46 protein-coding genes (2 of these 46 running past the window's edge) are annotated in these 57,671 nt (G+C 64.4%); 23 read left to right on the forward strand and 23 right to left on the reverse strand.

Going from position 1 to position 57,671, the window contains the following annotated elements; all coding sequences use genetic code 11:
* The 5 genes from L5014_RS01955 to L5014_RS01975 form a co-directional block, all read right to left on the reverse strand.
* A protein-coding gene (locus tag L5014_RS01955) for an ABC transporter permease (RefSeq protein WP_238461886.1) crosses the window boundary here: on the reverse strand, positions 1-933 show its 5' portion. Its footprint begins 381 nt before the window's first position; only the first 933 of its 1,314 coding nucleotides appear in the window; the start codon lies at positions 931-933; its stop codon lies off the left edge, out of view.
* A 79-nt stretch (positions 934-1,012) separates the two neighbouring features.
* On the reverse strand, positions 1,013-2,533 hold the full coding sequence (locus L5014_RS01960) for a sugar ABC transporter ATP-binding protein (RefSeq protein ID WP_238461887.1): 1,521 nt from the start codon (positions 2,531-2,533) through the stop codon (positions 1,013-1,015).
* Positions 2,534-2,570: 37 nt separating this feature from the next.
* Positions 2,571-3,545: a substrate-binding domain-containing protein gene (locus tag L5014_RS01965; protein ID WP_238461888.1), complete on the reverse strand. Its 975-nt coding sequence runs from the start codon at positions 3,543-3,545 to the stop codon at positions 2,571-2,573.
* Between the two features lie 75 nt (positions 3,546-3,620).
* Positions 3,621-4,724, reverse strand: a complete 1,104-nt coding sequence (locus L5014_RS01970; protein WP_238461889.1) for a LacI family DNA-binding transcriptional regulator — start codon at positions 4,722-4,724, stop codon at positions 3,621-3,623.
* Positions 4,725-4,840: 116 nt separating this feature from the next.
* A complete protein-coding gene (locus tag L5014_RS01975; RefSeq protein ID WP_238461890.1) occupies positions 4,841-5,599 on the reverse strand; it encodes an IclR family transcriptional regulator in 759 nt (252 codons plus the stop codon).
* 161 nt (positions 5,600-5,760) lie between these two features.
* Here L5014_RS01975 and L5014_RS01980 point away from each other — a divergent pair, with 161 nt between their 5' ends.
* From L5014_RS01980 to L5014_RS02000, 5 genes are all read left to right on the forward strand, one after another.
* The gene (locus L5014_RS01980; protein WP_238461891.1) at positions 5,761-7,032 is read left to right on the forward strand and encodes an aromatic ring-hydroxylating dioxygenase subunit alpha; all 1,272 of its coding nucleotides are present in this window, start codon (positions 5,761-5,763) and stop codon (positions 7,030-7,032) included.
* An 83-nt stretch (positions 7,033-7,115) separates the two neighbouring features.
* Complete coding sequence (locus L5014_RS01985; RefSeq protein ID WP_238462131.1) at positions 7,116-7,898, forward strand: SDR family NAD(P)-dependent oxidoreductase; 783 nt, start codon at positions 7,116-7,118, stop codon at positions 7,896-7,898.
* Between the two features lie 12 nt (positions 7,899-7,910).
* Positions 7,911-8,876: a PDR/VanB family oxidoreductase gene (locus L5014_RS01990; RefSeq protein ID WP_238461892.1), complete on the forward strand. Its 966-nt coding sequence runs from the start codon at positions 7,911-7,913 to the stop codon at positions 8,874-8,876.
* A 107-nt stretch (positions 8,877-8,983) separates the two neighbouring features.
* Entirely contained in the window at positions 8,984-10,234 is a 1,251-nt protein-coding gene (locus L5014_RS01995) for an MFS transporter (protein WP_238461893.1), read from the forward strand.
* A gap of 82 nt (positions 10,235-10,316) precedes the next feature.
* On the forward strand, positions 10,317-11,402 hold the full coding sequence (locus L5014_RS02000; RefSeq protein ID WP_238461894.1) for a porin: 1,086 nt from the start codon (positions 10,317-10,319) through the stop codon (positions 11,400-11,402).
* 141 nt (positions 11,403-11,543) lie between these two features.
* Here the strand turns inward: L5014_RS02000 and L5014_RS02005 are convergent, their stop codons facing one another.
* Genes L5014_RS02005 through acnA form a run of 3 tightly spaced genes read right to left on the reverse strand, consistent with a single transcriptional unit; the run spans position 11,544 to position 15,871 of the window.
* The gene (locus L5014_RS02005; protein WP_238461895.1) at positions 11,544-12,296 is read right to left on the reverse strand and encodes an ABC transporter substrate-binding protein; all 753 of its coding nucleotides are present in this window, start codon (positions 12,294-12,296) and stop codon (positions 11,544-11,546) included.
* Positions 12,297-12,317: 21 nt separating this feature from the next.
* Positions 12,318-13,211, reverse strand: coding sequence for a GntR family transcriptional regulator (locus tag L5014_RS02010; protein WP_238461896.1), 894 nt, complete (start codon positions 13,209-13,211; stop codon positions 12,318-12,320).
* A 35-nt stretch (positions 13,212-13,246) separates the two neighbouring features.
* A complete protein-coding gene (gene acnA / locus L5014_RS02015; protein ID WP_238461897.1) occupies positions 13,247-15,871 on the reverse strand; it encodes an aconitate hydratase AcnA in 2,625 nt (874 codons plus the stop codon).
* Positions 15,872-15,995: 124 nt separating this feature from the next.
* Here acnA and L5014_RS02020 point away from each other — a divergent pair, with 124 nt between their 5' ends.
* The 4 genes from L5014_RS02020 to L5014_RS02035 all read left to right on the forward strand — a co-directional run bounded on the left by L5014_RS02020 (position 15,996) and on the right by L5014_RS02035 (position 20,871).
* A complete protein-coding gene (locus L5014_RS02020; protein WP_238461898.1) occupies positions 15,996-17,057 on the forward strand; it encodes a lactonase family protein in 1,062 nt (353 codons plus the stop codon).
* A gap of 67 nt (positions 17,058-17,124) precedes the next feature.
* Positions 17,125-18,453, forward strand: a complete 1,329-nt coding sequence (locus L5014_RS02025) for an MFS transporter (protein ID WP_238461899.1) — start codon at positions 17,125-17,127, stop codon at positions 18,451-18,453.
* A 103-nt stretch (positions 18,454-18,556) separates the two neighbouring features.
* Positions 18,557-19,783, forward strand: coding sequence for a porin (locus L5014_RS02030; protein WP_238461900.1), 1,227 nt, complete (start codon positions 18,557-18,559; stop codon positions 19,781-19,783).
* A gap of 71 nt (positions 19,784-19,854) precedes the next feature.
* On the forward strand, positions 19,855-20,871 hold the full coding sequence (locus L5014_RS02035; protein ID WP_420799996.1) for an ABC transporter substrate-binding protein: 1,017 nt from the start codon (positions 19,855-19,857) through the stop codon (positions 20,869-20,871).
* A gap of 62 nt (positions 20,872-20,933) precedes the next feature.
* On the opposite strand, the gene L5014_RS02040 is transcribed toward L5014_RS02035, so the two are convergent.
* Both L5014_RS02040 and L5014_RS02045 read right to left on the reverse strand, forming a co-directional pair.
* A complete protein-coding gene (locus L5014_RS02040) occupies positions 20,934-21,452 on the reverse strand; it encodes an aminoacyl-tRNA deacylase (RefSeq protein ID WP_238461901.1) in 519 nt (172 codons plus the stop codon).
* Between the two features lie 242 nt (positions 21,453-21,694).
* The gene (locus L5014_RS02045; RefSeq protein WP_238461902.1) at positions 21,695-24,175 is read right to left on the reverse strand and encodes a GcvT family protein; all 2,481 of its coding nucleotides are present in this window, start codon (positions 24,173-24,175) and stop codon (positions 21,695-21,697) included.
* 298 nt (positions 24,176-24,473) lie between these two features.
* Between L5014_RS02045 and L5014_RS02050 the strand changes: the two genes are divergently transcribed.
* The 9 genes from L5014_RS02050 to L5014_RS02090 all read left to right on the forward strand — a co-directional run bounded on the left by L5014_RS02050 (position 24,474) and on the right by L5014_RS02090 (position 35,469).
* Positions 24,474-25,349 (forward strand): DeoR/GlpR family DNA-binding transcription regulator, encoded by an 876-nt coding sequence (locus L5014_RS02050; protein ID WP_238461903.1) that lies wholly within the window; start codon positions 24,474-24,476, stop codon positions 25,347-25,349.
* A 290-nt stretch (positions 25,350-25,639) separates the two neighbouring features.
* Positions 25,640-26,812: a 2-aminoethylphosphonate--pyruvate transaminase gene (locus L5014_RS02055; RefSeq protein WP_238461904.1), complete on the forward strand. Its 1,173-nt coding sequence runs from the start codon at positions 25,640-25,642 to the stop codon at positions 26,810-26,812.
* Positions 26,813-26,823: 11 nt separating this feature from the next.
* Positions 26,824-28,086, forward strand: a complete 1,263-nt coding sequence (gene phnA, locus L5014_RS02060) for a phosphonoacetate hydrolase (RefSeq protein WP_238461905.1) — start codon at positions 26,824-26,826, stop codon at positions 28,084-28,086.
* Positions 28,087-28,205: 119 nt separating this feature from the next.
* Positions 28,206-29,654 (forward strand): phosphonoacetaldehyde dehydrogenase, encoded by a 1,449-nt coding sequence (phnY, locus tag L5014_RS02065; RefSeq protein WP_238461906.1) that lies wholly within the window; start codon positions 28,206-28,208, stop codon positions 29,652-29,654.
* 103 nt (positions 29,655-29,757) lie between these two features.
* Positions 29,758-30,789, forward strand: a complete 1,032-nt coding sequence (locus L5014_RS02070; protein ID WP_238461907.1) for a 2-aminoethylphosphonate ABC transporter substrate-binding protein — start codon at positions 29,758-29,760, stop codon at positions 30,787-30,789.
* Positions 30,790-30,800: 11 nt separating this feature from the next.
* Complete coding sequence (locus L5014_RS02075; protein ID WP_238461908.1) at positions 30,801-31,955, forward strand: ABC transporter ATP-binding protein; 1,155 nt, start codon at positions 30,801-30,803, stop codon at positions 31,953-31,955.
* Entirely contained in the window at positions 31,948-32,847 is a 900-nt protein-coding gene (locus tag L5014_RS02080; RefSeq protein ID WP_238461909.1) for a 2-aminoethylphosphonate ABC transporter permease subunit, read from the forward strand. The genes L5014_RS02075 and L5014_RS02080 overlap by 8 nt, the downstream gene beginning before the upstream one ends.
* Positions 32,831-33,628, forward strand: a complete 798-nt coding sequence (locus tag L5014_RS02085; RefSeq protein WP_238461910.1) for an ABC transporter permease subunit — start codon at positions 32,831-32,833, stop codon at positions 33,626-33,628. The genes L5014_RS02080 and L5014_RS02085 overlap by 17 nt, the downstream gene beginning before the upstream one ends.
* A gap of 125 nt (positions 33,629-33,753) precedes the next feature.
* On the forward strand, positions 33,754-35,469 hold the full coding sequence (locus L5014_RS02090; protein ID WP_238461911.1) for a Na/Pi cotransporter family protein: 1,716 nt from the start codon (positions 33,754-33,756) through the stop codon (positions 35,467-35,469).
* Positions 35,470-35,821: 352 nt separating this feature from the next.
* Here the strand turns inward: L5014_RS02090 and L5014_RS02095 are convergent, their stop codons facing one another.
* Positions 35,822-36,034, reverse strand: coding sequence for a toxin-antitoxin system TumE family protein (locus tag L5014_RS02095; RefSeq protein ID WP_238461912.1), 213 nt, complete (start codon positions 36,032-36,034; stop codon positions 35,822-35,824).
* Positions 36,035-36,164: 130 nt separating this feature from the next.
* Between L5014_RS02095 and L5014_RS02100 the strand changes: the two genes are divergently transcribed.
* The 5 genes from L5014_RS02100 to L5014_RS02120 all read left to right on the forward strand — a co-directional run bounded on the left by L5014_RS02100 (position 36,165) and on the right by L5014_RS02120 (position 41,719).
* A complete protein-coding gene (locus L5014_RS02100) occupies positions 36,165-36,839 on the forward strand; it encodes a histidine phosphatase family protein (protein WP_238461913.1) in 675 nt (224 codons plus the stop codon).
* Between the two features lies 1 nt (position 36,840).
* Complete coding sequence (locus L5014_RS02105; protein WP_238461914.1) at positions 36,841-37,869, forward strand: phosphotransferase; 1,029 nt, start codon at positions 36,841-36,843, stop codon at positions 37,867-37,869.
* 97 nt (positions 37,870-37,966) lie between these two features.
* Positions 37,967-38,731, forward strand: coding sequence for an SDR family oxidoreductase (locus tag L5014_RS02110; RefSeq protein WP_238461915.1), 765 nt, complete (start codon positions 37,967-37,969; stop codon positions 38,729-38,731).
* 695 nt (positions 38,732-39,426) lie between these two features.
* Positions 39,427-40,677 (forward strand): acyl-CoA dehydrogenase family protein, encoded by a 1,251-nt coding sequence (locus tag L5014_RS02115; RefSeq protein ID WP_238461916.1) that lies wholly within the window; start codon positions 39,427-39,429, stop codon positions 40,675-40,677.
* A 94-nt stretch (positions 40,678-40,771) separates the two neighbouring features.
* A complete protein-coding gene (locus L5014_RS02120) occupies positions 40,772-41,719 on the forward strand; it encodes a LysR family transcriptional regulator (protein WP_238461917.1) in 948 nt (315 codons plus the stop codon).
* A gap of 78 nt (positions 41,720-41,797) precedes the next feature.
* Here L5014_RS02120 and L5014_RS02125 read toward each other — a convergent pair whose 3' ends face one another.
* From L5014_RS02125 to L5014_RS02180, 12 genes are all read right to left on the reverse strand, one after another.
* The gene (locus tag L5014_RS02125; RefSeq protein ID WP_238461918.1) at positions 41,798-42,841 is read right to left on the reverse strand and encodes an SAM-dependent methyltransferase; all 1,044 of its coding nucleotides are present in this window, start codon (positions 42,839-42,841) and stop codon (positions 41,798-41,800) included.
* 21 nt (positions 42,842-42,862) lie between these two features.
* The gene (locus tag L5014_RS02130; RefSeq protein WP_238461919.1) at positions 42,863-44,710 is read right to left on the reverse strand and encodes a chloride channel protein; all 1,848 of its coding nucleotides are present in this window, start codon (positions 44,708-44,710) and stop codon (positions 42,863-42,865) included.
* Positions 44,711-44,827: 117 nt separating this feature from the next.
* Positions 44,828-45,448, reverse strand: coding sequence for a DAK2 domain-containing protein (locus tag L5014_RS02135; protein ID WP_238461920.1), 621 nt, complete (start codon positions 45,446-45,448; stop codon positions 44,828-44,830).
* Positions 45,445-46,473 (reverse strand): dihydroxyacetone kinase subunit DhaK, encoded by a 1,029-nt coding sequence (locus tag L5014_RS02140; protein WP_238461921.1) that lies wholly within the window; start codon positions 46,471-46,473, stop codon positions 45,445-45,447. Before L5014_RS02140 ends, L5014_RS02135 begins: the two co-directional genes overlap by 4 nt.
* Positions 46,474-46,588: 115 nt before the next feature.
* A complete protein-coding gene (locus L5014_RS02145; RefSeq protein ID WP_238461922.1) occupies positions 46,589-47,593 on the reverse strand; it encodes an ABC transporter permease in 1,005 nt (334 codons plus the stop codon).
* Entirely contained in the window at positions 47,590-49,164 is a 1,575-nt protein-coding gene (locus tag L5014_RS02150; RefSeq protein WP_420800001.1) for a sugar ABC transporter ATP-binding protein, read from the reverse strand. Before L5014_RS02150 ends, L5014_RS02145 begins: the two co-directional genes overlap by 4 nt.
* Positions 49,165-49,245: 81 nt before the next feature.
* Entirely contained in the window at positions 49,246-50,358 is a 1,113-nt protein-coding gene (locus L5014_RS02155; RefSeq protein WP_238461924.1) for a sugar ABC transporter substrate-binding protein, read from the reverse strand.
* Positions 50,359-50,607: 249 nt separating this feature from the next.
* The gene (locus L5014_RS02160) at positions 50,608-51,399 is read right to left on the reverse strand and encodes a class II aldolase/adducin family protein (RefSeq protein ID WP_274389183.1); all 792 of its coding nucleotides are present in this window, start codon (positions 51,397-51,399) and stop codon (positions 50,608-50,610) included.
* The gene (gene mtnA, locus L5014_RS02165; RefSeq protein WP_238461925.1) at positions 51,396-52,472 is read right to left on the reverse strand and encodes an S-methyl-5-thioribose-1-phosphate isomerase; all 1,077 of its coding nucleotides are present in this window, start codon (positions 52,470-52,472) and stop codon (positions 51,396-51,398) included. The genes L5014_RS02160 and mtnA overlap by 4 nt, the downstream gene beginning before the upstream one ends.
* A 117-nt stretch (positions 52,473-52,589) precedes the next feature.
* On the reverse strand, positions 52,590-53,855 hold the full coding sequence (gene mtnK, locus L5014_RS02170; RefSeq protein ID WP_238461926.1) for an S-methyl-5-thioribose kinase: 1,266 nt from the start codon (positions 53,853-53,855) through the stop codon (positions 52,590-52,592).
* A gap of 57 nt (positions 53,856-53,912) precedes the next feature.
* Complete coding sequence (locus L5014_RS02175; RefSeq protein ID WP_238461927.1) at positions 53,913-54,626, reverse strand: GntR family transcriptional regulator; 714 nt, start codon at positions 54,624-54,626, stop codon at positions 53,913-53,915.
* Between the two features lie 269 nt (positions 54,627-54,895).
* Positions 54,896-57,671, reverse strand: partial view of an indolepyruvate ferredoxin oxidoreductase family protein gene (locus L5014_RS02180; RefSeq protein WP_238461928.1) — the 3' portion only. It continues 800 nt past the right edge of the window; the window shows 2,776 of its 3,576 coding nt (coding positions 801-3,576); its start codon lies beyond the right edge, outside the window — the gene reads right to left on this strand; its stop codon occupies positions 54,896-54,898.

Raw genomic sequence — 57,671 nt, forward strand, 5'->3', positions numbered from 1 at the left:
CATCATCTTGTAGCGGTTGACGTTGAGTCCGGAAACCACGGCGCATTTCTCGTTGCCGCCAATCGCATAGAGATATTTGCCGAACACGGTCCGGTTCATCACGAAGCTAAAAATCGATGCGATCACGAGAAAGCAAAGCGCGGGTACGGGAATCAGATTGAACAGCAGCGCGCGCAGATTCTCGATTTCGGCCGTGGCGTTCGTGCCGCTGTAGATGGAATAGACGGCGGTGTCCTGTCCGGCAATCAGTCGCGCCGCGCCCAGCACGCCCACCATGGCCGCGAGCGTGACGATAAACGGCTGCATGCGCCCGCGCGTGATGATCCATCCGTTGATGCTGCCCACCGTGAAGCCCGCGAGCGGCACGATCCAGAGCACCCCAACGAGTGGCATGCGGTGCGCCGCATGCTGCACGATATACAGGCACGCAAGCGCCGCGCACAGCAACGCGATGACCCCGAGCACCGGAAGCGCGGCGCCTGAATGTGCGCCTGAATGTGCGCCGCGCGCGCGCGACGCTTTGCGCCATGCGCCCAGCACGATAAAAACGATCGAGAATACGGCGAGCGCGTTGAGCACCAGCGACGCGTAAGTCGCCCGGCTCCATCCATCGGTGGTGAGCAGCATGGCCGTGAGCACGCTGCCCAAACCCATGATGGCCCCAACCGACAGGTCGATGCCCGCGGTGATGATCACGAGTGTCATGCCGATCGACATCACGCCGACATTGGCGACCTGGCGAAACACATCGGAGATATTGGCGCTCGACAGAAAGATATTGCTGCCGTCGCTCGCATGCGGCGACGTGAAGGCGCCCACCACGAGCAGCAAAATGAGTCCGAGGTAGTACTTCAAGTGCGTCATCAGCGTACTCAGTTGGCGCCTGCGCGTGGGCGCATCCGGCTCGGCAACATGGTCCTGCACATGCAGCATGGTCAGCCTCCAAGGCGATGTCCGATTACGTTTCGAATACGTTTCAAACAGGTTTCAAGCGTCGTCACGATCGATGCGTTCAAGGAGAGGCGAGACGAACGAGCTCATCGCCGGAAAAATCGCTGCGCGGCAGGACCCGTTTCGCGCGCCCTTCGCACAGGACGAGAATGCGATCGCACAGCAAGGTCAATTCGTCGATCTCGGAGCTGGCAATCAGCACGGTCACGCCTGCGCGCGCCGCGCCGAGAATCTGCCGGTAAATTTCCGCTTTGGCGGCGACGTCCACGCCGCGCGTCGGCTCGTCGAGCAGCAGAATGCGCGGCCGCGTCATCAGCCATTTGCCGATGATGAGCTTTTGCTGATTGCCGCCGGACAGGCTATTGGCAGCCTGCGCGAGGCTGCGATGCTTGACCCGCGACGCGCTGGCCTGCTCGGCGATCCGGCCGCACAGCCGGCGCCGAAGATAGAGCGGAAAGCCCGGCACGCGCGGCAAGGAAGGCAGCATGAAATTCGCTTCGAGCGACTGGTCGAGCACGAGTCCGTCCTTTTTGCGGTCCTCGGTCACGAACGCGAGCCCGGCCTCGGCCGCTTCGTCTGGAGACCTGAATGATCGCTGCCGCCCCGCCACGGCAATGCTGCCCTCCTGCGCATAGGCCGATATTCCGTAGATCGCTTCGAGCACCTCGGTCTTGCCCGCGCCAAGCAGACCCGAAAGGCCAAACACCTCGCCCTCGAGCACCGAGAACGACACATCGCGCACCATCGCGCGGGCCGGGCCCCAAAGCGTGAGGTCGCGCACTTCGATGCTCGTGCTGCGCGTGCGCGGCGCCTCGTCCTCCGCCCGCTCCGGCGGTGCGAAGTCCTTGCCGATCATCATCGAGACCAGCGCCGTCGACGATTCGACCTGCGCCACCGGCAGCGTCGAGATGCGCCGGCCATCGCGCAGCACGGTGACGCGGTCGGCCACGGCAAAGACCTCGCCTAGCCGATGGCTGATCAGCACGATGCCCATGCCGCGTTCGCGCAGCCGTTTCGTGAGCGTGAGCAGCGCGTGGGTCTCCACGTCGGAAAGCGCCGATGTTGGTTCGTCCATGATCAGGACTTTCGCATCGGCCACCAGCGACTTGGCGATTTCGACCAACTGCTTTTCGCCCACCCGCAACGTGCCGACGAGCGTTTCGGGATCCGCCCGGAAACCCAGTTGATCGAGCACGCCGCGCGCCGCCGCCCGCATCGCGCGCCGGTCGGGAAAACCGAAGCGCGTGCGCGGCTCCTTGCCCAGAAAAATGTTGTCGACTGCCGAGAGCGTATCCACCAGATTGAGCTCCTGATGGATGAGCGCGATCCCGGCATCGATGGCGTCGTTCACGCTCGCGAGCCGCGCAGGTGCGCCCCGCACGCGGATCGTGCCGCTGTCCGGCGTGTACAGCCCGCCCAGCATCTTCATCAGACTGGATTTGCCCGCGCCGTTCTCGCCAACGAGCGCGTGCACCTCTCCTGCCATGACATCGAAGTCGACGCTCGACAGCACGGCGCTGCCGTTGAACGAGATCGACAAACCGTCCGCTTCGATCAGCGGTGCGGGAACGACAGCATTCATTCAGGCCCCTCCGGCTGGCGACTCAGTGACTGGCAACTTAGTGACTGGCGATATAAGCCTTGGCGTTGTCGGCGAAGATGCCTTGGGTGGGCAAGGTGACCTTCTTCGGAATTTTTTCGCCGTGCAGCAACTTGAGCGCCTGGCGAATGCCCTCGGCGCCGGGCGTGGGATACATGAATGTGCCGGCCAGCAGCCCGTGCTCGACCCACGTGGCGCCCTCCTGAGGCAAGCCGTCGATGCCCACGAACTTGATGCTCTTGTCGCGTCCCGCGTCCTTGGCCGCGAGGTAGGCGCCGTAGGCCATGGGATCGTTGTGGCCATAGACCACGTCGATTTTCGAATTCACGCGCAGCACCGTCTTCATATACTCGTAGGCCTTGTCCTGCTTCCAGTCGCAGTCCACGCGCTCGCCCACGAGCTTGATGCCGGGCTCCTTGCTGATCACGCTGAACGCGCCATCGTGACGATCATGCGCGGGCTGCGCGCCAAAGCCGCCCCACACTTCGACCAGATTGCCCTGGGCATGCCCCGGCCCGCCTAATAGCTTGACGACGAACGACCCTGCTTCACGGCCGATCTGCACGTTGTCGCCGCCGATGAACTGCGTATAGTCATTGCCGTTCACTTCGCGATCGAGCACGAACACGGGAATGCCCGCCTTGAAGGCCTTTTCCACCACCCCGGTCAACCCCGCCGACTCCTTGGGCGAAATGAAGATCGCGTCCATCTTCTGGGCGATGAAATTCTCCATGTCCGCGTTTTGCTTGTCGGTGCGATCGCCTGCATCGGCAATCACGAGATCGACCTCGGGATGCTTCCCGGCTTCGGCTTTCATGTCCTTGTTGAACTGGACGCGCCAAGGCTCGACCGTCGTCACCTGAGAAAAGCCAAAGCGGTATTTTTTCTGCTGCCCGAACGCAGATGCGCTCACCAGCGTCCCGAGAACACCCGCTGCACCGGCAAGCGGCACCGCGGCCAGACCCGCAACAAGCAGGCGTCGTTGACTGTCCATCGTCTTGTCTCCTTTGTCGTATGAACCGGGCGGCGCACGCGTGGCCCGCCACGGGGGGCTACAGAAAATAAAACGTTATAGCGGCGGTGCTGTGGATGCAGGCGAGGTCTCGCCGCATGGGTCATACGGCACCGCGGGCACGGCAGTCACGGCGGGCACGGCGGGCACCGCGGCCGTGCTTTCGCGAACCCGCAAATCGGCACGCATACGCAAGTGCACGATTTCCGGGTGTTCGCCCTGCAACTGCTGGTGCAGCAGATTCCAGATCGCCCGGCCGATAGCCTCCACCGGCTGACGAATCGAGCTGATGCCGGGGCGCAGCACCGACATCCACGGCGCATCGTCGAACGAGAGCAGCGAGATGTCTTCCGGCAGCCGCAGCCCGGCATCGCGAATCGCCCGCAGCGCGCCGAGCGTCGCAACATTGGCGCCGGTGAAAAGCGCCGTCGGCCGCTCGCGTGCGGAGAGCACGCCAAGCGTCGTCGCGTGGCTTTCCGTATCGCTCATGCCGCACACGACGACCTTGGCGTGCTGCTCGAGCCCGGCTTGCCGCATCGCTTCCCTATAGCCCTGCGCGCGCTCGCGGCTGTTGACGAGGTCGAGCGCGTTGACGATGAACGTGATGCGCCGGTGGCCAAGCGCGATCAGATGCCCGGTGCCGTCCATCGCGGCGCGATGGCTGTCGGTGGTGACGGTGTTGGCGGGAAAGCTGTTGTCGACACGATCGGCCATCACGAGCGGCACATTGCATTCGCGCAGTTCGCTGATTGCGTGCGCGTAGCCGTGGCACGGGATGATGATCATGCCGGCCACCTGCCGGGAAAGCACGAAGCGGATGCGCTCCGCTTCGCGTTCGGGATCCTCCTGGGCGTGCGCCAGGATGAGCCGGTAGCCGCATTCGAGCGCATGGTCTTCGAGCGCGCAAACCAGTTCGATGAAGAACGAATTGGTCAGGTCGGGCACGACGAAGCCAATCGAGGTCGAGCGGCAACTGCGCAGTTCGGCGGCCAGGCTGTTGCGCCGGTAGCCGAGTTTGCGCGCCGCCTCCCAGACCTGGCGCCGCCGCGCTTCGCTTACGCTCGTGGCGCCCGCGAGCGCCTTCGACGCCGTGCCGAGCGAAACCCCCGCCGCGTTCGCGACGTCCTTGAGCGTGCTGGCACCCTTTTTTCGGTCGTCCATGCCGATCTTTCAGCCTGAATATGAAACGTTTCAAAGATTAGGAAACGGATTTTCAGGCTTCAAGGGAGGGCTTTTACTAAGTGCCCGATGGCACCGGGTAACACCAGCCGACGAATCTAGACGACGTGCTGCCCCAACGCTTGTGACAGGTTGCGCGCTTCGCGCTTGAGCAATTCGGCGAATTCAGCGACCCGCTCGTCCGTCACCCGCACGCTGGGTCCGAAAATGCAAATTGATCCCGCTATCTGGTTCGCACCGTTGAAAAACGGCGCGGCCACGGCGACGGCGCCCTCGATCAGTTCGTGACGGCTCATGCCATAGCCTTGTGTGCGAATCCGTTCGATATCGGCGAGCAGCGGCGAGAGATCCTGGCCGGGATCGGCTACATAGCGGCGCAGCGCATCGGCGGTTAGTTGCATCTGCGAAAGAATGGCGCGTCCACTTGCGCCCAACACGAGCTTCTCCCGATATCCCACGCCGCGCCGGAAGCTGAGCGGCTGCGGGCTCTCCATCTCGGCGACGCAGATACGCCAGGCGCCATCGGGCACGAACAGGGCCACCGTTTCCGACGTTTGCTCCCAGAGAGTGCGCAGCATCGGCTGCGCGAGATCCGCGATGCTGTGGTCGCTCATCCAGACGTGGGCCAGATGGGCAACGGCGCTCCCGAGGCGAAACCGCTGCGGCTCGCCCTCCGATGCAAGAAAACCCCGTTGTTCCAGCGTGTTCAGCAGGCGATACAGCGTCGGCCGGCTCAGGTTCACGCGCGTAAGGAGTTCCGCAACGGTCAGTTCCTTGTCGCCAGGCTGGAACGCAAGAAGAATTTCTAGCGCTCTTTCCACTGCACGCACACTTTCATGCGGCTTTTTTTCTTCCATCTGAAATTTCCTTTCTATTACCGCGCGGAGCGTCTGCACATTGTAGAGAAAGTCCCGCTTGCCGAGCGCCTGCCGACCGCTTGACTTCATCTCACATGTCCGTAGAATGAAATCACATTCTCACACAGCGGACAACGCCGCATTCGATTCAGAGGACGACGATGGACAAGAACATGTCAGAAACACTGGTGCGCACGGGCCCCGGAACCGCAATGGGTCACCTGATGCGGCGCTACTGGGTGCCGATTCTGCTCGCGAGCGAGATCGCCGAGCCCGACTGCCCGCCCGTGCGCGTACAGATTCTGGGCGAGAAGCTGCTGGCTTTTCGCGATTCCGAAGGCAAGGCGGCGCTGATCGACGAGTTCTGTTCGCATCGCGGCGTGTCGCTGTATTTCGGCCGCAATGAGGAAAACGGCATCCGTTGCGCGTACCACGGTCTCAAGTTCGACCGCGACGGGAAGTGCGTGGACGTGCCGTCCGCCCCGCAGGCCTGCAAGCACATTGGCATCACCGCCTATCCGTGCATCGAGCGCGCGGGCATTGTGTGGGCCTACATGGGCCCGAAGGATCGCCAGCCGGCGCCGCCGGATCTGGAGTGGTGCAACCTGCCGGACAGCCACGTATTCGTCTCGAAGCGACTGCAGGAGTCGAACTATCTGCAAGCGATGGAAGGCGGCATCGACACGAGCCACGTTTCGTATGTGCACCGCTATGAGGTCGACGACGACCCCATGCACCAGGACACCAAGGCGCTCGACTACATCAAGGCGGACGGCAACGTGATCTTCGAGATCGAGAAGCAGCCGTTCGGCCTCACGCTGTTTGGCCGCCGCAACGGCGAGCCGGACTCGTACTACTGGCGCATCACGCAGTGGCTGTTCCCGTGGTACACGCTGATCCCGCCCTTCGGCGATCACTCGCTGGCCGGCCACGTGTGGGTGCCCATCGACGATCACAACTGCTGGGCCTGGAGCATCAACTTCCGCCCGGATCGCCCGCTCAGCGAGCAGGAGCTGAGCGATCTGGAAGCCGGCAAGGGCATTCACTGCGAATACGAACCGGGCACGTTCCGCCCCAGGGCCAACAAGGACAACGACTATCTGATCGATCGCCAGGCGCAGAAGGACAAGCGCGCGTATTCCGGCGTGTTCGGCTTTGCGATGCAGGACGCGTCGCTTCAGGAAAGCATGGGGCCGATCCAGGATCACAGCAAAGAAAAGCTGCTGCCCACGGACCGCGCGATCGTGATGGCGCGCCGCATGCTGTACGAGGCCGCCACGGCGCTGCTTCCCGATAGCGATCCGCCGGCCATCGATGCCGACCAGCAGCGCGTGCGCGCGGCAGGGGCATTGTTGCCGCGCGAGCAGAAGCCGCAGGAATGGGCCGTGATTCACCTTGCCGACGGCAAGGACCAGCCGGTCTACTCGATCTGATCCTGCTCGCCCGGCGCTGGCTTTGCGCCACGAATCATCATTCGTAATCCGAAACAAGGAGGCCGGCGTTGCGCCGGCATGCAATGCAGCAAGGTAAAAGACTTCAAGCCAAGGTCGCGCTGATCACGGGCGGCGGCGGCGGAATCGGCGCTGCGACGGCCCGCGTCTTCTGCGACGAAGGCGCGGCCGTCGTGCTGGTCGACGCGAATGCGCAAGCGCTCGATCACGTCGCCGGCGAATTGCTCGCCCGCGATCCCTCGGCCCGTGTGAAGACCTTCGCAGCCGACGTGGCGAACGCGCCAGCGGCGCTCGAGGCGGCACACCTGGCCGCCGATTCGTTCGGCCGGCTGGACATCCTGGTCAACAACGCGGCCATGCGCAATTACAGCGCGCTGGCCGACGCCACGCCCAGCGAATGGCAGGACATGGTTTCGGTCAATCTGATTGGAACATCGAACTATTGCAGAGCCGCGCTGCCCCTGCTCCGCCAGTCGGGCGCGGCGAGCATCGTCAATGTTTCGTCGTGCTATGCCGTGACGGGCCGCAAGGGCATGGGCCTCTACGACGCGACCAAGGCGGGCATGCTCGCGATGACGCGCACGCTCGCCTTCGAAGAAGCGTCGCATGGCGTGCGCATCAATGCGGTATGTCCGGGCTCCACCCTCACCGACTTTCACGTCAATCGCGCGCGTGCTGCCGGCAACAGCGTCGAGGCGCTCAAGACCCAGCGGCAGGACACGTCGCTGATCGGCCGTTGGGCCAGCCCCGAAGAAGTCGCATGGCCGATTCTCTGGCTCGCCAGCGACGAAGCATCGTTCATCACCGGCACCACGCTGATGGTCGATGGCGGCCTGTCGATCATGTAAAGGATGATGGGCATGAACGACTCTACGCTTACGCTGCGCGTCGTGCGCCGGCACATCGAGGCCGAAGACATCGTCAGCTTCGAATTCGCGAGCCCCGACGGTCGCGCGCTGCCCGCATTCGATGCGGGTGCGCATATCGACGTGCACGTTCCCGGCGGCCTCGTCAGACAGTATTCGTTGTGCAATTCGACGGAGGAGCGCCACCGCTACCAGATCGCAGTATTGCGCGACGCCCAGTCGCGCGGCGGATCGGCGGCCATGCACGAAGCCGTGCGTGAAGGCGACGAGATTCGCATCGGCGCGCCGCGCAATCATTTCCCGCTCGCCCAAGGTAACGTGAAGCATCTGCTGCTGGCGGGCGGCATCGGACTTACGCCGCTGCTCTGCATGGCCGGGCATCTGGACCGGGCGAACGCGCAGTTCGAGATGCACTATTGCGCCCGCTCGCGCACGCGCGCAGCATTTCTCGAACGCATCGCAGGCGCTGCGTGGTCCGAGTGCGTCCAGTATCATTTCGACGATGGCGACGACGCCCAGCGCCTCGATTTGCGCGCGCTGCTCGCCACGCCGCAACCCGACACCCATCTGTATGTCTGCGGTCCGCAGGGATTCATGCAGGCCGTGCTCGATACGGCGCGCTCGGCGCTCTGGCCCGAGCATCAGCTGCACTACGAGTTTTTCGCGGCGGCGCCAGTGAGTCATGCGAACGATGCAGAGTTCGAGGTCCGGCTGGCGCGCAGCGGGCGCATCGTGGCGATCCCCGCGGAGCGCACGATCACGCAGGCGCTCGCCGACGCCGGCGTTGACGTCCCCGTCTCCTGCGAGCAAGGCATCTGCGGAACCTGCATCACGCGCGTGCTCGATGGAGAGCCCGATCATCGCGATCTCTATCTTTCGCCCGAGGAGCAGGCCCGCAACGACCAGTTCCTGCCTTGCTGCTCGCGCGCGAAGTCGAAATTGCTCGTGCTCGATCTCTAGCGGCATCGCCCATCCCAGGACAACCAAAACCATTCCAAAGCAATAACAGGCCAGAGCAGGCCGGAATATAAAAGGGGCGCCCATTTGCGCCCCGCATCGGAGGAGTCATGGAGAAAGATCTCGCGTCGTCAGGCGACGCAACGTATGGCGTCTGGTCGGAGCAAAACGCGGCGGCCACGCAGGCCGGCGCCTACCGCTGGATTGCCCTGTTCATCGTCTGGGCGGCCTTTCTGCTCAGCTACGTGGATCGTGTTGCATGGAGTACGGTGGCCGCGCCCGTGGGCGCGTCGCTCGGCCTCAGCGTCGCGATGCTCGGCGCGTTCGTGACGGCGTTCTACTCGGGCTACGTCATCGCGAATGTGATTGGCGGCATTCTCACCGACCTGCTCGGCGGCCGCGCGATGATGACGCTGGCCCTGCTGCCGCTCGGCGTCTTCACGTTCTACTTCGGCGATACCCGCTCGCTCACGATGGGGATCGTCATACAGCTTGCGATGGGCTTTGCCGCAGGCGCCGACTATTCGGCCGGCATGAAGATCATTCCTGCCTGGTTCGTGCGCGACCGGGGCCGTGCGATGGGCATCTACACCACGGCGACGTCGCTGGCCGTCGTGCTCGCAAACGCGATCGTCCCGTCGTTCTCCGCGCAGCACGGCTGGTCCAACGCCTTTCGCATGCTGGGCGGCATCACGGTTGCATGGGGCATCGTCTCCCTGCTCTTCCTGAAGAACCGCCCCACCCAGGATCAACCGCCGGCACGCAACAGCGCGACGGAGATGCTCGGCCTGCTGCGCAACCGCAATCTGATCGTGCTCGCGATCGCAGGCTGCGGCGGTCTGTGGGCGACCGTGGGATTCGGCGCGTGGGGCAATGCGCTGATGACCCGCCAATATGGCATCTCGCCCGTGGTGGCCGGCTCCATCGTTGCGTCGTTCGGGATTGGCGCGGTCATTGCCAAGCCGGTCCTTGGCTGGATTTCCGACCTTCCCGGCGTGTCGCGCAAGCTTATTTCGATTCTCTGCCTGCTTGCCTTCACCATCACGCTGCTGATCTTCGGCGCCTGCTCGACGACCGCGCAGTTCTATCTGATCGCCCCGGTCCTGGGCGCCTTCTCGTACGGCTACCTGCCGGTTCTGATGGCGCAGATCAGCGACGCTTCGGGCAAACGTCTGGCCGGTGCTGCCGCGGGCTGGACCAACGCGATCTGGCAAATGGGCAGCGTGGTTTCGCCGCTCGCCGTGGGCCATGTTTATGGCGGCACGCATTCATTCATGCTTGCGCTGCTCACACTCGCCATTGGCCCCGTGATCGGCATGGCTGCCATGTTCTTCGTCAGCAAGCATATTTCCCGCGAATAGCAGGACGCATCGCCCGGCAACGCACGACGTGCTTGCCGTCATTCATATATTTAGTACGACTATTATTAAAACTGGAGACAGCATGAAATCGAATCGCATGAGCAGGGCAATAGGCGGGCTGCTCATCCTGGGCGCGGGCGGGACCGTGAACAATGTCGCGCATGCGCAGTCCTCGATCACGCTTTACGGCATTCTCGATTCCGGCGTCGAATACGTGAGCCACGCTGCGAAGAAAGGGCAAGGAAGTCTCTTCCGGCTGAATACGGGCAACCGCATCAATTCGCGCTGGGGCTTGACCGGCAAAGAGGATCTCGGTGGCGGCCTGCGGTCCATCTTTACCCTCGAATCCGGCATTGCGATGAACAACGGGACCTTGCAGCAAGGCGGCCGGCTCTTTGGCCGCCAGGCCTTCGTGGGCCTCGAGTCGGACCGGTTCGGCTCGGTGATGGCGGGCCGGCAGATGACGCCGATGTACCGCTACTTTCTCGCGCTCGATCCGCTCGCCTACTCGAGCTACGGCCTGCCCGCCCAGGATGCGCAGTTCGTGGGACGCGCCGACAACGCGCTCGACTACCTGGGGCATGTCGGCCCGTTCGAATTCAATGCCCTTTACAGCTTCGGCTACGATTCCACGGTGCCCAACGGCTCGCAAGTGCCGGGCGCGTTTCGGGTGGGAAAACAGTATGACGTCGGCGCCCGCTATCGGCAGGGTGCGTTCAACCTGACGTTTGTCTACGAGCAGCGGCAAGGCCAGACCCTCGCGTCTTCGAGCGACGACGAGCGCCGTTATGTTGCGGGCGGCTCCTGGCAGATCGGCAACGCCACGCTCTACGGCGGCTATGAGCTGTTGCTCAACAATATCGCCGCCACGCTGGAAGCATCGCCGCCGCAGTACATGGCGTATGGCGGCGTGCGATACAAGATCACGCCGTCGTTTCAAGTGTCGGCGGCTTCGTACTATCACTCGTATCGGCACATATCCGCCCACGCGCTCAGTTCAGGCGTGAATGCGGATTACTGGCTGTCCAAGAGCACCGCGCTCTATACCGACGCGACCTACGTGATCAACAGTTCGAAGTCCGCGCTCAGCGCGACAGGATCGACGACACCGGTCGCAACGGGCGCCAATCAACTCGCGATTGCGGTCGGCATTGTGCATATGTTTTAGGGCCTTGGGTTTTTTCGGTGTCTGGGTTTGTCGCGTTTCCTTGTGTTCGTGTCGGTCTGCTAGTGCCGCCCCGCACAGGGGCAACACTAGCAGACCGACACGAACACAAGGAAACGCGAAAAAGCAAAAAAGCAAAACCCACTACCGAGTAACCTGCACGCCTGCAGCAGGCGCGACCGAAGCGCCCTCGATTCCATGGCGCGCGAGCGCCTCCTCCACTAATCCCGACGCCTTCATCGCCTCGACGAATTCACCAAGCGCGGCGGCGGCGCGCGGCCCCCTGCTCTTCGCGACGCCCATCGCCTGGCGAATCACCATAAAGCGCTCGCCCAGCAAACGTAGCCCCGGCGACTTGCGCGCATCCGCTTCGAGTTGCTGCTTCACGCCCGCCGCCACTTCCAGCCCTTGTTCGAGGAACGTTTGCACGACCGTGGGCGACGAAGGCGCGCGCACGATTTGGGCGGCCTTCAACTCGCGCGTGAGAAAGAGATCGTAAGCACTGCCCTTGCCGACCGCGACGCGATTGTGCGGCTGGTCCACTTCCGCGTTGGTCCGCACGGGCGACGCGTCGCGCACCATATAGAACCCTTCGATCAGCACGTAAGGTTCGGTGAACGCGATCGTCTCGCCGCGCTTGGGATCGACGGCAAAGAAACCGAAATCGGCACGCTCCTCGCTCACGGCTTCCACCGATTTGCCCGCCGTGTCGAGCACCACGAGTTCGAGCGGCACGCCGAGATGCTGCGCGAAAGCCCGCGCGAGATCGACGGAAACGCCGAACGCTTCGCCCGAAGCCGGGTCGCGATTCGCAAGGATGGGATTGCCGAGGTTGATGGACGCGCGCAACGTGCCCGTGGGCGCGAATGTTTCGACGAGGGTGGAATCGATGTTCATGATTTTTCGGCTTTGCGCTAGTCAGGGTTCGAAAATTTCGCGGATGCGCGCGAGCGCATCGAGCGTATGCAGCAAGTGCTGGCGCAGTTCCTCGGACGCCTCCTCGTTGCGCTCACGCTCGAGCAGTTCGAGCACATGCAGATGCTGCTTTGCATGTTCGGCGTAGCGTTCGCGATGCTGCATCGAACGATACGAAAGCAGGCGGCGCACGCGGTTCACGCGGCGGATCGTGTCGATGAAAAAGCTGTTGCCCGAGGCCTCGACCAGCGACTCGTGAAAGCGCACGCCGCGTTCGTGCAATTGATCCGCGGTGTCGGTTTCAATGCCGCCCGCCAGCAGATGTTTTTCCACTTCGCGGCAGCGCTCCAGCACCTTGCGCTCGAGCCGGTAGCCGGGTTCGAGCAGCGCGGCGGGCTCCAGCGCGAGACGCAGGCGGTACGACTTGAGCAGGCTGTCGGGCGTGGTGAGCATCGGCGAAAACTCCCAGCCATAGCCGGGCTTGCGCTCCGCCCAGCCTTCTTGCGCGATCCGGCTAAGCACCGCGTTCAGTTGCGCGCCCGTCAAGCCATAGCGCGTGCGGATCAACTGCTCGGAAAACACGTCGGGCAATTCGCCCTTGAGGCGGTCGTCGGCAATCTGGAAGTACACACTCGTAATGAGGTCGGTCTCGCCCAGGCCCAGTTCCTCCACCACATCCGAAAGCGCCTCGACCAGGGGCCGCGCCACGAAGAAGCCGCGATTCTTCTCGCGCCTGAGCACGCCTTTGTCGTGCAGCAGCGCGAGCGCTTCGTTCACCGGCGAGCGCGACACGCGCAGCCGGTCGGCGAGCATCTGCGCGGGCAGATGCGCGCCGGCCTCGAGTCCTTCGTTTTTGATCAGCTCGACAATCTGGGTCGCAATGGATCGGTCAATCATTTCAGTCAGCCAGCCGCGCGACGCAAGGGTTTCAGTCAGACGCCCCCGTTCGCGAGTGTTTTTTGCAGGATCAGCGGAATCACGCCGCCCGAGCGCAGCAGCGCGCATTCGAGCTGCGTCTCCACGGCCGCGCGCACGTCGATGGCGTCGATTCGGCCATCGGCGCGCACGATGCGCACCGGCACCGTGCAGCGCGGCGCGATCGTGGCGGCATCCGCGTGGACTTCGAGCATATCACCCGGGCCAAGCACGAGCGTATCCGGGTGGGTGCCGGGCGCGAAGCGCAGCGGCAGGATGCCCATGCCGATGAGGTTCGAGCGATGGATGCGCTCGAAGCTCGCGGCCAGCACCGCGCGAATGCCGAGCAGGCGCTGGCCCTTCGCCGCCCAGTCGCGCGAGGAGCCCGTGCCGTAGCGCTCGCCCGCCACCAGCACGACGGCGTCGCCGGCTTCGGCATAGCGTTGCGCGGCTTCGAAGATCGGCAGCACCTCGCCGCTCGGCACATGCAGCGTATGCGCGACCGGCATGCCGGGCTTCAGGCAGTTCACAAGCGTCTTGCTGTAGAACGCCGCGCGCATCATCACTTCCCAGTTGCCGCGCCGCGAAGCGAACACGTTCAGGTCGTTGCGGTCGTCGCCGCGCGAGACGAGAAAATCGGCAACGAAGCTCTCCTTCGGGATCGCGCTGGCCGGCGAGATGTGATCGGTGGTGACGTCGTCGCCGAGCACGAGCAGCGGATGCGCACGATAGTGGCCGAGCTGGCTGCCCTGCTCCAGCGCGGCGAACGGCGGGCGGCGCAATGCCGTCGAGGCCGGATCCCACGGAAAGCGTGCGGAGGTTGGCGCGTCCAGTTCGTGCCATGCGGGATTGCGGCTCGCCACGGCGAACGCGCGCGGATAGTCCTCGGGATCGGTCGACCGGGCCACGAGCGCGGCCACTTCCTCGCGCGTGGGCCACAGTTCGCGCAGCCAGACCGGTGTGCCGTCCGCCGCGCGCTGCACGGGCTCCCGGCTCAAGTCGATTTCGGCATTGCCCGCGAGCGCGAGCGCGATCACGAGCGGCGGCGACATGATGAAGCCGAGGTCGAGATCGGGATGAATGCGCCCCGCGAAATTGCGGTTGCCCGAAAGCACCGCCACCGGATAGATTCTGCCTTCGGCCTGTGCCGCGCAGACCGGCTCGGTCAGCGGCCCCGAATTGCCGATGCAGGTCGTGCAGCCGTAGCCCACGATGTCGAAGCCCACGGCCGAGAGGTCGTCGATCAAACCGGCGCGCGCGAGATACGAAGCGGCAGCCGGCGATCCTGGCGCGAGCGACGTCTTGATCCATGCGGGCACCGCAAGCCCCTTCGCGCGCGCCTTGCGGGCGACGAGACCCGCCGCGATCAGCAGCGCGGGATCCGACGTATTCGTGCAACTCGTGATGGCCGCGATCGCGACGGGATGGCGCGGCATCGTTGCATGCGGCGTCTTTGGCCGGAATTCCAGCTTCGACAGCGCGGCGGGCAGCGCCGTGTAATCGAGCAGGTCTTGCGGACGGCGCGGCCCGGCCACGTGCATGCCGATGCTCGCAAGATCGATCTCGATCGTGCGCGTGTAGCGCGGCGTGGCCTCGGGGTCGAACCACAGGCCCGCGGCGCGCATGAACGCCTCGACGAGTTGCACGGCGTCTGGCGCGCGATGGGTCTCGCGCAGATAGTCGAGCGTGTGCGTGTCCACGGGGAAGAAACCCGTGGCGGCGCCGTACTCGGGCGCCATGTTCGCCACCACGGCGCGTTCGCCCGCGCTCAAGGTCGCGACGCCCGGCCCGAAGAATTCGACGAACTCGCCCGACACCCCGATCGCGCGCAACCGCTGCGTAACCGTGAGCGCGAGATCCGTGGCGAGCACGCCCGGCTGCAACGCGCCCGTGAGACGCACGCCGATCACATCGGGAATGCGCTGCATCACCGGCATGCCGAACATCACCGTCTGCGCTTCGAGTCCCCCCACACCCCAGCCGAGCACGCCGATGCCATTGATCATCGGCGTGTGGCTGTCCGTGCCGATCATCGTGTCGGGCACGGCCCACTCTGCTCCCTCGCGCGTGACGCGCGTCACCACCGTCGCGAGTTGCTCGAGATTGATCGTATGCATGATTCCCGTGCCCGGCGGATGGATGCGCACGCCCGTGAGCGAGCGCGCCGCCCAGCGCAGGAAGCGGTAGCGCTCGGCGTTGCGGCGCAATTCGAGCGAGAGGTTCTCCGAAGCCGCCTCGGGCCGGCCAAACGCTTCGACCGCAAGCGAATGATCCACCGACGAATCGACCGGCAGCACGGGGTTCAGCGCGGCGGGATCGGCGCCGGCTTCCGCAAGCGCGTCGCGCATCGCGGCGATGTCGACCAGTGCTGGCGTGCTCGTCGTGTCGTGCATCAGCACGCGATTGGGCTGAAACGCGATTTCGTGCTCGCTGGTGGCGCGCTCGCGCCACGCGAGGATTGCCGCAACGGCCTGCGCGCGCTCTTCGCCATCGGTGTTGCGGATCACGTTTTCGAGCAGCAACCGCAGCACGACGGGCAACTCGTGCAGCGCCGCGCCGAACATCGCAGGCAGATCCACGTAGCGCAGCGGGACGCCGCAGACGTCCAGGCTGCCGATCAGGGGGGTGTCAGTGTTTTCCATGACTGTATTTTTGCATTTTTCTAAGTAAAAATGCAATCATAGTGAAAACCCGAGCAGCAAGACCGTTGTCGGCACGCACGGCTGAAACGGCCTGTACTACCCTGTTTTGAAAGGAATTCAACCCATGTTTGCTTATGTCGGCTCGCGCACCACGCGCGAACGGAACGCCCGCGGCGATGGCATCAGCGTCTTCCAGGTCGATACGCGGACCGGCGCGCTGACGCTCGTCGAACTCGTCAAGGACCTCGTCAACCCGTCGTTTCTCGCGCTGAGCCACAACGGCGAGCGCCTTTATGCCGTGCACGGCGATCTGAGCGACATCAGCGCGTTCAAGGTGGACAAGACGAGCGGCAAGCTCACGTTCCTCAACCGGCAGAGCACCGGGGGCAAGAACCCCGTGCACCTCGCGATCGATCCGACCGGGCGCTATGTGATCGTTGCCAATCACATCAGCGCGAGCCTCGCGGTGCTGCCTGTCGCCGCCGACGGTTCGCTCGAGCCCGTCGCGCAACTCGTGCATCTGGAAGGCCCAGTCGGGCCGCACCGCGTCGAGCAGCAGCAGGCCAAGCCGCACTTCAATCCGTTCGATCCCAGCGGCCGTTTCGTGATCGTGCCGGACAAGGGTCTCGATCGCACGTTTTCGTTCCGCTTCGAAAACGGCCAGCTCGCGCCAGCCGATTCTCCGTTCGTGGTCTCGCGCGAAGGCGCGGGACCACGCCACATTGCCTTTCACCCCGATGGTCGCCACGCGTGGGTCGTCAACGAGCTCGACTCGACCGTCGCGACGTATCGCTACGACGCGGCCAGCGGCGCGCTCGCCCCGCTGCAAGTACTGTCGACCCTGCCCGACACCTGCACCGGCAACAGCCGCGCCGCGGAAATCGAAGTGGATCGCGGTGGGCGCTTCGTCTATGCGTCCAATCGCGGCGACGACAGCATCGCGGTATTCAGCATCGATCCCGCGACCGGCCACCTGCGCTTCGTAAGCGCCGAGCCCACCCTCGGCAAGACGCCGCGCTTCATCGCGAGCACGCCGGACGGCCGCTTCATGTACGCCCTCAACGAAGACAGCGACACCATCGTCGCGTTCTCGATCGACGCGCAATCGGGCCGCCTTTCGCCCACCGGCTTTGTCGCGAGTTCGGGCAGCCCGGTCTGCATGGTGTTTTTGCCATTCCAGCCCTGACGCTCATTTTTGACTCATTCTCGAATCACGCACGAACCGGCGCATCTGGGCGCCGGTGGAGACATCCATGCAAGACACGACCACTGTCATTGACGAACGCGCCCTCGTGCGCAAGATCGCCTGGCGCATCATTCCGTTCGTCTTCATCCTCTATGTGATTTCGTATATCGACCGCGCGAACATCGGCTACGCGGCGCTGCAGATGAATCACGAGCTGGCGTTGACGAGCGAAGCCTTCGGCTTTGCCTCGGGCATCTTCTTCATCGGCTATTTTTTATTCGAAGTGCCAAGCAATGTCATGCTCAACAAATATGGCGCACGCGTCTGGATCGCCCGCATTCTCGTGACATGGAGCATGGTTTCGGTGGGCTCCGCGTTCGTACAGAACGCCACGCAGCTCTATGTCCTGCGCTTCTTGCTGGGCGTGGCCGAGGCCGGCTTCTTTCCCGGCATCATCGTCTACCTCACTTACTGGTTCCGCGCCAGGGAACTCGCAACGACGGTCGCGCTCTTCACGGCGGCGATTCCGGTCTCGTACATCATCGGCGCGCCGCTGAGCACGTGGGTGATGGACAACGTTCACTGGCTGCACTGGAGCGGATGGCGCTGGATGCTCGTGCTCGAAGGCGTGCCGGCCTTGATCGGCGGCGTGCTGTGCTTCGCGTGGCTCACCGACAAGCCCGCCGACGCAAAGTGGCTCAAGCCCGCGGAGCGCGACTGGCTGCTCAACGAACTCGCCAATGACCGCAAGGCCCGGCCCAACGTGAAGCACATCGGCTCGCTCAAGGCGATGACCAATCCGAAGGTGCTGTATCTATCGTTCATTTATTTCGTCTACCAGTGCGGCAGCCTGGGCGTGGGTTACTGGATGCCGCAGATCATCAAGGGATTCTCGAAGACGCTCACCCACACGCAGGTCGGGCTCATCGCGATGGTGCCGTACCTCGTCGCAACGATTGCGATGGTGTTGTGGTCGCGCAGCTCGGACCGCCGCAACGAACGGCGCCTGCATTCGGCGATTCCGCTGGGCGTGGCGGCACTGGCCCTGCTCGGCGCCGGGCTCGCGACGAACCCCTATGTGTCGATTGCGATGATCAGCTTGAGCCTGGCCGGACTCTACGCGTTCAAGTCGCCGTTCTGGGCGTTGCCTACGCTGTTCCTCACCCGTTCGAGCGCGGCCGTCTCCATTGCCGTCATCAATTCGGTCGGCAATCTGGGCGGCTTCGTGGGACCGTTTGCGATCGGCTATATCAAGGGTTCGGGACAGAGCGCGACGCCGGGCCTGCTGTTTCTCTCGGCGCTGCTGGTCTTCTCGTTCCTGATGACGTTCTTCATCCGCATCAACGAGCAGCCCGCAAGTGAAGCGCACGGCGCCGTCGCCAATCAAAGCCGCTAGCCATCGAGTCACACCCCGGTCGCCGGACAGCAGTCCGGCGCGTGCCGGGAAAAACATCACACAGCATCACACCAACACCATGCGTTTCAGAGGAGATTATTTGATGAAGAAGTCGCTACTGTCATTCGTAGTGCTGAATGGCGTCGCCGGTCTTGCACACGCACAAAGTAATGTCACGCTCTACGGCATTATCGACAGCGGGATTAACTACACGAGCAACGTGCAGACGGCAAAGACCGCAGCAGCCCCCAAAGGCGCGCATCAAATCGCGATGATCGAAGGCGGCTCGGCCGGCCTGCAAGGCAGCCGCTGGGGCTTGCGCGGCACCGAAGATCTGGGCGGCGGACTGAAGACGATTTTCGTGCTCGAAAGCGGCCTCTACAGCAACAATGGCGCGCTCAATCAAGGTGGCGCGCTGTTCGGCCGGCAAGCGTTCGTGGGCTTGCGCAGCCCGGCGGGAACCGTCACGCTGGGCCGCCAGTACGACCCCGTGGTCGATATGTACGGGCCATTTCTTGCCGCGCCGCAATGGGGCGGCTATATGAGCTCGCACCCGAGCGATCTGGACAACGCGCTCAATTCGCGGCGCATCAACAACTCGATCAAGTTCCGCAGCGCCAATTATCGCGGGCTTACCGTGGAAGCGATGATGAATCTCGGCGGCACGGCGGGCTCGTTTTCGAGCAACTGGATCTGGGGCGCCGGCGCGTCGTATGCGCATGGCCCGTTTTCCATTGGCGCGGGCTACCTGAACATCCGCAATCCAAACACCTCGTTCTTCGGCGCCAACCCGAATGCGGGGCCTGCCACCACCAACAACCTCGGAAGCTTCGGCAGCCCGACGAGTCCGGAAAGCAACCCTGTCTTCGCAGGCTATGCATCGGCGAACCACCTCGAAATCGCCGGCGTGGGCGCAGGCGTGGTGCTGGGCTCGCTCAACGTGAACCTTGCGTATTCGAACACGCGTTTCGAAAACATGGGCTCCGCGTCCGGGCCGAATACGCTGCACTATAAAGGCACCGCTGCATTCAATAACGTCGAAATCAACGCCAAATATCAGATCACGCCATCGCTGCTGGGCGGCGTTGCCTATGACTACACGCGCAATGGCGGCGCGGGCGGCAAAGGCGGCGCCAATTACAACTTGTTCAGCGCAGGCCTCGATTATTTCCTCTCGGCAAGAACAGATATCTATACCCTCGCGGTTTACGAGAAGACCAGCGGCACGGACTCGCTCGGCCAGAGCGCCGTGGCGCAAATCACAGGTCTGACGCCATCCGCCACCGACAAGCAGGTTTCCTTGCGCATCGGCATCCGTCACAAGTTTTGAGCGCCCGTGCGTTCGCTGTGTCACAAGCGGCCGGCGAGCGCATTCGAAGAATCTTCAACAAGGAGACACCCATGATCCGCGTATCGAAAGCCCGTCTTTGCTGCATTGCCGCTGCAATTGCCAGCGCCGTTGGCATGTCGCCTGCATGGGCCGGCGATAGCCCGACCATTTCGATCATGGTCGGCGGCATTTCGAAGTTCATTTATCTGCCGGTCAAACTGGCCGATCAACTCGGCTATTTCAAGGACGAAAAGCTCCAGGTCGAGTTGCTCTCACAGCCCTCCGGCGTCGATGCAGAAAACGAGCTGCTTTCAGGATCGGTGCAGGCCGTGGCCGGCGCCTATGACCATACGATCGACCTGCAAAGCAAGGGCAAGGAGGTGTGTTCGATCGCGACGTTCCTCCAGGTTCCAGGCGAAGTCGAGGTGGTCTCGAAGGGGTCGCCCATGAAGAGCATGGCCGACGCAAAGGGCAAGACGTTGGGTGTGACGGGCCTCGGTTCCTCGACCGACTTTCTGACGCGCTATATGGCGCTGAAAAGCGGCATCGCAATGCAGCAATATTCGACGCTGCCGGTGGGCGCCGACAATTCATTCATTGCCGCCGTTCAGCAACGCCGCATCGATGCAGGGATGACAACCGAGCCGACCGTATCGAGACTCCTCGCGAAAGGCGACGCCTCGGTCATGGTGGACATGCGCACGGTCGAGGGCACGCAAAAAGCGCTGGGCGGCATCTATCCGTTCACGGGGCTCTACGTGGATGCCGGCTGGCTGGCCTCGCACAAGCAACAGGCCGCGGGTCTCGCGCACGCGATCGCCCGCACCATGGCGTACATTCATTCGCATTCCGCCGACGAAATCGCCGACCAGATGCCGAAGGACTATTACGGCGGCGACAAAGCGCTTTACGTGCAGGCCCTGAAGTCGACCCTGTCGATGTACACGCCCGATGGGAAAATGCCCGCCGGCGGCCCCGAGAACGTCCTGCATGTCCTAGCCGCGATTAATCCGGCGATCAAGGGGAAGCATATCGATTTGAGCCGCACGTACACGAACGCCTACGTCGCCGCGGCACCGGCGCACTAACCCGCGCAACGCGTGCGCCTGCGGCAGCCAATCGTCGAAACCGCTCGCCGCAGGCCCTCGCCTCACTGCCGTCCGCTCATGCTGCCCATGCCGCTCATGGCGCTCATACCACGCATGCGCCGCGAGAAATGCGTGCGCTCGGCATCGTCCATTAGCGCCAGAAACTGATCGCCGTCCATGTGGATCAGCGCTTCGTGGTCGCCGGCCTCGAAGTAGACGTCCGGTTGTCCCGCGAGGCTCGCTTCAAGGTAGGTTTTCATGCCATAAGCCATGCAGATCGGCGGTAACGCGCCCGCATCGCAGTCCTTGAACAGCTCGCGCAGTTCGACTTCCGTGGCGAGCCCGAGCTTGCGGCCCGTTTTGCTCCATAGCTCGGAGAGCTGCACGGCGTAGGTCGAGGGCAGCACGGCGGCCACATAACCGTGCTCGTCTTCCAGCAGCACGGTTTTCGCGAGACGGTCACCCGGGACATGCGCCGCCGCTGCCGTTTCCATACTGGAATGGCTGTAGGGGTGACGCACGATTTCGTAGCGGGAACCTTTGCTGCGCAGGCACTCCTGCAAAGTTGGCGACATCGACATGGCACACCTCCTGTCGAAAAGCTGGAATGGAACGAACTTTCGGTGTCTCTCCAGAATAGGTCACTCGGGGCTAATACGCACAGTGAGGCAGGTGAGGCGCGGTGCGGTGGGCGCTACGAGGCACGGCGGCATGGGAATACGCCTCTGCATTGGCACGGTTTGTCGCCTGCATCGTTCGTGCCCGCTGAGAGGACATTCGCACCACCACATCAGGCGCCCTGTCCTCGCTGCCCCAAACCCGTTCAGCTTTTCACGCGCAACGCGCGCGGATCGTACGGCGCACTCAGATGCACCGTGGCCTGAATCTGCTCCCCGGCCACATCGATCGCATAGCGTCCGCCAGCGAGCCACGCCGCGTCTACCGCGCCATCCTCGCGCGAGACGAAGCCCATCGCGACCGGGCAGCCAAGCGTATGACCGAAAGCCGCGGACGTGACCGAGCCCACCGCCTCGCCGTCGCGCAAAATGGCCTCGCCGCCCCACAGCATGCAGTCGCTGGCGCCCTCGGCGGTAAGCACCACGAGCCGTCGCTGCAACGGCTGATTGCGCAAGCGCAGGAGCGCTTCGCGGCCCCGAAACGGAATGTCCTTGTCGAGCTTGCACGCGAACGCGAGCCCCGCCTCGAAGGGATTGCAATCGGGCGAAAGCTCGCGGCCCCACGCGCGATAGCCTTTTTCGATCCGCAGCGAATCGATCGCGTAGTACCCGCCGTTGACGACCCCAAACGCCTTGCCCGCTGCATGCAGGGTCTCGTAGACCCCCACCGCGAACTCGACCGGCACGTACAGTTCCCAGCCCAGTTCGCCCACATAGGTGAGGCGCGTCGCGCGCACGGTCGCGTAGCCGATATCGACCTCGCGGCTTTGCCCGAACGGGAATGCCTCGGGGCTCCAGTCCGCCTTCGACACGCTTTGCAGCAGCGCCCGCGACTGCGGCCCCATCACGGCGAGCACCGCGTACTGGCTCGTCACGTCCACCAGCACGCAATGCCTGTCCTGCGCAATCGCTTTCTCCAGATAGTCGAGATCGCGCGTCGCCTGGGCGGAGCCCGTCACCACGAGGTATTGATCGTCGGCGAGACGCGTGAGCGTGAGATCCGATTCGTAGGTGCCGCGTTCGTTCAGCAACCCTGAATACACGGTGGAGCCCACCGGCACGGCCACGTCATTGGCGACGATCTCCTGCAACACCGCTTGCGCATCGCGTCCCTTGACGAGCAGCTTCGCAAACGAGGTCATGTCGAACAGCGCGACGCCTTCGCGGCAGGCGCGGTGCTCCGCGCCGCTCCACGGCAGCCAGTTCTGCTGGCCAAACGCATAGTCGATGCGCGCCTCGGCCGGGCTCGGCGCGAAGAAGTTCGCGCGCTCCCAGCCCATCTTGCTGCCGAAACACGCGCCGTTGGCCGCGAGTTCCGCGTAGAGCGGCGAGCGGCGGAACGGTCGCGCCGTGTCGAGTTCGCGGTTCGGCCACGGCATCGCATAGTGCAGCCCGAGCGTTTCCTTCACGCGGTCGTGCAGCCAGGTGTCGTTGCCGTTGAAGCGCGCGAAGCGGCGAATGTCGACGGGCCAGAGGTCCATGGTCGGCTCGCCGGCGACGATCCATTCCGCGAGCGCCATGCCCGCCCCGCCAGCCGAGGCGATGCCCATCGAGTTGAAGCCGGCGCCCACGAAGAAGCGCCGTAATTCGGGCGCCTCGCCCACGATAAAGTTGTTGTCCGGCGTGAACGATTCCGGCCCGTTGTAGAACTGGCGGATCTGCGCGGTTTCGAGCGCGGGCACGCGCTGCAGCGCGTTTTCCATCAGGATTTCGAACTGATCCCAATCGTCGGGCAGCAACTGGAACTCGAAATTCTCGGGAATCCCGTTCATGCCCCACGGCTTCGCGTTCGGCTCGAAGCCGCCCATCACCAGACCGCCCACTTCCTCCTTGAAGTAGATGAATCCGTCCGGGTCGCGCATGACCGGCAGATCGGGATGCACGCCCGCGATGCGCTCGGTCACGATGTAGTAATGCTCTGCCGAATGCAGCGGCACGGTCACGCCGCACATCCGCCCGACCGCCTTCGCCCATTGCCCCGCGCAATTGACGACGATCTCCGCGTGCAGCGTGCCCTCCTCGCCGTCCTTGTTGCGCCACGAAACGCCGGTGGCGGCGCGGCCAGCGGGCGTCGCAGCGGTATGAACCGCGGTGATGCGCGTGTTTTCGACGATGCGCGCGCCGCGCTGCCGGGCTCCGCGCGCGAGCGATTGCGTGAGGTCGGTCGGATTCGCCTTGCCGTCGCCGGGCAGCCAGACCGCGCCGAGCAGGTCGTCGGTGCGCATCACGGGCCATAGCTCGCCGGCCTCGCGCGGCCCGATCACGTCGCAAACCACGCCATAGGCCCGCGCGGAGGCCGCCGTGCGCTTGAGTTGCGTCATCCGCTCCTGCGTGCGCGCCACCGAGAGCGAGCCGCACTGCTTCCAGCCCGTGGCCAGCCCCGTCTCGGCTTCGAGCTCCGCGTAGAGCGCCGTCGAATAGCGAATCAGCCTGGTCATGCTCTGCTGGGAGCGCAACTGGCCAACGAGGCCTGCCGCGTGCCACGTCGTACCGCACGAGAGCGTGCCTTGCTCGAGCAGGACGACGTCGCGCCAGCCGAGCTTCGTGAGGTGGTACGCAACGGAACAACCGACGATACCGCCGCCGACGATAACGACTTGGGTATGCGCAGGAACAGGGATGGACATGGGATGGGCCTCGATGCGAAAGGAGATAGCGTGGCGAGGAAGGATGGCAAGCCAAAGAATGCAACACAAAACAACAAAAAACAACATTAAAACCACATAGCCTGTATCCGCCGGGTGCCGTTACGGTCCACCCGTTTGCACGGGCTGGTTGGCCTCCAAGGTGCCTCACATCGGCTGCGCACGGATTTTTGTCGTATCCCCACGGCGCCATTTAGCGTGCGGGCGCCATGCCACATCGAAGCTCGCGGCATTTTGTGGTATTTTGTGACTTAACAGGCTTCGATCGAGACCCGACACCATGGCCGATAACCGCTCCGCGCCGCCCGCTTCTGCGGTTGCGCCCGCTCCACCCGCTCCACCCATTGCGCCCGCTTCGCCCATTACGCCGGCCGTGCTGCTGAACCGGCGTCTTGCCGTAGGCCGCATCGACTACATCCTGCAAAGTCTCGACGCGAGCGGCTCCGTGAGCGTCGCGGACATGTCGGCCACGCTCGGGGTTTCGCGCGAGACCATTCGCCGCGACCTGAAGACGCTGGCCGAGCAGGGGCGTCTCTCTCTCGTCCACGGCGGCGCCGCGAAGCGGCCGCAAGACGAGCCATCGCTCGCCACGCGCGAGGCGGCCAACGCAATGGGCAAAGCGGCCATCGGTGCGGCGGCGGCGCGCCTCGTGACCAACGGCATGGTCGTGCTGATCGACTCGGGCTCGACCACGCTCGGCCTCGCGGCCTCGCTCGCCAACCATAGCGACCTCACGGTGATCACCAACAGCCTGCCGATCGCGCTGCTGCTGTGCCGCTCGCCTGGCGTGAAGGTCATCATGCTGGGCGGCGACATCGAGCCCAACGACGAGGCCGCATTCGGCGTCGAGACGATGGCGGCGCTCGCGCATTTTCGCTGCGATCTCGTGTTCCTCGGCGTGGGCGGCATCTCGCCCGAAGGGGAATTCACCGACTACTCGCGGCTCGCCGCCGAGCAGCGCCACCTGATGATGAAGGCCGGCAAGGAGGTCTATGTGCTCGCGGACCACACCAAGTTCGAGCACGGCACGCCGGTCCGGATCGCCCCCGTGCCGCACATTGCCGGGCTGATCGTCGACGCGGCGCCGCCCGCGCGCATGGCCCGCGTTTTCGCGCAGAACCAGTGGAGCGTGACCGTCGCCACCGGCCAAAGCTGACGCACCTTCGCAGTTCCCTCGCTTCGGGGCGGCTCGCGCCGCCCGCCTCTTCTTCCCCGCTGTTCGATTCCCCCGCCTCGCCCGTTCCGCCCGCGCCAGGCGCGCCGCCGCTGGCCGCCCGCGTTCCATCCACGTGCCATTCGCATCCGATCCGGAAACCTCCGACGTATCCGTATATCTCCTGGGTATGTGGCAATTTATGGCGTATTGACTGTTTTTGTTGCAAGGCCTAAAGTGGCTTCAACAACGCAGCGACGTAGTGTCAGCACCGACCTTCACGGAGACACCTCATGACGGCTTCCACGTCTTGCCCGCCCGCCACTTCCGAAACTGGCGATCCGCTTCTGCTCACCCCTGGCCCGCTCACCACCTCGCGCACGGTCAAGGCGGCAATGGTTCACGACTGGGGCTCGCGCGACGCGAACTTCATCGAGATCAACCGCTCGGTGCTCACGCGCCTCGCCGGTATCGCCAACGGCGCCGACGGCTGGGTGACCGTGCCGATGCAAGGCTCGGGCACGTTCGCGGTGGAGGCGATGCTCACCACCTTCGTGCCCGCGAACGGCGAGGTGCTGGTGCTGATCAACGGCGCCTACGGCAAGCGCGCCAAGCGCATTCTCGACATCGCGGGCCGCAAGACCATCGTTCATGAAACGCCCGAGGACACGCCGCCCGATCTCGCGCAGGTCGAGGCGCTGCTCGCAGGCAATCCCTCGATCACGCATGTGTTCACGATTCATTGCGAAACCACCTCGGGCATCCTGAACCCCATCGCAAAGATTGGCGCACTCGCTAACAAGTACGGCAAGGGCTATCTCGTCGATTCGATGAGCGCGTTCGGCGCGTTGCCGCTCGACGTGCAGACCATGCATATCGATGCGCTCGCCGCGTCGTCGAACAAGTGCATCGAAGGCGTGCCGGGACTCGGCTTCGTGATCTGCCGGCGCGAGTCGCTCGCGCGCACCCAGGGCAACGCCACGACCCTCGTGCTCGATCTGCACGAACAGTGGGTCAACATGGAGAAGACGAGCCAGTACCGCTTCACGCCGCCCACGCATGTGATCGTCGCGTTTCACCAGGCGCTCGATGAGTTCGACGCCGAAGGCGGCGTGGCCGGACGCGGCGGACGCTATCGCAACAACTGCAAGATCCTGCTCGAAGGCATGCGCGCGCTCGGCTTCAAGCCGCTGCTGCCCGACGCATTGCAGGCTCCCATCATCGTCACGTTCCATATGCCCGAGGACCCGCGCTTCGTTTTCGCGCGGTTCTACGAGAGCCTCAAGGCACGCGGCTACGTGATCTACCCAGGCAAGCTCACCGTGGCCGACTCGTTCCGCATCGGCTGTATCGGCCGCATCGGCGAGAAAGAGATGCGCGCCGCGCTCGCCGCGATCGGCGATGTGCTGGACGAAATGGGCGTGGCCGGCGCAGGTGCGGCCGGTCCGGTCGCGAAAACCGCTTGAAGGAAGACGCAATGAGCACACCGAACGACAACGCATTGGCCGTGAATGGCCGCGAATACCGCTTCCCCACGGCACCCGTCGTGGTGATCTGTCTCGACGGCTCGGAGCCCGCCTATATCGAAGAGGCCGTCAAGGCCGGGCACGCTCCGAACCTCGCGAAGTTGCTGCGCACGGGCACGAGCCGCATCGCCCAATGCGTGATTCCGAGCTTCACGAACCCGAACAATCTCTCGATCCTCACGGGCCGCCCGCCGAAAGTGCATGGCATCGCAGGCAACTACTTCTACGACCGCACGACCGGCGAAGAAGTCATGATGAACGATGCGCGCTTCCTGCGTGCGCCCACTCTCTTCGAGACCTTCCACGCGGCGGGCGCGAAGGTGGCGGTCGTGACCGCCAAGGACAAGCTGCGCACGCTGCTCGGCAAGGGCCTCGATTTTGCGAGCGGCCGCGCGATGGCCTTCTCGGCGGAAAAGGCCGACCAGGCGACGCGCGAGGGCAACGGCATCGGCAACGTGCTGGCCTTCGTGGGCAAGCCGCTGCCTGACGTCTACTCGGCCGATCTCTCCGAGTTCGTGTTCGCAGCCGGCGTGAAGCTGCTCGACACCTTCCGCCCCGACCTCATGTATCTCTCGACCACGGACTACGTGCAGCACAAGGCCGCGCCCGGCTCGCCGAAGGCCAACGAGTTCTACGCGATGTTCGACCGCTACGTGGGCCAGCTCGACGAGGCCGGCTGCGTGCTCGCGATCACCGCCGACCACGGCATGAACGACAAGCACCGCGCGAACGGCGAGCCCGACGTGCTCTATCTCCAGGACCTGTTCGACGAGTGGATTGGCAAGGGCCGCGCGCGCGTGATCCTGCCGATCACCGACCCCTACGTTGCGCACCACGGCGCGCTCGGCTCGTTCGCCACCGTCTATCTGCCCGAAGGCGCGGACACGGCGGCGCTCATCGAGCGCCTGCGCAAGACCGCGGGCGTCGAGCTCGCACTCGACAGCGCAGCGGCCTGCGAGCGCTTCGAGCTGCCGCCGGACCGGGTGGGCGACATCGTCGTGGTGGGCACGCGCAGCAAGGTGTTCGGCACGAGCGCGGCGCGCCACGACTTCTCCGGTCTCACCGAGCCGCTGCGCTCGCACGGCGGGATCTCGGAGCAGGACGTGCCGCTCCTCGTCAACCGTCAGACCGACTGGCCGCAAGGCCGCGCGTTGCGCAACTTCGACATCTTCGATGTCGCGCTGAACTGCGTGGTGCAAACCGCCATCGCCTGATTCACTGCACGCAACAGCGCACGCACGATCGCACGCACACACGCACGCACGCACTAATACGCAACAGCGCACACCAACGCACGGAACACACATTTACCGGAACCCGGAACGAGGTAGCGATGAACGTCATGACGAAACCCGCATTCAAGCAGGAGTCCATGCGCATCGCCGGCCGGCAGGTCGCGACCGACGAAGTGATCGAAGTCCTGAATCCCTACACCAACGAAGTGGTCGGCACCGTGCCCGCGGGCCGTCCCGAGCACGTGCAGGAGGCCTTCGCGAAGGCCCATGCCTACAAGCCGACGCTTACGCGCTTCGAGCGCCAGCGCATCCTGCAAACCACGGCCGAGGCGCTGCGCGATCGCAAGGAAGACTTCGCGCGGCTCATCACCGCCGAGTCGGGGCTCTGCTGGAAGGACTCGCTCTACGAGGCGAGCCGCGCCTACGACGTCTGGTCGTTCGCCGCGCAGCTCACGATCAAGGACGACGGCGAAGTCTATTCGTGCGACATCAGCCCGAACGGCAAGAACCGCAAGATCTTCACGACGCGCCTGCCGCTGCTCGGCGTGATCTCGGCCATCACGCCGTTCAACCATCCGTTGAACATGGTGAGCCACAAGCTGGCGCCGGCGATTGCCACCAATAACCGCGTCGTGCTCAAACCCACCGAGCTCACGCCGCTCACTGCGCTCGCGCTCGCCGACGTGCTCTACGAAGCGGGCCTGCCGCCCGAGATGCTAAGCGTGGTCACCGGCAACCCGCGCACCATGGGCGATGCCATGATCACGGACCCGCACTGCGACCTGATCACCTTCACGGGCTCGGTGCGCGTGGGCAAGTACATCGCGCAAAACGCGGGCTACCGCCGCACGGTGCTGGAGCTAGGCGGCAACGACCCGCTCATCGTGATGGAGGACGCCGACCTCGAGCGCGCGGCCCAACTCGCGGTGACGGGCGCGACCAAGAACTCGGGCCAGCGCTGCACGGCGGTCAAGCGCATTCTCGTAGTCGAGAGCGTGGCCGACGAATTCGTCGAACGTGTGCTGGTGCACGCAAAGAAGCTCAAGTGCGGCGACCCGATGGACCCGAGCGTGGACGTGGGCACCGTAATCAACGAAGCCGCCGCGCAGCTCTTCGAGCGCCGCGTGGCCGACGCCGAGTCGCGCGGTGCGCGCGTGCTGTATGGCGCGCCGCGCCGTGGCGCGCTCTTCGCGCCCACCGTGGTCGATCACGTGCCCTACGACTGCGAGCTGGTGCACGAGGAAACCTTTGGCCCGGTGATTCCGATCATCCGCGTGCCGGACAAGCTCGAAGAGGTGATCCGCATCTCCAACTCCACGGCATACGGCCTCTCTTCGGGCATCTGCACGAACCGGCTCGACTACACGACGCGCTTCGTCAAGGAGCTGGAGGTGGGCACCGTGAACGTCTGGGAAGTGCCGGGCTATCGCACGGAAATGTCGCCGTTCGGCGGCATCAAGGACTCGGGCAACGGATACAAGGAGGGCATGGTCGAGGCAATGAAGAGCTATACGAACGTGAGAACGTGGTCGATGCCTTGGGAGTGACGGAGAAGGCACAAGCCAGAAATGCAAGCAAGCGACGCAAGCCGCCATTGCGCGGCCCATGAGGTTTTTCCAGCATCCGAACCCAACGCAAGGAAGGATGGATATGAAGACTCAACTGATCGCCGCAGTGACCTGTGCATTCGCGTTCGCAGCGGCCCCCGTCTACGCGCAATCCAACGTCGTGACCCTCTATAGCGCGGATGGTCTTCACGACGGTTCGCCCAGCTGGTTCGGCAACGAATTCGAAGCCTTCACGAAGGCCACGGGCATCAAGGTGCAATACATCGAGGCCGGCTCCAGCGGCGTGGTGGACCGCATCGGCAAGGAGAAGTCGAACATTCAGGCAGACGTGCTCGTGACGCTGCCGCCGTTCATGCAGAAGGCCGCCGCCGATGGACTGCTGCAAGCGTACACGCCGGCAGGCGCCGACAAGATCGATGCGCGCGACAAGGACCCGAAGGGCATGTACGTCGCGATGGTCGACAACTACCCCACCTTCATCTACAACTCGGCGGTGCTCAAGGCCCCGCCCAAGGCCTACGCCGACCTGCTCGCGCCGCAGTTCAAGCAGAAGGTGCAGTACTCCACGCCGGGCCAGGCCGGCGACGGCACCGCGCTCATGCTGCAAACCTTCCATGCGTTCGGCGGCAAGGAAGGCGGCTTCGATTATCTGCGCAAGCTCCAGGTGAACAACCTCGGGCCGTCCGCGTCCACGGGCAAGCTCACGGCGCTCGTGAACAAGGGCGAGCTCTACGTGGCCAACGGCGACCTGCAGATGAACCTCTCGCAGATGCGCGAGAACCCCAACATTCAGGTGTTTTTCCCGGCCGGCCCCGACGGCAAGCGCACCACGTTCTCGCTGCCCTACTACGTCGGTCTCGTCGCGGGCGCACCGCACGCCGCCAACGGCAAGAAGCTGATCGATTTCCTGCTGAGCGAGCAAGCCCAGCAAGAGGTCAGCAAGACCGCTTACGGCATGCCGGTGCGCACCGACGTGCATCCCACCGACGACAACTTCAAGACGCTCAACGCGACGCTGCAAGGCGTCGATATCTGGGTGCCCGACTGGAATCAGGTCATGCGCGACCTGAAGTCCGACGTGGCGACGTACAACCACGCGATTTCGAGCAACTAAACGAGCAACTCATGGCCAATTCCCTCACCATGGAACAGGGGCAGCAGCATCAGGCTTCCCCAGTGCCGGCCGCTCTCGCACAAGGCGCGAGCGGTATCGGTTTCGAAAACGTGTCGGTGGCATACGGCGGGCAGACGATCCTCGATTCGCTCACGCTCACCGTGAAGCCCGGCGAGATCGTCGCGCTCATCGGCCCTTCGGGCTCGGGCAAGACTACCGCGCTGCGGGCAGTCGCAGGCTTCGTTCAGCCGAGCGCGGGACGCATCGTAATCGGCAACAAGGACGTGACGCGGCTGCCCCCCTATGCACGCAACATCGGCATGGTGGTGCAGAACTACGCGCTGTTCCCGCACATGCGCGTGGAGGACAACGTCGCGTTCGGGCTGCGCGCACGCGGCACCGAAGCGGACGTGATCCGCGCACGCGTGCCCGAGTGCCTCGGGCTCGTGGGGATGTCGAAGTATGCGAAGCGCTACCCACGCGAGCTCTCGGGCGGCCAGCAGCAGCGCGTCGCGATCGCCCGTGCACTCGCGATCCGGCCGCAGGTGCTGCTGCTCGACGAGCCGCTCTCGGCGCTCGATGCGCAGATCCGGCGCTCGATGCTCGACGAGCTTGCGAAGCTGCACCGCAGCCTGCCCTCGCTGACCGTGCTGTACGTGACGCACGACCAGACCGAGGCGCTCACGCTCGCGAACCACATCGGCATCATGCGCGACGGCAAGCTCGTGGCTTATGGCGACACCCAGGGGCTGTACCGGCATCCGCCGAATCGCTTCGCCGCCGAATTCCTCGGCCGCGCGAACGTGCTGCCGGCGCGGCAGCTCGAGCCGCTCGCCGATGGTTTCGCGCGGGTGCGTTGCGGCGACTTCGTCGTCGAAGGACGCAACCATCACAACCTGGCGGCCAGCAGCGCGTGCTACGTGTGCGTGCGGCCGCACGACCTGCACTTCGAACCGAGCCCGCAGAAGTCCAATAGCGTGACGGGCATCGTGCGCAGCGTGCAGTGGCTTGGCGAGCTGCACAGCGTGGTGCTAGAAGTCGGCGACGAGACGCTGCGTCTCACGCGCGCGCCGCTCTCGAGCCCGCCCGAACCGGGCGCCGTGCTGCCCGTGCATTTCGATGCGGCGGACGTCACGCTCGTACCGGAGGTGGAAGGCCATGGCTGATATCGCGACCAATCCGGTGATGGCGCCGCCGCCCGCGCGTGCCGGCCGGTCCGCCGCGCTCTCGCGCAACCTGTGGATCGCGCCGCCGCTCGTCGTGCTCGCGGCCATCTTCTTCTACCCGTTCGGCCTCATCGTGGCGCAGGCGCTCGGCGGCGATACGCATACGCTGACGCTCGCGAACTTCACCACGGTACTGCATTCGCGGCAGTTCCTGAGCGGCCTCTATCACACGATAGCGATTGCCGTGTGCGCATCGGCGGGCTGTCTCGTGCTGGGCTTCATATTCTCGCTCGTGATTGCGTTCGTGCCGTTTCCGGGCGCACGCTTCGTGGGCCGCCTGATCGACACGTTCATCGCACTGCCAACCTTTCTCGTCGCGCTCGCGTTCACGTTCGTGTATGGGTCGGCAGGGCTTCTGAACCAGTCGCTGATGGCGTTCTTCCACCTCAATCTGCCGCCCGTCGATTTCCTCTACACACAGTGGGGCGTGGTGCTCTCCGAGATCACGGTGTATACGCCGTTCATCATGAGACCGCTGCTCGCCTGCTTCTCGCAGATCGACAACGCGCAGATCGAAGTGGCGAGCAGCCTGGGCGCGAAGCCGCTGCGCATCATCCGGCAGATCATCTTGCCGGCCGCGCTGCCCGCCCTGCTCGCAGGCGGGAGCCTCTGCCTGCTGCTCACCGTCAACGAGTTCGGCATCGTGCTGTTCATCGGCGCCAAGGACGTGATCACGCTGCCGCTGCTCATCTACGGCAAGGCCATCCAGGAGTTCGACTACACCACCGCTTGCGTGATTGCCGTCATCAACATCGCACTGTCGCTCGGGCTCTATGCCTGCTATCGCACAGTCGTGTCACTTTTCGGAGGTCGCCGTGCTGCTCTGGGCTAGATGGGCAAGAGTGTCGACATGGAGCGCCACCGCGCTGCTGTTCAGTGCGATCTACGGGCTGCCGGTTGCGATGATCGCGCTCGCGAGCGTGAGCGGGCAATGGAACGGCATCCTGCCGAGCCACTTCACGCTCGCGCACTACACGCGGGCACTGCACGGCGACTCCGCGGAACTGCTGCGCGTGAGCGTGCTCACCGGCGCGCTCGCGAGCGGCGCGGCGCTTATCAGCGGCACGTGGGCGGCGCTCGCGCTGCGGCGCATGAAAGGCATGCCCAAACGCGTGCTCGACGTGATCTTCTTCGTGCCGAGCGCGGTGCCGTCGGTCTCGATCGGCCTTGGGCTGCTCGTGGCCTTCAGCCAGCCGCCGGTCCTGCTCAACGGCACCGCGACGATCGTATTCCTCGCGCACTTCCTGCTGATCTCGGCGTTCACCTACGGCAATGTCACGGCGGGGCTCTCGCGGGTCGCGCCCGAGTATGGCGAAGTGGCCGAAAGCCTCGGCGCAAGACCGTTCTACGAGCTTAGGCGCGTGACGCTGCCGCTCGTTGCGCCCTACCTGCTCGCCTCGTTCAGCTTGAGCTTCGCGCTCTCGATGGGCGAACTGGGCGCCACGCTGATGATCTATCCGCCGGGATGGGTGACGCTGCCCGTGGGCATCTTCGCGCTCTCCGACCGTGGTGCGATCTTCGACGCGTCGACGCTCACGATGATCCTTGGCGCAGGCACGCTGTTCGTGCTGCTCGGCCTCTCGCGCATCTCGAACAAGGCCGCGGTGCGCTGATGGTCTGAAGAAGTTCGACGCAGCAAAAAGAGCCAGGAAGCAGCACGCTCGGGGACACAGGTGCACGAGGCAGTTGCGGCAGGAACGCGGGTTGCGCAAGCAAAATAACGCAATGGAGGAGCCGGGTGATTCTTATCGTGCTTCATCTCGCAGGGGGTGTCGCGTTGCTGACGTGGGGCCTGCATATGGTCGAGTCGGGGCTGATGCGCGCATTCGGCGCATCGCTCAAGCGCTTCATGGGGAAAAGCCTCGGCAATCGATTCAATGCGTTTTTCGCGGGGCTCGCCATCACCGGCGCGCTGCAAAGCAGCACGGCGACGGGCATGATCGCGTCGTCGTTCGCCGCGCGCGGGCTGATGCGGCCCGTCACGGGACTCGCGGTGATGCTCGGCGCGAACGTGGGCTCGACGCTCATCGTGCAGGCCTTCTCGCTCGACCTGAGCTGGATCTCGCCCGCTTGCCTGCTGGTGGGCATGGCGATGTTCGAAAAAGGCAAGGGCTCGCGCAACCGCGATATCGGCCGCGCCTTGATCGGCCTTGGCCTGATGCTGCTCGCGCTCACGCTGCTCGTCTCCACGGTGCAACCTGCGGAAAGCGCACCCGCGCTGCGCACGGTGCTCGGCGCGCTGGCCGGCGAGCCCGTGCTCAACGCCGCGCTTGCGTGCCTGCTCACATGGGCTGCGCATTCGAGCATTCCGGTCGTGCTGTTCGTGATGTCGCTCGCGAACCTGCATTCGGTGCCCATGGACAGCGCCATCGCCATGGTGCTGGGCGCGAACGTGGGCAGTGCGCTCAATCCGTATTTCGAAGCGGCCAAAGGCGCAGACCGCAGCCGCCGCCGGCTGCCCGCCGGCAACCTGCTGCTGCGCGGCGGCGTGTGCATCCTGTTGCTCGGCGCATGTTCGCCGCTCGCGCAACTGCTCGACGGCATGCCCGGCGACGCGAGCCACGCGATCGCCAACCTTCATACCGGCTTGAACGTGGGCATAGCGGTGCTGTTCATCGGCTTGCTCGATCCGGTGTCACGGCTGCTGGAACGGCTGCTGCCCGCACCCGGCGTTGGCGACGATTCCGACGCGCCCCGCTACCTCGACGAAGCCGCGCTGGAGACGCCCTCGCAGGCGCTCGCCTGCGCGGCGCGCGAGGTGATCAGAATGAGCGAAGTCGTGGAGACGATGCTGAGCGCGAGCGTGCCGGTGCTGCTCGCCAACGACCGTCGCGCAGTGAGCGAACTGGCGGACCGCGACGACACTGTGGACATGCTGCACGACGCGATCAAACGCTACGTCACGGACATCACGCGCGAGCCGTTGAGCGAGGAGGACCGCCGCTGGGCCTCGGCGATCATGACGGCGGTGATCAACCTCGAGCATATCGGCGACATCATCGACAAGAATCTGCTGGAAATCGCGCAGAAGAAGATCAAGATGCAGTTGAGCTTTTCGCCGGAGGGCGCAGAGGAACTGCGCATGATGCATCGCTCGGTGACCGGCAGTTTTCATCGCGCCCAGGCGCTGCTTGTTTCGGGGCGCACGCAGACTGCGGCGTTGCTTATCGCAGACAAGCAGGCGTTGCGGCGGCTTGAGCGGTCGGCGCGTGATCGGCATCTTGAACGGCTGCGCGAGGGGCTGCCGGATAGTATTGCTTCCAGTTCGCTGCATCTGGATGTGCTGCGTGATCTTGTGCGGATTCAGTCGCATATTTGTGCGCTTGCGTATCCGTTGCTTGAGCGGGAACGGGAAAAGGAGCGCGAATGCGAGGAGGTGCCGACGACGCTGGAAGGGGAGGAAGTGCAACTGCCCGATGATGCGAATTATGAGGCGAATTGTCGGGGGTCGTGAGTGAGTTTTTGTGAATTCCGATTCATGAGTTGAGTGCTGCGGCTTTGAGCTTTTTTTTTCGCGTTTCCTTGTTTTCGTGTCGGTCTGCTAGCGTTGCCCCTGTGCGGGGCGGCACCTACTTTTCTTTGCAGCCGCAAAGAAAAGTAGGCAAAAGAAAGCGGCTCAAACCGCCAGTGTGACGCCGTCCACCTCTTGCCGTTAATCGGAGCGGTTCCGGGGCATCCGTCACCTCGCACCTTCAAACTCAGTGACAAAGGAGTCATTCATCCCGCTGCTCGCTACGCGCGCAGCGGTCGGGTATGCATGGGAAACCAGGCGTGCTGCCTGGCCGGAATTGTGTTCTCCCGCGGACTCAGGCCGCCTTTGCCTGCAACGTGAAATCGACGTGAATCGCATCGTACGGAAAAATGACACCGCCCTCTAGCAGTTGCTCCGGCGTTGTGAATGCGTATGCCATCTCGGCGGCGCCGAGATGCTTGTGATCTCCCTTGCCCCGCTCGTTGTCGTACCGCAATACGCAAACACCCCGCACGATATACGCCAAATTGTATTTGTACGGGTGCACAGTTCATCCTGTCTTTTTGTCCCGCACACCATCACCACCATGAATGCGGACTCATTCAGAAAATAAACTTCATCAATACTACCACTACCTCTAAGCTAGCCTCACTCCCTCAACAGCGGCGAGCGAAGCAATGGCGGAACTCTTTCTGGTAAGGCACGGCCAGGCCTCTCTTGGCGCGAGCGATTACGACCAACTTTCTAACACTGGCGAGCAACAATGCCTCTGGCTCGGCGAGCATTTCGCGCGCGATAACATTCGGTTCGACCACATCCTGACCGGCACCTTGCGGCGCCACGCACAGACGCTCGACGCGATCCGTCGCGCCATGCCCGGCCTGCCCGCCGAGTGCGCCATTCACAGCGGTCTGAACGAATACGATTTCCACGCGCTCTTTGCCGCCCTGCCCGACGCGCATCGCGGCCTCGCCGACGCAATGAAGCGCGGTTCGCGCGAGTTCTTCAAGGCCTTGCGGCAGGTGCTGCATTTGTGGACTGAAGGCGCGCTCGACGAGCGCGCGCCTGAAACGTGGCGCGCATTCCAGCAGCGTGTGGCCGACGCCCGGGCCGCCATCCAGCAAAGCGGCGCGCAGCGCGTGCTGGTGGTCACGTCCGGCGGCGTGATCGGCGCACTCGTTCAACAACTCCTGCAAGCCCCCGCTGCCGCGGCCATCGCGCTGAACATGCAGATCCGCAACAGCAGCGTGACGCATTGCTACTTCAATCGCGAGGCGCTGCAACTGTCGAGTTTCAACGGCATTGCCCATCTCGACGATCCGCAACGCCATTCGTTTCAGACCTACGGCTAATATGACCCGCGAATCCACCAGCCCGTCACTCGATCTCGACCGCCTCACGCCCTACCTGGAACAGCATCTAGAAGGCTTTCGCGGCCCCGTGCGCGCGACGAAATTCCCGGGCGGCCAGTCCAACCCCACCTGGCTGATCGAAGCGCCGAGCGGCCGCTACGTGCTGCGCCGCCAGCCGCCGGGACAACTGCTCAAATCGGCGCACGCCGTCGACCGCGAGTTTCGCGTGCTGCGCGCGCTCGCGCAGACGCCGGTTCCCGTGGCGCGTGTCTGGCACCTTTGCGAAGACCGCGACATCATCGGCAGCCTGTTCTATCTGATGAGCTACGAGGAAGGGCGCATCTTCTGGAACCCCGCTTTGCCTGAACTCGATCGCGAGGCACGGCGCGACTATTACGCGGCGATCATCGCAACGCTCGCGGCGCTGCACGAGGTCGATCCCGAACGCGTCGGGCTTGGCGACTATGGCCGTCCTGGCAATTATTTCCAGCGCCAGATCGAGCTCTGGACCAAGCAGTACCGCGCGGCCGAAACGGAGCACATCGCGCCGATGGAAGCGCTGATCGAGTGGCTACCCGAACACTGTCCCACCGACACGCAGCGCCCGACACTCGTGCATGGCGACTTCCGCATCGACAACCTGATCTTCGCCCCCGACGCCCCGCGCGTGCGCGCGATACTCGACTGGGAGCTCTCGACGCTCGGCAATCCTCTCGCGGATCTCGCGTACTTCTGCATGTGCCTGCGACTGCCGTCGAACGGGCATATCACGGGGCTGCGCGGCCAGGACCGTACCGCGCTGGGCATTCCCGAAGAAGAAGACATGATTGCTCAGTATTGCGAACTGCGTGGCCTGCCCGGCATCGCCAACTGGAACTTCTATCTGGCGTTCAGCTTTTTTCGCCTCGCCTCGATTGCCCAAGGCGTGAAAGCCCGTGCGCTGCAAGGCAATGCCTCAAACGCGAATGCGCATGACGTGGGCAGCATGGTCGAGCCGCTCGCGAGTCTCGCAGCGGAGCTGATTGCGTGAGGTGCATGAGGTGCATGAGGCACCACGCGCGTGCCCCGATACACAATACACACCGCGACATACACCGCGATAACCACCCCGAATCAAGGAGACGAGATTGACCACGAACCTGTTTGACCTCTCGGGCCGAATCGCCCTCGTGACCGGCGCAAGCCGTGGCATCGGCGAAGCCATCGCCAGACTGCTGGCCGAGCAAGGCGCCCATGTGATCGTGTCGAGCCGCAAGCTCGAAGATTGCGAGGCCGTTGCCGCCGAGATTCGCGCGAACGGCGGCAGCGCCGAAGCCCTGGCCTGCCACGTCGGCCGCATGGAAGACATCTCGGCCACATTCGAACATATTCGCGAACGGCACGGACGTCTCGACATACTCGTCAACAATGCCGCCGCTAATCCGTATTTCGGGCATATCCTCGATACGGATCTCGCCGCCTATAACAAGACCGTTGAAGTGAACGTGCGCGGCTATTTCTTCATGTCGGTCGAAGCGGGCAAGCTGATGAAGGCACAGGGCCGCGGCGCCATCGTGAATACCGCATCGGTCAACGCGCTGCAACCCGGCGACCAGCAAGGCATCTACTCGATCACGAAAGCGGCCGTCGTCAACATGACGCGTGCGTTCGCGAAAGAGTGCGGCCCGCTCGGCATTCGCGTGAATGCGCTGCTGCCCGGCCTCACCAAGACGAAGTTCGCGGGCGCGCTGTTCGAGAACAAGGATATTTACGACGGCTGGATGAGCAAGATTCCGCTGCGCCGCCATGGCGAGCCGCAGGAAATGGCCGGCACCGTGCTTTATCTCGTGTCCGATGCGGCTAGCTATACCAATGGGGAGTGCATTGTTGTTGATGGTGGGTTGACTATCTAGGAGACTTTCGTGGTTCCTGGTGTTTTCTTGTTTTTCGCGCGTTTTTCGCGTTTCCTTGTTTTCGTGTCGGTCTATTAGCGTTGCCCCTGTGCGGGGCGGCACCTACTTTTCTTTGCAGCGGCAAAGAAAAGTAGGCAAAAGAAAGCCGCTCAAACCGCTAGTGTGACGCAGTACACCTCTTGCCGTTAATCGGAGCGGTTCCGGAGCGTCTGTCATCACGCGCCGTAAAACGGAGTGACTAAGGACTCATTCCTCCGGCGGCGCTGCGCGCGCCGTGGGGCATAATCCACAACCAGAGGAATGCATACGAATCGATGCAGTGCATGCGCAGTCGAATGCTTGGCAGTACGTGTGGTTTCCCGTGCAGACCCGGCCGCTGCGCGCGTAGCGAGCAGCGGGATGAATGACTCCTTTGTCACTAACGTTGAATGTGCGATGTGACGGATGCCCCGGAACCACTTCGATTCACGGCAAGAGGTGGACGGCGTCACACTAGCGGTGTGAGCCGCTTTCTTTTGCCTACTTTTCTTTGCGGCTGCAAAGAAAAGTAGGTGCCGCCCCGCACAGGGGCAACGCTAATAGACCACCGCGAACACAAGGAAACGCGAAAAGCCCGCGAAAAACCCGCGAAAAACAAGGAAACGCGACACCCCGACAACCCATCCCCGAACAGAAACCAACCAGAGTAACCCATCATGAATTTCGCTTATAGCCCCAAAATCGACGACCTGATCCGCCGCGTGCGCAGCTTCATGGACGAGCATATCGTGCCGCGCCAGCGCCAATGGCACGAAGAAGTGCACGCGGGACACTATCCCGTCTCGTTCATGGAAGACCTCAAAACCCTCGCCAAAGCCGAAGGCCTGTGGAATCTCTTCCTGCCGCATTTGAAGGACGACGAGCCCGGCACCCGCCTCACCAATCTCGAGTACGCGCCGCTCGCGGAAATCATGGGGCGCGTTTCGTGGGCGCCCGAGGTCTTCAACTGCAACGCGCCCGATACCGGCAATATGGAACTGCTGCACATGTTCGCAACGCCGGCGCAGCGCAAACAGTGGCTCGAGCCGCTGCTCGAAGGCAAGATTCGTTCGGCATTCGCCATGACGGAGCCGGACGTGCCCTCCTCCGACGCGACCAACATCACGACGTCGATTCGCCGCGACGGCGACGACTACGTGATCAATGGCCGCAAATGGTTCATCACGAACGCGGCGCATCCGAACTGCAAGATCTATATCGTGATGGGCAAGACCGATCCCGATGCAGAAAGTCACCGCCAGCAAAGCATGATTCTCGTGCCGGCGAATACGCCGGGCGTGAAGCTCGTGCGCAATATCACGGTCATGAACCATGTCTCGCCCGAAGGTCACTGCGAGATCACGTTCACCAATGTGCGCGTGAGCGCATCGAATCTGCTCGGCGAGGAAGGCAGCGGTTTCGCGCTCGCGCAGGCGCGCCTTGGGCCGGGTCGTATTCACCACTGCATGCGCTCGATCGGCGCGGCGGAACTCGCGCTCGAACTGATGATCGAGCGCGCGCAGGAGCGCAAAACCTTCGGCAAGTATCTGCATCAGCACGGCACGGTGGGCGAATGGATCGCGAAGTCGCGCATCGAAATCGATCAGGCCCGGCTGCTCGTGCTCAAGGCCGCGTGGCTCATCGACGAAGTCGGCGCTAAAGCGGCGCGCAAGGAAATCTCGATGATCAAGGCGCTGGTGCCGCAGCTTCATACGACGGTCTGCGACCGCGCGATGCAGGTATTCGGCGCGATGGGCGTGAGCCCCGATACGCCGCTCGCCGATCACTGGACATGGGGACGCGCGCTGCGTTACGCGGACGGTCCGGACGAAGTTCACCTCCAGGCCATTGCGAAGATGGAACTCGCGAGCGGCAAGGAGCGGTTTGGCGCCATGGCCGCTTACCTGAACGCGCCGCTGCGCGACTGATCCCTCGCGTAGCGCAACTGCAGTGAAGCAAAGCAAACTGAACGCATCGTCACGGCGCCGCTCGTTTATGATGACGGCAAACGGAGACTGTGCGATGCGTTCACCCAGGCTGGATCTGAATCTATTCGTCGTATTCGAATCGATCTACGAAAAGCGCAATCTGACTCGCGCAGCCGAGGCGCTCTCCATTACGCAGCCCGCGGTCAGCAATGCGCTCGCGCGCATGCGCAAGGCGTTCGACGATCCGCTTTTTGTGAGCACGTCCACGGGCATGGTGCCCACGCCGCTCACCGAAAATATCATCGGCCGCGTGCGCGAAGCGCTGCAGTTGCTCGAAGCAAGCGCGACCGAAGGCGATGTGTTCGTGCCCGCCACGTCGGAGCGAACCTTTCGCCTGAGCATGCCCGATTTGACCGAGGCGATGCTGCTGCCCGCGCTGGGCGAAGTGCTCCAGCAACAGGCGCCCGGTATGAGCATCGAATGCTATTTCACGCCGCGCAGCGACATGTCCACGGCGCTGGCGACGGGCAAGATCGACTTTGCAATCGATGTGCCGCTCGTCGACGATCCGCAACTGCGTCAGGCGCCGCTCGGCAACGACCACTATGCGTGCATGCTGCGTCACGATCATCCGTTCGCGGGCGACACGCTGGCCATGGACGATTACCTCGCGCTCGGCCATATTCAGGTGTCGAGCCGCCGCCAGGGAAGCGGTTTCGTGGATGCGGAGTTGAAGAAGCTCGGCAAGCAGCGGCGCATCCAGATGCGCGTGCAGCACTACATGGTCGCGCCGCTCGTGGCGCTGCGCACCGATCTCGCGCTCACCGCGCCCATCCAGCTTCTGCAACGCCATGACGCGCGCATCTTCGAGTTGCCGTTCCGGCTCCCGAATCTGGAATGGCATCTGTACTGGCATCGCAGCAGCGAGCAGGACCAGGCGGGCCTGTGGCTGCGAGAAAAGATTCTCGAGCTGATGAGCGGCAAAGCCCGCGCACCGAAGCAACAAAAACCGAAGCGCCGCAGCGCTCAAGCCGCTTCATAACGTGTGGACGCCCGCCGACCGCCGACCGCCGTTCAACGATGGCGCTCCGCTGCGCGCGATACGTGTGCTCATGCCTGCTCATGCCTGCGAAGGCGTCACCGCGCCCGGCCACGGCAAGGCGCTGGCGCGCGTGCCCGCCTTGCGCCCGACGATTTCGTAAATCGACACGGCGTCGTGCTCGAACGCCATAGCCCAGTCGCGCAGATAGCTGCACCAGGTCTGGAAGCCGCGCTCATCCACGAGTTGCCGCAGCGCGGCCTCCTTGGTCCAGAGATTCGCTTCCCACAAACGCAGCGTCCTCACGCAATGGCGGCGCAGGTTCTGGATGCACGACACTTCCAGCCCGCCCTCGCGCATGGCGCTCAGCGCGTAGCCCAGGTCGGGCAATTCGTCGTCGGGGAATACGTACCGGCTCGGGAATGCGCCGCCCTCGCGTGAATAGCGTTCGTCCACGCCGCCGGGCCCGTTCGAGACGATCCCATGGCTCACGACCACGCCGTCCGGTGCGAGATGCGCCTGCAACGCTTCCACGTACTCCTGAAGATTACTGTGACCATCGCCGCCGAACATGCCGAGGCTCGTGATGCGATCGAAACTGCCCTCGACGTCGGACCACGCTTCCAGGCGGATCTCCACGCGGTCTTCCAGGCCCGCCGCCTTGACGCACTCGGTGGCCCAGTCGAACTGGTTCTCCGAACGCGTGATGCCCACGCAATGCGCGCCGAACTTCTCGGCGGCGCGAATCACGAGCGCACCCCAGCCGCAGTCGACGTCGAGCAGGCGGTGGCCAGCTTGCAGCCGGATTTGCGTAAGGACGTGGTCGATCTTGTTGAGTTGCGCGGTGGCGAGATCCTCGTCGCCGTTTTCGAACCACGCGCACGAGTAGACCATCCTCGGGTCCAGCCACATCGCGTAGTACTCGTTGGGCGCATCACGCAGGTAGCGGTCGCGCTCGGAGAGCACGTTCGACGCCATCGACTTCAGAAACGAAGCAAGCTTGTGGCGGCCGGGTTTCTCTTTATCGTCTGGCGGTGCCTCTCGCGCCTGGCCTGGCGCGGCCTCGTTCTTCCGGCCACGCGCATCGCTGAACCAATGGTGCTTGACTTTTCCGTCATGAGGCATCCGTGTCTCCGTTGGTCATGTTCATCGGCCCACATCGGCGTGCTCGTCGGGCACGTCCTGGCGCTTGCGGGTGGGTGCGAAAAGCGTGCTGCGCGGAACCCAGACCTGGCGGAACTGCTCCAGTTCGCGTTCCTCCGCAAAGACCTGCATCGAAGGCTTGACCAGGTCGTGGCGCGACACCACGCCAACCAGCCGCAGGGTCTTTTCGTCGTCCACGACAGGCACGCGGTCGAGGCCCGTAATGGCGAGACGCGCCGCTACGTTCCTGCACGTTTCGCCGGGCAAGGCGACTTCGACGCGGGTCTTGACAAAAGCCGAGCCGATCGGCGTTTCGGCTTTGGCCGCGGGGATGCGGTCGAGCATCGCGCGGTCCACCATGCCCAGCAGCATGCCATTCCTGACCACGGGAAATGCGCGAAACTTCTGGCCCTTGCCGAAATAGTCGTTGAGCACGCTAGAGACCGTTGTGCTCGCATCGATCGTCACGACCGTGCGCGTCATCACCTCTTCGACATAATGGCGTTCGAGCGGATCGATGCTGTATTCGCGGTAGATGTGATAACCGCGCCGGGCAATTTTCTCGGTCAGGATCGAGCGTCGCATGAACATCACCGTGAAGCCGTAGGCCACGGCGGCGGCGGCGAGCAGCGGCAGCAAGGCATTGGCGTCGCCGGTCAGTTCGAAGGCAAACACCGCGGCCATCACGGGCGCGCGCATCATGCCGCCGAGCGCGGCCGCCATGAAGATGAGCGGCCACAGCGCGGGGTCGTGGCCGGGCATGTACGGGCCGACCAGCGCGCCCACGCCCGCGCCCATCATCAGCAACGGCGCGAGCACGCCGCCCGAGGTGCCCGAGGCCAGCGCGATGACCCAGATAATGGCCTTGACCACGACGATGCCGACCACCACCTGCATGGCCAGATGATTTTGCAGCAGGTCGCCGATCACGTCGTAGCCAACGCCGAGCGTGCGCGGCTGAAAATATCCGCCGATACCCACGGCAATGGCGCCCAACGCGGGCCACCACATCCAGTGAATGGGAAGCTTGCCGAACAGGTCTTCCACGCGATAGAGCCACGTCGACAGGCCCCACGACAACGCGCCCGCGATCAACCCGGCAATGGCCGCCGACACGATGCCGATTGGTCCGATGGGGATCGTATGCAGCGGAAACAGCGGGCCGCTGCCGAGAAACAGCGGGCGCGTGAAGCCCGCCACGGCGCAGGCGATGGCGACCGGCAGGAGGCTGCGGGGCCGCAACTCGAACAGCAGCAATTCGATGGCGAGCAGCACGGCGGCCACGGGCGTGCCGAACACGGCGGTCATTCCGGCCACGGCGCCCGACACCAGCAGCGCCTTTCTTTCGGCACTCGATAGATGGAAGAACTGCGCGATGAGCGAGCCAATTGCGCCGCCCGTCATGATGATCGGGCCTTCGGCCCCGAACGGTCCGCCGCTGCCGATGGCGATGGCCGAGGCGAGCGGCTTGAGCACGGCCACCTTCGGCGACATCTTGCTCTTGCCGAACAGAATCGCCTCGATGGCTTCAGGAATGCCGTGGCCGCGAATCTGCTCCGAGCCGAAGCGCGCAATCAATCCCACCAGCAGCCCGCCAATCACGGGCGCGGCCACCACGAACCATCCCAGCGTGTTCTCGGCCGGAGAATGATTCACGGTCGAGAGCGTCTGGAAGAAAAACAGGTTCGTGAAGAAGCGGATGAGGTGCAGCAGGAAGTCGGCGGCAACGGTACTGAGTGCGCCACCCACTGCGGCGATGGCGCTGATGCGCAGAAGCCGGACATCGGTCGCGAAATCGCCCTTATGCTCGCTGCGCTCATTGCGCTCATTGCGCTCGCTGTGCTCGCTCATGATTCCCCTTGGCGGGTGCGGGAAGGTCGGTTGCACCCACGGGGTATTTATATCATAACGTGATGCAAACGATCCGATTCATCCGCTGAATTTATCGGGTGAATTCATTCTTTCAAATCACCCTCGCCAGGCTTCGAGAAATCGGAGCCATGCGGTGGCGCCCGGGTCCGGATGGCCGATGCTGCGCTCCTGAACCCACGCCGCGCGCCCCTTCTTCGACTGGAGCGCGGCGGTGGCGCTCACCTGCTGCGAGGCCGTGGCGATCATGGCGTCGATTAGCGCGCGCTGCGCGCTGCCTGCCGCCTGGGCTTCGAGCGTGTCGAGGCTCGGCACAAGCGCATCGAGCACGGTTTTGTCGCCGAGTTGCGACTTGCCGCGCTCGGCAATGCGCGCGGCCACGGCCCGCCCCACGGCGAGCGCCTCGGCCCGCCCCGCTTCGCGCCGTCCCGCCACGGCCTTCGCGCCCGCGAGCAGCCCGCCGCCCACGAGCGCGCCAAACGTCGACGGATTGGCCGTCGAGAATGCCTTGCCCGTGGCCAGCAGCACGTCGGAGAGCGCAGCATCGGCGGGCAGCTTCTCGATGGCCTCGGCAGCGGCGAGCGAGCCCGCTTTCACGGTGAGGCCGAGGTCGCCGTCGCCGAGCGCGGCGTCGAGTTCGCGCAATTCCTCAGCGCTGGCCGGCAGCGCCTTCAACGCTGCGACCAGGCGCGTGCGCAGTTCGTCGACTGAAAGGCTCATCGTGCACCTCCCTCGTCCACGCGCCAGCCTTCGCGCCAGAACGGCGAGCACACCGGCGCGTCGAGCAGCGCGTCGAGTTCCTCGTCCAGTTGCATCACGGAAATCGAGGCGCCGGCCATTTCCAGGCTCGTCACGTACTCGCCCACGTAGGCGCGCGCCACGCGCAGCCCCGCTGCGTTCACTGCTTGCGCCGCGCGCCGGTACAGCAGATACAGTTCCTCCAATGGCGTCGCGCCCAGCCCGTTCACGAGCAGCGCCACCCTCGAACCCGCCCTGGCATTCAGATCGCGCAGCGTGGCGCCCGCAAGGCGCTCGGCAATCGCGTCCGCGCTTTCGAGCTTGCCGCGGTGCGTGCCCGGCTCGCCGTGAATGCCGATGCCGATCTCCATCTCGCCCTCGGGCAGCGTGAAGGTAGGCTTGCCGGCCGCCGGCAGGATCGTGGGCGAGAGGCCCACGCCCATCGTGCGCGTGGCGCCGTTGGCCTTGGCGGCGATGCGCGCGACTTCGTCCAGCGAATCGCCGCGCTCGGCCGCCGCGCCCGCGCACTTGAAGCCGAACACCATGCCCGCCACGCCGCGCCGGTCCGGGGCCCGCTCGGGCGGCGCGGATGCCACGTCGTCGGCCACCAGCACGGTGCGCGTTTCGATGCCGTCCGCGTCGGCGAGGTCGGCGGCCAGGTCGAAGTTCAGCACGTCGCCGCCATAATTGCCGTAGAGGTAGAGCACGCCCGCGCCGCCGTGCACCGCCTTGGTGGCCTCGTAAATCTGCTCCGACGATGGCGAGGAAAACACGTTGCCCACCGCTACGCCGCTCGCGAGCCCCTTGCCCACGTAACCGAGAAAGCCCGGCAGATGCCCCGAGCCGCCACCCGTCACGATGCCCACCTTGCCTGCGCGCGGGAAGTCGGCGCGCACGAGCGCGCGGCGGTCGGCGGTCACGGGTTTGAGCCAGCCCGGATGGGCGAGCAACAAGGCGTCGATCATCTCGTCGACAAAATGATCAGGATGATTGATGATTTTTTTCACGTGTCGCGTCTCCAGAATCGGGGGCGGCCGTGCCGCCGCCGTCGTTAGCGGTTAACGTCATTGCATGTGTTATTGCGGGTTATCGCGCCTGTTCGCGCATTGTGGCGTCCGTCATTCAGCGCTTGCGCCGCTGGCTGAGCGCATCGAGCAGCACCGCCGCGAGAATCACGCCGCCCTGAATGAACTGCGTCCAGAACGGATTGACGCCAAGCAGCGAAAGCCCCACGTTGATCACGCCAATCAGCACGACGCCAATGAAGGTGCCGACGATCGAGCCGCGCCCGCCCGCAAGCGATGTGCCGCCAATCACGATCCCGGCGATCACTTGCAGCTCCAGCCCATTGGCCGCCGAAGGCAGCGCCGAATTGAGGCGTCCCGCAAGCACGATGCCCGCAATCGCGGCAGTCGCACCGGCCAGCGTGTAGGTGAAAAAGATCACACGATTGACGGGAATACCGGCGAGCCGCGCCGCCTCCTTGTTGCCGCCCACGGCAAACACCTGATGCCCGAACTCGGTCTTGCGCAACAACACGTGACCGATCACAAACACCGCGAGCATCACCAGCATCGGCGCGGGCAGCCCCGCGAACGTCTTCGCGCCGAATGCGGTAAACACGGCGGGAAAATCGAATTTCGTGCGCCCGTCCGAGATCGCGAGCGTGAGGCCGCGCCCCATCGCCATCATCGCGAGCGTGACGATGAACGGCACGAGCCGCAGCCATGCAATGGCGAAGCCGTTGAGCGCGCCCACCAGCGCGCCAGTTGCGAGCGCAATAACGAGTCCCGCCACGCCGAGCCCAAGCGCGTCCGGGCTCGCGCCGGCCATGATGGTCGCGGCCACCATGCCGCTCAACGCGACGAGCGACCCCACCGAAAGATCGATGCCCGAGGTGATGATTACGAACGTGCCGCCCACCGCCGCAATGCCCACCACCGAGACCTGCACCATGATGTTGGTGAGCGTGCTGGTGGTGAGAAACTCGGGCGACGCGAGCGAGAGCGCGATGCAGATCAGCACGAGCGCCGCAATGAGCGGGCCGAGGCCGCTGCGCAACTGGCGCAGCACACGCTGTTGCAGGGTTTGCGTTTCCTGAGGCGGTCGAGCCGTGGTGGACGTCATGCTGCAACTCCGGTGGTGGCCCCGGTGGTGGCCCCGGTGGTGGCCCATTGAATGATCGTCTCCGAGTCCGCACGCTCGCGCGCCACCTCGCCGACGATGCTGCCGCGGTACATCACGAGCACGCGGTCCGACATGCCGAGCAGCTCGGGCAACTCCGAACTCACGAGCACCACAGCCACGCCCGCGCGCGCCATCCGCACGATGTGCGCATAGATCTCGGTCTTCGCGCCGACGTCGATGCCGCGCGTGGGCTCGTCGAGCAAGATCACGGCCGGCGACGTGGCGCTCGCGCGCCCGAGTATCACCTTCTGCTGATTGCCGCCCGAGAGATTGCCGGTGAGTTCCGTAACGGAGGGCGCGCGCACCGCGAAGCGCTCGCTCGCCTCGCGCGCGAGCTTGCGCTTGCGGGCCGCGCTCACGAAGCCGCCGCGCACGAGCGCGCGCAGGCTCGATAGCGCAATGTTCTCTTCGATACTCGCATCGAGCACGAGCCCTTCGAGCTTGCGGTCCTCGGCGGTATAGACGATGCCCGCGCGCATGCCCTGCGCCGGCGAGCGCAGCGCGAGTTTCTGCCCGCGCATGCGCAGCTCGCCGCCGGTGAGCGGCAGCGCTCCGCACAGCGTTTTCAACAGCTCGGTGCGTCCCGCGCCGGCAATGCCGCCGATGCCCACGATCTCGCCCGCGCGAATGCTGAAGCTCGCCTCGCGCAGCACGGGCGCGCTCGCCACCTTGCGCGCCTCCAGCACCACCTCGCCATAAGGCCGCGCTTCCCATGGATAGAACGAGTCGAGATTGCGCGCCACCATCGCCTGCACGAGCGCCGGCTCGTTCCATTCGGACATCGGCCGCGCGCCGACCGTCGCGCCGTCGCGCATCACCACGGCGGAGTCGGCCAGTTCGAACACTTCTTCCAGGTGATGCGAAATAAAGATGATGCCCATGCCCGCCGCGCGCAGGCGGCGCACCACCGCATAGAGATGCTCGATGTCGTGGTGCTGGAGCGCGGCCGTGGGCTCGTCCATCACCAGAATGCGCGCGTCGCGTGCGAGCGCCTTCGCCACTTCCACGAGCTGGCGCTTGTTGAGCGGCAGATCGCCCACGCGCATCGCAGGCGACACGCCTTCGAGCCCCACCTGCGCAAGCGCGTCGCGCGCCATCGCCTTGGCGCGGCGATGATCGACGATTCCATAGCGCCGGGGCATGCGGCCGAGAAAAAGGTTCTCGGCCACGCTCATGTCGTTGACGAGCGAAAGCTCCTGATAGATCACGGCCACGCCCGCGTCGATCGCGGCCTGGGTGCCGCGCGCGAGGCGCTGGCCGTCGATTTCGATCGTGCCTTCGTCGGGCTCGTAGGCACCCGAGAGCGTCTTGATCAGCGAAGACTTGCCCGCGCCGTTCTCGCCCACGATCGCCATCACGTGCCCCGCATGCAGCACGAGGCTCACGCCGCGCAGCGCCTTCACGCCTGGAAAGCTCTTCACGATGCCGCTCATGCGCAACAGCGGCGGCGCGCTGCCCGTCGTGTCCGCGCTGGCGCACGGGTTTTCGTCGGCGCGCCGTGGCGCATGCATTGCAGAACCTGATTCGCGTTTCATCCGTTCATCCCGGACGCCGGGCACGCATCGCGCACCCGGCGCATTGACCCACGCGTGTTACTGCGAGACCTCGAGCGCCCACAGACCGTATTGCTTCGCGCCATCCGAATCGATGTTCGACTTGTCGATCAGATAGGTCGGCCACGCATAATTCGCGGGCACGTCCTTTTTCGACTCGTAGTCGGTGACGAACGTCATTGCCTTGGCGGACATGCCGATCGGGTTCTGCGAGATCGTCGCGTCCTGCTTGCCCGCGCGTATCGCCGAAAGGGCCTGCGCCGTGCCGTCCGCGCCGATGACGAGAATATGAGCGGGGTCGCCGAGCGGCTTGTAGCGGCCCGCATTGTCGATGGCCTTTTCGGCGCCTACCGTGTTGTCGTCGTTCGCGCCGAATACCGCGTCGATCTTCGGATACTTCTGGAGAATGTTCGTCATCGCGTTGAGCGACTTCTCCTGGTCGAAACCGCCCTCCTGGCGCGCGACCACCTTGATGTCGGGATACTTCGCGATCTCTTCGGAGAAGCCCTTCTCGCGATCCGTGGCCGCCGTGGTGCCGATGAGACCGATCAGGTCGACCACATTGCCCTTGGGCGAGCCATAGCGCTTCGTCAGTTGATCGGCGATCCACTTCGCGCCCGTGGCGCCCAGCGCCACGTTATCCGAAGCGACGAACGACGTGACCTTGCCGCCGTCCGAGCCACGGTCGAGCATGAAGACTGGCACGTGCATCGAATTGGCCTTTTCCACAGCCGGGATGATCGCCTTCGAATCGATCGGATTGAGCACGAGCGCGTTCACGCCCTGGCTCAGCAGGTTGATCGCGTCGTTGACCTGCTGCTGCGCGTCGCCGTTCGCGTTCGTTTGCACGAGGTCGAAGCCTTGCTGCTTCGCGCCCCGCTCCACGCCACTCTTCAGGCCTACGAAGAATGCGTTGTTGAGCGTCGCAATCGAAAAGCCCACTTTCATCTTGCCGCCTGCCGGCGCGGCGGCTGCTTGTGCCGGCGCACTGGCGAGCGCGGTGCCCGAGTCGGTCGCGCTGGTCTTGGGCGACTCGGTCTTCGAGCAACCCGCCAGCATCGCGGCGGCGGCAAACATCGCCACGCCCGCCGTTGTTCCCATGCGCGCGCCGCGCGCCACCCATCCGTCGAAACCTGCTGAACTCCACGCCATCACCGTCTCCTGTCTTTGATCTGCTGGTTTTGATCGACCTGCGAACCGCGAACCGACTGCGTTACCGTGTATGCCGCACTGCCACGACTGCCTGGGCGCATGACCGCCCGCCTGCATTTCTCCCTGCGTTTCTCCCTGCATTCCCCCCTGCTTCTTGCCTGCTTCTTGCCTGCTTCTTGCCTGCTTCTTGCCTGCTTCTTGCCTGCTTCTTATTTGTTTCTTGTTTGCTTCTTGCCCGCTTTCCGCCCGTCACTTGCGCGGGCCGTAGCCCTTGAACTTCTCGATGACTTCCTCCATCTGCGCGTCCGACAACAGTGGCGGCTCGCCAAGCTGGCAGGCGAGCAGATATTGCTTCGCCAGTACCTCGACCTCATGCGCGAGCCACAGCGCGCGCGAAAGATCGCGCCCGAGCGCGATGACGCCGTGATGCGCGAGCAGGCAAGCAAGCCGCTCGTGCAGCGCTTCGAGCGCGTGATCCGAAAGCGCCTGACTGCCGAAGGTCGCATATGGCGCACAGCGAATCGAATTGCCGCCCGCCGCGGCCACCATGTAGTGATGCGCGGGAATGCCCCGGCCGTGGACGGCAAGCGCCGTGGCCGCATTGGAATGCGTATGAACAACCGCTTTCACATCGGGCCGCGCACGCAGGATGTCACGATGAAAACGCCACTCCGACGAGGGCCGCTGCGCCTCGAAAAGCGGGTCGTCGTCGCGCACGTCCAGCGGCATCCAGACGATGCCTTCGCGCGTGAGCGCGGCGCACGGCACGCCGCTCGGCGTAATCAGCAGCCCGTCATGCCAGCGCGCGCTCACATTGCCCGACGTGCCCTGATTGATGCCAAGGCGCTCCATCTCGCGCGCGGTATCGACGATCTGCTGCCGCAACTCGGCCTCGGCGCGCGCATCGCGGGCGCGCGCCGCCGTCTCGCCCGCGCGGCGCTGGCCGCTTTCTGCGCTCGTGCCGCTGGTGCCGTTCGTGTCTCCGGTATGTCCGGTGCCTCCGGTGTCGCCGGTGCCGCTGGTATCGCTCGCGCCGCTCATGCCGCCGCTCCCTTCGCGAACAGCGCGGCCAGATTCGCCTCGAACGGCGCGCGCACGATGCCCAGTTCCGTCACGATGCCCGTCACGAGCGCGTGCGGCGTCACATCGAACGCCGGGTTGCGCACTTTCATGCCTTCTGGCGCCGTGCGCCGGCCCGCGAGTTGCGCGACTTCGTCGGCGCCGCGCTCCTCGATGACGATGTCCGCGCCGCGCGCAGTGCGCAGATCGAGCGTGGACGAAGGGCACGCCACATAGAACGGAATGCCGAAATGCTTCGCCGCGATCGCCACGCCGAGCGTGCCGATCTTGTTCGCGACGTCGCCGTTCGCGGCCACGCGGTCGGTGCCCACGATCACGAGATCGATCAGCCCTTGCGCCATGAGCGCGGGCGCCATGCTGTCGGTGATCAGCGTGACATCGAGCCCGCCCTGCTGGAGTTCGTAGGCCGTGAGCCGCGCGCCTTGCAGGAGCGGACGTGTCTCGTCGGCGTAGACGCGAAACGGCACGCCCTCGCGATGCGCGCAATAGAGCGGCGCGGTGGCGGTGCCGATGCCCGTCGTCGCCAGCGCGCCCGCATTGCAGTGCGTGAGCACGCCGCCGCCCGCTTCGATCAACGCGCGGCCATGCTCGCCGATCTTCGCGCATAGCTCGACGTCTTCACGATGGATGCGCCTGGCTTCCTCCACGAGCGCGTCGTAGAGTTCCGCGCCTGTGCGGGCCGAGGCGCCGCGTGCATGCGCGAGCATGCGTTCGAGCGCCCAATGCAAATTCACCGCCGTCGGCCGTGCGCTGTCCAGATACGCAGCGTGTTGTTCGAGCCGCGCGAAGAATGCATCGCGCGAAGCCTGGCGCTCGGGCCGCATCGCCACGCACAGGCCGTAGGCCGCGGCGACGCCAATCGCCGGCGCGCCGCGCACGCGCAGCTCGTGGATCGCGCGCCAGACCGCCTCGACACTATCGGTCGCCTCCACCACGGTTTCGAGCGGCAGGCGCGTCTGGTCGAGCAGATAAAGCGTGTCGTCGCGCCACTCGATGGTGGGCGGAAGATTCGATTGGTGCGGCTGCAACGCCATACGTTCTCCGTGAATGCCGGTACGCCGGACTGCGCCGCTCGCGCGGCGCGCTGTTTCGTGATCGCTTCGTGATCGCTTCGTGATCGTTCTTTGATCGGTTCGTTTATGCGGGCGCGCTCATGCGTCCACCGGCTGCGCAAGCACCTGCCCTGCCAGCGCGACAACCGCCTCGATCGAAGCGAGTTCGCGCCGTTGCACGAGCAGCGCCTCGGCCAGCCGCAGGCAGCGCACTTCCACCCTCGCGCGCACCGCATCGTCCTTGATGCTGGTGACCTCCGCGACCTTCGCCATGCCGACGATGCGCCGGATCATCTTGCAGCCCGCAAAGCCCAGCGTGTCCGCCAGCAACCGCCGCACGAAGTCTTCGCGAAACGCCTCGGCGGCACGCGTCCCGGCGGGGCCGCCAATATACGCGCGGCCCGTCTCGCGCTCATGCGCACGCCAGAGGCCCGCGAATTTTTCCGCGAAGCCGTTCCATGCCTGCACAACCTGTTCGAGCAGCCAGCGCTGATACACAGCAGGATCGCGCCCCGCCACGCGGTCGTGCCAGTCGCGCGCGTAGCACGCCAGCAGCAGGTTCGCGATAAACGCGCCCGGGTCGAATCCCATCGGCCCATAGAATGCGAACTCGGGATCGATCACATAGGTCTCGCGCTCGTTCGCCATGATCGAGCCCGTATGCAGATCGCCGTGCACGAGCGTTTCCGCATGGTTCATGAACGCCCACTTCATCTCGCCCGCCGCGCGCCGCAGCGGCTCGTGCGTGCGCAGCCGCTCGATTGCAGCAGCCGGCAGCGCGGGACTATACACGTTCGACGGGTCGTCCTCGAATGGAAACGTGAAAACGAGATCCTCGGTAATCCTGCACAACTCGGTGTTGATGTCGCCGCCCACAGCCGCCTTCTTCGCGTCGGGCGCGAGATACAGGTCGGAGCCGTGAAAGAGCGTGCGGGCGAGAAACGTGGAAAGGTGATCGGCCAGATGCGGATACACGAGGCCGTCGATAAGCCCCTGGCGCAGCACGCGATGCGCGTCGAGCCGCTGCATCACCATGAGGAATTTTTCGCTGTCGGCGTGATAGACGCTCGGCACGTGCTGCGGGCACAGCGCGCCGAAGCGGCGCAACGCGGCCACTTCGCGCTCCATGCGCTCGCGCGGCAAGGGCCAGTCCTCGCCCACGAGCCGCAGGAACGGCGGCGCCTGCTTGACGACCACGCTGCGTTGCGGATCGCGCGCGCTGCTCACGAAATAGACATAGTTCAGGTTGCCGTCGCCCACTTCGACGACATCGAGCTCGCTGTCGTCGCCCAGCCGTGCGCTCACGGCAGGAATACCCCTCAGGTATGCCGCCAGTTCGGAAGAGCTGAAAGCCTCGAAGTGCATGGGTTTTCCTGTGCGGAAGGTGGACCCGTGGGTCCGTGAGTCCATGGGTCCGTCCAGCTAACGTCGCTTGCGTACGAGATCGAACTTGAAAATGCTGGCGTTGTAGTAGTCGTTGCTGTAGCAGACCGCGCGTCCGGTTTCGTCGAAGTCCACTTCGTCGATCAGCAGAAAGAGGCCGAGACTCTCCTGCAATTCCGGCAAGTCGCGCGGCGTCAGCACCGTTGGCTGAATCGAGCTGTGCGTATGCGAAAGGCGGATACCTGCACGCTCGAACGTGCCAAACAGCGACTCGCCCAGTTCATGCCCATCGAGCACCGCCTTCGGCACGATGTCGATGCAATACGCGGCGATCGCATCGTCGGCGTGGCGCACGCGCTCCAGCCGCAAGCAGGGTTCGCCCTCGGCCAGGTTGAGCTTGTGCGCCAGCGTTCCCGAAGCGGCAATCGTCTTCACCTGCAAACGGCTCGTGGAAGGCACCGCGCCCACGCTGCGGATCATGTCCGTCACAGACATCAGATCATCCAACCCGCCTTGCAGCTTCAGCGCGATTTGCCTGACGAAGGTGCCCTTGCCATGCACACGCGTGAGCAGCCCGTGCGAAATCATCTGCGCCACTGCTTCGCGCAGGCTCGAACGACCCACGCCCAGCAACTCGCAAAGCTCGGGCTCGGTGGGAATCTGGTCGCCCGGCTTGAGCGCGCGCTCGCGAATCATTGCCAGCAACGAATCCTGGATTCGCTCGCACATCGACTGATCGACGCTCAGACGCATGGGTGCCCTGGATAGCCACGTTGGGCGTCAATTTACATCAGACGTCTGATGTCATCGACCCATGGTTTTCCCTTGGAAGCGGTGCAATATGGGGAGTTTGCAAACGATAAAACTGCCTCAAAGGATCCTGCGCCCCTAAGCATTTTCTGATTTGAGCCGTCCACCGGGACGGCTTTTTTTGGGGGGCTCGCGACATGCCCTCTCGCCGGCGGAACGTCTTGCGGCGAGAGGGCATCGACTTACAGGTGCTTATGCGCGATGACGCGTGCTTACGCGCTGGCCGCCATGCGCACCGGCGTGCGGTACTCGCGCAGCAGTTGCTCGCGCTTGCTGGCCGCGGCGCGCATGTTGTTCTCCTTCACATGGCCAAAGCCGCGAATGTCGTCGGGGATGCCTGCCAGCTTGAGCGCCACGGGGAGACGATCGGCGTCGAGCGTTGCGCAGAATTCGTCGACGAGCGCGAGGTAATCGGCAATCAACTGACGTTCGCCGCGCCGTTCCGCCGTGTGGCCGAACACGTCCAGCGCCGTGCCGCGCAGCCCCTTCATGCGAGCGAGCGCACGCAAAGCCGGGAGCACCCACGGGCCGAATTGCTTCTTCTTCAAGCGGCCCTGTTCATCGCGTTTCGCGAGCAACGGCGGCGCAAGGTGGAAGTTCAGCTTGTAATCGCGGCCCGGTTCGCCTTCGAACTGCTCGCGCAGTTTCGCAAGGTACGCGGGATCGGCATAGAGGCGCGCGACTTCGTATTCGTCCTTGTAGGCCATGAGCTTCGCGAGACTCACGGCAACCGTGCGCGTGAGCGGCAGCTTCGCGTTGCCGGTGGCTTGCGTTTCCTTGGCGCGCATACGGTCGATCACGCTGCGATAGCGCTGCGCATAAGCGGTGTTCTGATACGCCGTCAACAACGCTTCGCGCGAGGCGACTACCGTGTCGAGCGATTCGGGCATGCGCACGACAATCGCCTGCGCCGAAGGCTTCGTGTGTGCCTGAATGGCTGCTTCGCCGTGTTGCGCCACATGACGGCCCCAGTTGAACGCGAGGCGATTTTTCTCGACCGCCACGCCATTGAGCTCGATTGCGCGCAGCAGGCTCGCAAGCTCGAGCGGCAGCCAGCCCTTTTGCCATGCGAAGCCCAGCAGCAACGGATTGCTGTAAATCGTGTCGCCCAGCAGCGAGAGCGCGAGCGCATTGGCGTCGATGAACTCGCATCCCTGGCCGATGCTTTCGCGCAGACCCGCTTCCGTCTGCGCACCGGGGAACACCCACTTCGGATTCCGTACCAAATCCGCCGTTGGCGTCGCACCGCTATTGACTGCGGCCACCGTCACGCCATGTTGGGTGCGCGAGAGCACGTCGGCCGATGCACTCACCAGCGCATCGCAGCCAATCACGAGGCGCGCTTCGCCCGTGGCGATGCGCGTCGCATGCAGCGCGTTGGGCGCCGATGCGATCTGCACGTGGCTCAACACGGCGCCGCCCTTCTGCGCGAGCCCCGCCATGTCGAGCACGGTCACGCCCTTGCGCTCGATATGCGCGGCCATGCCGATCAGCCCGCCGATGGTCACCACGCCCGTGCCGCCCACGCCCGTGACGAGAATGCCGTAGGGCCGTGCGAGCGCCGGCAGCGTGGGCAGCGGCAGCGCGTCGAAATCGGGTGTGGCTGCTGCATTACGCGCGGCCTGCGGCTTGCGCAGTTGCGCGCCTTCGGCCGTCACGAAGCTCGGGCAAAAGCCCTTCACGCACGAAAAATCCTTGTTGCACGACGACTGATTGATCTTGCGCTTGGTGCCGAGCGGCGTTTCGAGCGGCTCGACGGACAGGCAGTTCGATTGCACCGAGCAATCGCCACAGCCTTCGCAAACCGCGTCGTTGATAAACGCGCGGCGCGCCGGATCGGGATACGTGCCGCGCTTGCGGCGGCGGCGCTTTTCCGTGGCGCAGGTCTGGTCGTAGATCAGCACGGTCGTACCGGGCACTTCGCGCAGCGTGCGCTGCACGGTGTCGAGTTCGTCGCGATGGAAAATGTCCACGCCCGTGGGCAGCACGATGCGCGCATCGTATTTCTGCGGCTCGTCCGTGACGATCACGATGCGCTTCGCGCCTTCGGCATGGACCTGATGCACGATCTGCGACACGGTCAGCACGCCGTCGATGGGCTGGCCGCCCGTCATGGCGACCGCATCGTTATAGAGGATCTTGTACGTGATATTCGCGTTCGCCGCGATGGCCGCGCGAATGGCAAGCAGCCCGGAGTGGAAATAGGTGCCGTCGCCGAGATTGGCAAACACGTGCTTGTCGCCGGCGAAGTGCATCTGCCCGATCCACGTCACGCCCTCGCCGCCCATCTGGCTGAAGGTCTCGGTCTTGCGGTCCATCCAGATCGACATGTAATGGCAGCCGATGCCCGCGAGCGCGCGCGAGCCTTCGGGCACGTTGGTCGACGTGTTGTGCGGACAGCCCGAGCAGAACCACGGCTTGCGCTCGACAGTGACTTGAGGCTTCGCCGCCTCGCGCTCCTTGGCCTCGATAATCGCCACGCGTGCAAGCATGCGTGCGCGCACGTCCGCGGGCAGATCGGCGCGCGCGAGACGCCGCGCGATGGCCTTGGCGATAAGCGCGGGCGAAAGCTCGTAATGCGCGGGCAGCAGCCAGTTGCCACGCGGCACGGACCACTCGCCGCCTTCGTTGTCGCGTTCGTCGAACTTGCCGTAGATCTTCGGACGGACGTCCTCGCGCCAGTTGTATAGCTCTTCCTTCAACGCATATTCGAGAATCTGGCGCTTTTCCTCGACCACGAGAATCTCTTCGAGACCGGTGGCGAATGCGCGTGCGTCCTGTGCATCGAGCGGCCACACGCAGCCCACCTTCATGACGCGCAAGCCGATCTGCGCACACGTTTGATCGTCGAGACCGAGGTCGCTGAGCGCCTGGCGCACGTCCAGATACGCCTTGCCCGCGGTCATGATGCCAAAGCGCGGCGCCGGCGAATCGATCACGACGCGGTTCAGCTTGTTCGCGCGCACATAGGCGAGCGCCGCATACCAC

This window comes from Paraburkholderia tagetis, from assembly GCF_022213065.1.
GTDB classification, from domain to species: domain Bacteria; phylum Pseudomonadota; class Gammaproteobacteria; order Burkholderiales; family Burkholderiaceae; genus Paraburkholderia; species Paraburkholderia tagetis.

Excerpts from the sequence above, each read along its gene's own strand:
- L5014_RS01960 (WP_238461887.1), bottom strand. The coding sequence starts at position 2,533 with ATGAATGCTGTCGTTCCCGCACCGCTGATCGAAGCGGACGGTTTGTCG.
- L5014_RS01965 (WP_238461888.1), bottom strand. The coding sequence starts at position 3,545 with ATGGACAGTCAACGACGCCTGCTTGTTGCGGGTCTGGCCGCGGTGCCG.
- L5014_RS01970 (WP_238461889.1), bottom strand. The coding sequence starts at position 4,724 with ATGGACGACCGAAAAAAGGGTGCCAGCACGCTCAAGGACGTCGCGAAC.
- L5014_RS01975 (WP_238461890.1), bottom strand. The coding sequence starts at position 5,599 with ATGGAAGAAAAAAAGCCGCATGAAAGTGTGCGTGCAGTGGAAAGAGCG.
- L5014_RS01980 (WP_238461891.1), top strand. The coding sequence starts at position 5,761 with ATGGACAAGAACATGTCAGAAACACTGGTGCGCACGGGCCCCGGAACC.
- L5014_RS01985 (WP_238462131.1), top strand. The coding sequence starts at position 7,116 with ATGCAGCAAGGTAAAAGACTTCAAGCCAAGGTCGCGCTGATCACGGGC.
- L5014_RS01990 (WP_238461892.1), top strand. The coding sequence starts at position 7,911 with ATGAACGACTCTACGCTTACGCTGCGCGTCGTGCGCCGGCACATCGAG.
- L5014_RS01995 (WP_238461893.1), top strand. The coding sequence starts at position 8,984 with ATGGAGAAAGATCTCGCGTCGTCAGGCGACGCAACGTATGGCGTCTGG.
- L5014_RS02000 (WP_238461894.1), top strand. The coding sequence starts at position 10,317 with ATGAAATCGAATCGCATGAGCAGGGCAATAGGCGGGCTGCTCATCCTG.
- L5014_RS02005 (WP_238461895.1), bottom strand. The coding sequence starts at position 12,296 with ATGAACATCGATTCCACCCTCGTCGAAACATTCGCGCCCACGGGCACG.
- L5014_RS02010 (WP_238461896.1), bottom strand. The coding sequence starts at position 13,211 with ATGATTGACCGATCCATTGCGACCCAGATTGTCGAGCTGATCAAAAAC.
- acnA (WP_238461897.1), bottom strand. The coding sequence starts at position 15,871 with ATGGAAAACACTGACACCCCCCTGATCGGCAGCCTGGACGTCTGCGGC.
- L5014_RS02020 (WP_238461898.1), top strand. The coding sequence starts at position 15,996 with ATGTTTGCTTATGTCGGCTCGCGCACCACGCGCGAACGGAACGCCCGC.
- L5014_RS02025 (WP_238461899.1), top strand. The coding sequence starts at position 17,125 with ATGCAAGACACGACCACTGTCATTGACGAACGCGCCCTCGTGCGCAAG.
- L5014_RS02030 (WP_238461900.1), top strand. The coding sequence starts at position 18,557 with ATGAAGAAGTCGCTACTGTCATTCGTAGTGCTGAATGGCGTCGCCGGT.
- L5014_RS02035 (WP_420799996.1), top strand. The coding sequence starts at position 19,855 with ATGATCCGCGTATCGAAAGCCCGTCTTTGCTGCATTGCCGCTGCAATT.
- L5014_RS02040 (WP_238461901.1), bottom strand. The coding sequence starts at position 21,452 with ATGTCGATGTCGCCAACTTTGCAGGAGTGCCTGCGCAGCAAAGGTTCC.
- L5014_RS02045 (WP_238461902.1), bottom strand. The coding sequence starts at position 24,175 with ATGTCCATCCCTGTTCCTGCGCATACCCAAGTCGTTATCGTCGGCGGC.
- L5014_RS02050 (WP_238461903.1), top strand. The coding sequence starts at position 24,474 with ATGGCCGATAACCGCTCCGCGCCGCCCGCTTCTGCGGTTGCGCCCGCT.
- L5014_RS02055 (WP_238461904.1), top strand. The coding sequence starts at position 25,640 with ATGACGGCTTCCACGTCTTGCCCGCCCGCCACTTCCGAAACTGGCGAT.
- phnA (WP_238461905.1), top strand. The coding sequence starts at position 26,824 with ATGAGCACACCGAACGACAACGCATTGGCCGTGAATGGCCGCGAATAC.
- phnY (WP_238461906.1), top strand. The coding sequence starts at position 28,206 with ATGAACGTCATGACGAAACCCGCATTCAAGCAGGAGTCCATGCGCATC.
- L5014_RS02070 (WP_238461907.1), top strand. The coding sequence starts at position 29,758 with ATGAAGACTCAACTGATCGCCGCAGTGACCTGTGCATTCGCGTTCGCA.
- L5014_RS02075 (WP_238461908.1), top strand. The coding sequence starts at position 30,801 with ATGGCCAATTCCCTCACCATGGAACAGGGGCAGCAGCATCAGGCTTCC.
- L5014_RS02080 (WP_238461909.1), top strand. The coding sequence starts at position 31,948 with ATGGCTGATATCGCGACCAATCCGGTGATGGCGCCGCCGCCCGCGCGT.
- L5014_RS02100 (WP_238461913.1), top strand. The coding sequence starts at position 36,165 with ATGGCGGAACTCTTTCTGGTAAGGCACGGCCAGGCCTCTCTTGGCGCG.
- L5014_RS02105 (WP_238461914.1), top strand. The coding sequence starts at position 36,841 with ATGACCCGCGAATCCACCAGCCCGTCACTCGATCTCGACCGCCTCACG.
- L5014_RS02115 (WP_238461916.1), top strand. The coding sequence starts at position 39,427 with ATGAATTTCGCTTATAGCCCCAAAATCGACGACCTGATCCGCCGCGTG.
- L5014_RS02120 (WP_238461917.1), top strand. The coding sequence starts at position 40,772 with ATGCGTTCACCCAGGCTGGATCTGAATCTATTCGTCGTATTCGAATCG.
- L5014_RS02125 (WP_238461918.1), bottom strand. The coding sequence starts at position 42,841 with ATGCCTCATGACGGAAAAGTCAAGCACCATTGGTTCAGCGATGCGCGT.
- L5014_RS02130 (WP_238461919.1), bottom strand. The coding sequence starts at position 44,710 with ATGAGCGAGCACAGCGAGCGCAATGAGCGCAATGAGCGCAGCGAGCAT.
- L5014_RS02135 (WP_238461920.1), bottom strand. The coding sequence starts at position 45,448 with ATGAGCCTTTCAGTCGACGAACTGCGCACGCGCCTGGTCGCAGCGTTG.
- L5014_RS02145 (WP_238461922.1), bottom strand. The coding sequence starts at position 47,593 with ATGACGTCCACCACGGCTCGACCGCCTCAGGAAACGCAAACCCTGCAA.
- L5014_RS02150 (WP_420800001.1), bottom strand. The coding sequence starts at position 49,164 with ATGCATGCGCCACGGCGCGCCGACGAAAACCCGTGCGCCAGCGCGGAC.
- L5014_RS02155 (WP_238461924.1), bottom strand. The coding sequence starts at position 50,358 with ATGGCGTGGAGTTCAGCAGGTTTCGACGGATGGGTGGCGCGCGGCGCG.
- L5014_RS02160 (WP_274389183.1), bottom strand. The coding sequence starts at position 51,399 with ATGAGCGGCGCGAGCGATACCAGCGGCACCGGCGACACCGGAGGCACC.
- mtnA (WP_238461925.1), bottom strand. The coding sequence starts at position 52,472 with ATGGCGTTGCAGCCGCACCAATCGAATCTTCCGCCCACCATCGAGTGG.
- mtnK (WP_238461926.1), bottom strand. The coding sequence starts at position 53,855 with ATGCACTTCGAGGCTTTCAGCTCTTCCGAACTGGCGGCATACCTGAGG.
- L5014_RS02175 (WP_238461927.1), bottom strand. The coding sequence starts at position 54,626 with ATGCGTCTGAGCGTCGATCAGTCGATGTGCGAGCGAATCCAGGATTCG.